This is a genomic window from Providencia sp. PROV174 (assembly GCF_028480685.1).
Taxonomy (GTDB): domain Bacteria; phylum Pseudomonadota; class Gammaproteobacteria; order Enterobacterales; family Enterobacteriaceae; genus Providencia; species Providencia rettgeri.
Map to the genome: position 1 here is coordinate 401611 of NZ_JAMPOT010000007.1, position 44560 is coordinate 446170.

The 44560-nt window shown below is 37.4% G+C and carries 42 protein-coding genes, 1 pseudogene and 1 riboswitch (1 of these 44 cut by a window edge); of the genes and pseudogenes, 25 read left to right on the plus strand and 18 right to left on the minus strand.

The genetic code is table 11. From position 1 onward, the window contains the following. Positions 1–479, plus strand: the 3' portion of a protein-coding gene (locus PSE60_RS05555) for a tyrosine-type recombinase/integrase (protein WP_272664769.1). It extends 733 nt beyond the left edge of the window; the window shows 479 of its 1212 coding nt (coding positions 734–1212); the start codon falls outside the window, past its left edge; its stop codon occupies positions 477–479. 24 nt (positions 480–503) lie between these two features. Beyond that, positions 504–1490, plus strand: coding sequence for a hypothetical protein (locus tag PSE60_RS05560; RefSeq protein WP_272664770.1), 987 nt, complete (start codon positions 504–506; stop codon positions 1488–1490). Positions 1491–1596: 106 nt separating this feature from the next. Here the strand turns inward: PSE60_RS05560 and PSE60_RS05565 are convergent, their stop codons facing one another. Both PSE60_RS05565 and PSE60_RS05570 read right to left on the minus strand, forming a co-directional pair. Continuing rightward, positions 1597–2424 (minus strand): TIGR02391 family protein, encoded by an 828-nt coding sequence (locus tag PSE60_RS05565; protein ID WP_272664771.1) that lies wholly within the window; start codon positions 2422–2424, stop codon positions 1597–1599. A gap of 47 nt (positions 2425–2471) precedes the next feature. Then, positions 2472–3632: a transcriptional regulator gene (locus PSE60_RS05570; protein ID WP_272664772.1), complete on the minus strand. Its 1161-nt coding sequence runs from the start codon at positions 3630–3632 to the stop codon at positions 2472–2474. Positions 3633–3725: 93 nt separating this feature from the next. Here PSE60_RS05570 and PSE60_RS05575 point away from each other — a divergent pair, with 93 nt between their 5' ends. The 9 genes from PSE60_RS05575 (at position 3726) to PSE60_RS05615 (ending at position 9576) form a co-directional block, all read left to right on the plus strand. Continuing rightward, positions 3726–3977 carry a helix-turn-helix transcriptional regulator gene (locus PSE60_RS05575; protein ID WP_195569291.1) on the plus strand — a complete coding sequence of 84 codons (252 nt, stop codon included), beginning with the start codon at positions 3726–3728 and terminating at the stop codon, positions 3975–3977. After that, positions 3962–4813 (plus strand): helicase RepA family protein, encoded by an 852-nt coding sequence (locus tag PSE60_RS05580; RefSeq protein ID WP_195569292.1) that lies wholly within the window; start codon positions 3962–3964, stop codon positions 4811–4813. The genes PSE60_RS05575 and PSE60_RS05580 overlap by 16 nt, the downstream gene beginning before the upstream one ends. Then, on the plus strand, positions 4797–5582 hold the full coding sequence (locus tag PSE60_RS05585; RefSeq protein ID WP_195569293.1) for an ABC transporter ATPase: 786 nt from the start codon (positions 4797–4799) through the stop codon (positions 5580–5582). Before PSE60_RS05580 ends, PSE60_RS05585 begins: the two co-directional genes overlap by 17 nt. A 575-nt stretch (positions 5583–6157) precedes the next feature. Next, the gene (gene traJ / locus PSE60_RS05590) at positions 6158–6520 is read left to right on the plus strand and encodes a conjugal transfer transcriptional regulator TraJ (protein WP_442959749.1); all 363 of its coding nucleotides are present in this window, start codon (positions 6158–6160) and stop codon (positions 6518–6520) included. A gap of 105 nt (positions 6521–6625) precedes the next feature. Then, entirely contained in the window at positions 6626–7405 is a 780-nt protein-coding gene (gene trbJ, locus PSE60_RS05595) for a P-type conjugative transfer protein TrbJ (RefSeq protein WP_272664774.1), read from the plus strand. Between the two features lie 10 nt (positions 7406–7415). Then, the gene (gene trbK, locus PSE60_RS05600; RefSeq protein ID WP_213912639.1) at positions 7416–7652 is read left to right on the plus strand and encodes an entry exclusion lipoprotein TrbK; all 237 of its coding nucleotides are present in this window, start codon (positions 7416–7418) and stop codon (positions 7650–7652) included. Positions 7653–7663: 11 nt separating this feature from the next. Beyond that, entirely contained in the window at positions 7664–9001 is a 1338-nt protein-coding gene (gene trbL, locus PSE60_RS05605) for a P-type conjugative transfer protein TrbL (protein ID WP_272664775.1), read from the plus strand. Positions 9002–9126: 125 nt separating this feature from the next. Beyond that, positions 9127–9270, plus strand: coding sequence for a hypothetical protein (locus PSE60_RS05610; protein WP_272664776.1), 144 nt, complete (start codon positions 9127–9129; stop codon positions 9268–9270). A gap of 75 nt (positions 9271–9345) precedes the next feature. Next, entirely contained in the window at positions 9346–9576 is a 231-nt protein-coding gene (locus PSE60_RS05615; protein WP_272664777.1) for a type I toxin-antitoxin system ptaRNA1 family toxin, read from the plus strand. A 664-nt stretch (positions 9577–10240) separates the two neighbouring features. Here the strand turns inward: PSE60_RS05615 and PSE60_RS05620 are convergent. Next, complete coding sequence (locus PSE60_RS05620) at positions 10241–15568, minus strand: TOTE conflict system archaeo-eukaryotic primase domain-containing protein (protein ID WP_272664778.1); 5328 nt, start codon at positions 15566–15568, stop codon at positions 10241–10243. An 859-nt stretch (positions 15569–16427) separates the two neighbouring features. Continuing rightward, positions 16428–17348 carry a LysR family transcriptional regulator gene (locus PSE60_RS05625; RefSeq protein WP_272664779.1) on the minus strand — a complete coding sequence of 307 codons (921 nt, stop codon included), beginning with the start codon at positions 17346–17348 and terminating at the stop codon, positions 16428–16430. A 105-nt stretch (positions 17349–17453) separates the two neighbouring features. Here PSE60_RS05625 and PSE60_RS05630 point away from each other — a divergent pair, with 105 nt between their 5' ends. Then, entirely contained in the window at positions 17454–18479 is a 1026-nt protein-coding gene (locus PSE60_RS05630; RefSeq protein WP_272664780.1) for a zinc-dependent alcohol dehydrogenase family protein, read from the plus strand. 73 nt (positions 18480–18552) lie between these two features. Here the strand turns inward: PSE60_RS05630 and PSE60_RS05635 are convergent, their stop codons facing one another. Continuing rightward, on the minus strand, positions 18553–19647 hold the full coding sequence (locus PSE60_RS05635; protein WP_272664781.1) for a porin: 1095 nt from the start codon (positions 19645–19647) through the stop codon (positions 18553–18555). A 367-nt stretch (positions 19648–20014) separates the two neighbouring features. Here PSE60_RS05635 and alr point away from each other — a divergent pair, with 367 nt between their 5' ends. Next, complete coding sequence (alr, locus tag PSE60_RS05640) at positions 20015–21244, plus strand: alanine racemase (RefSeq protein ID WP_272664782.1); 1230 nt, start codon at positions 20015–20017, stop codon at positions 21242–21244. A 218-nt stretch (positions 21245–21462) separates the two neighbouring features. Beyond that, entirely contained in the window at positions 21463–22200 is a 738-nt protein-coding gene (locus PSE60_RS05645; protein WP_272664783.1) for a phosphatase, read from the plus strand. A 69-nt stretch (positions 22201–22269) separates the two neighbouring features. On the opposite strand, the gene PSE60_RS05650 is transcribed toward PSE60_RS05645, so the two are convergent. Next, on the minus strand, positions 22270–22740 hold the full coding sequence (locus PSE60_RS05650) for a GNAT family N-acetyltransferase (protein ID WP_272664784.1): 471 nt from the start codon (positions 22738–22740) through the stop codon (positions 22270–22272). A 133-nt stretch (positions 22741–22873) separates the two neighbouring features. On the opposite strand from PSE60_RS05650, the gene rlmA reads away from it, so the two are divergent. Next, a complete protein-coding gene (rlmA, locus tag PSE60_RS05655; protein WP_272664785.1) occupies positions 22874–23698 on the plus strand; it encodes a 23S rRNA (guanine(745)-N(1))-methyltransferase in 825 nt (274 codons plus the stop codon). Positions 23699–23729: 31 nt separating this feature from the next. Here the strand turns inward: rlmA and mntP are convergent, their stop codons facing one another. The 8 genes from mntP to pabB all read right to left on the minus strand — a co-directional run bounded on the left by mntP (position 23730) and on the right by pabB (position 32161). Next, positions 23730–24311, minus strand: coding sequence for a manganese efflux pump MntP (mntP, locus tag PSE60_RS05660; RefSeq protein WP_004911288.1), 582 nt, complete (start codon positions 24309–24311; stop codon positions 23730–23732). A gap of 46 nt (positions 24312–24357) precedes the next feature. After that, a riboswitch (yybP-ykoY riboswitch) is annotated at positions 24358–24502 on the minus strand. 151 nt (positions 24503–24653) lie between these two features. After that, positions 24654–25112 carry a DUF986 family protein gene (locus PSE60_RS05665; protein ID WP_004911283.1) on the minus strand — a complete coding sequence of 153 codons (459 nt, stop codon included), beginning with the start codon at positions 25110–25112 and terminating at the stop codon, positions 24654–24656. A gap of 89 nt (positions 25113–25201) precedes the next feature. Continuing rightward, positions 25202–26053: a PTS mannose transporter subunit IID gene (locus PSE60_RS05670; RefSeq protein ID WP_102138691.1), complete on the minus strand. Its 852-nt coding sequence runs from the start codon at positions 26051–26053 to the stop codon at positions 25202–25204. A 12-nt stretch (positions 26054–26065) separates the two neighbouring features. Further along, positions 26066–26869 (minus strand): PTS mannose/fructose/sorbose transporter subunit IIC, encoded by an 804-nt coding sequence (locus PSE60_RS05675; protein ID WP_004253851.1) that lies wholly within the window; start codon positions 26867–26869, stop codon positions 26066–26068. A gap of 80 nt (positions 26870–26949) precedes the next feature. Further along, a complete protein-coding gene (gene manX / locus PSE60_RS05680; protein ID WP_272664786.1) occupies positions 26950–27918 on the minus strand; it encodes a PTS mannose transporter subunit IIAB in 969 nt (322 codons plus the stop codon). A 674-nt stretch (positions 27919–28592) separates the two neighbouring features. Beyond that, positions 28593–29957 carry an L-serine ammonia-lyase gene (locus tag PSE60_RS05685; RefSeq protein WP_210840165.1) on the minus strand — a complete coding sequence of 455 codons (1365 nt, stop codon included), beginning with the start codon at positions 29955–29957 and terminating at the stop codon, positions 28593–28595. A 280-nt stretch (positions 29958–30237) separates the two neighbouring features. Then, the gene (locus tag PSE60_RS05690) at positions 30238–30798 is read right to left on the minus strand and encodes a CoA pyrophosphatase (RefSeq protein WP_272664787.1); all 561 of its coding nucleotides are present in this window, start codon (positions 30796–30798) and stop codon (positions 30238–30240) included. Then, a complete protein-coding gene (gene pabB, locus PSE60_RS05695; RefSeq protein ID WP_272664788.1) occupies positions 30791–32161 on the minus strand; it encodes an aminodeoxychorismate synthase component 1 in 1371 nt (456 codons plus the stop codon). The genes PSE60_RS05690 and pabB overlap by 8 nt, the downstream gene beginning before the upstream one ends. A gap of 124 nt (positions 32162–32285) precedes the next feature. On the opposite strand from pabB, the gene PSE60_RS05700 reads away from it, so the two are divergent. Both PSE60_RS05700 and yebF read left to right on the plus strand, forming a co-directional pair. Continuing rightward, positions 32286–32465, plus strand: coding sequence for a YoaH family protein (locus PSE60_RS05700; RefSeq protein WP_004911263.1), 180 nt, complete (start codon positions 32286–32288; stop codon positions 32463–32465). A 180-nt stretch (positions 32466–32645) separates the two neighbouring features. Then, positions 32646–33011 (plus strand): protein YebF, encoded by a 366-nt coding sequence (yebF, locus tag PSE60_RS05705; RefSeq protein WP_210840169.1) that lies wholly within the window; start codon positions 32646–32648, stop codon positions 33009–33011. 76 nt (positions 33012–33087) lie between these two features. Here the strand turns inward: yebF and PSE60_RS05710 are convergent, their stop codons facing one another. After that, the gene (locus PSE60_RS05710) at positions 33088–33318 is read right to left on the minus strand and encodes a DNA polymerase III subunit theta (protein WP_004253885.1); all 231 of its coding nucleotides are present in this window, start codon (positions 33316–33318) and stop codon (positions 33088–33090) included. A 290-nt stretch (positions 33319–33608) separates the two neighbouring features. Here PSE60_RS05710 and ftnA point away from each other — a divergent pair, with 290 nt between their 5' ends. From ftnA to PSE60_RS05730, 4 genes are all read left to right on the plus strand, one after another. Next, positions 33609–34112 (plus strand): non-heme ferritin, encoded by a 504-nt coding sequence (gene ftnA / locus PSE60_RS05715; protein WP_210838350.1) that lies wholly within the window; start codon positions 33609–33611, stop codon positions 34110–34112. A 238-nt stretch (positions 34113–34350) separates the two neighbouring features. Further along, complete coding sequence (gene copC, locus PSE60_RS05720) at positions 34351–34737, plus strand: copper homeostasis periplasmic binding protein CopC (RefSeq protein WP_272664789.1); 387 nt, start codon at positions 34351–34353, stop codon at positions 34735–34737. A gap of 1 nt (position 34738) precedes the next feature. Then, positions 34739–35635: a copper homeostasis membrane protein CopD gene (gene copD / locus PSE60_RS05725; protein ID WP_272664790.1), complete on the plus strand. Its 897-nt coding sequence runs from the start codon at positions 34739–34741 to the stop codon at positions 35633–35635. A gap of 64 nt (positions 35636–35699) precedes the next feature. After that, the gene (locus PSE60_RS05730) at positions 35700–36047 is read left to right on the plus strand and encodes a YebY family protein (protein WP_210838344.1); all 348 of its coding nucleotides are present in this window, start codon (positions 35700–35702) and stop codon (positions 36045–36047) included. Positions 36048–36469: 422 nt separating this feature from the next. On the opposite strand, the gene PSE60_RS05735 is transcribed toward PSE60_RS05730, so the two are convergent. The 3 genes from PSE60_RS05735 to yebS form a co-directional block, all read right to left on the minus strand. Beyond that, entirely contained in the window at positions 36470–36703 is a 234-nt protein-coding gene (locus PSE60_RS05735) for a DUF1480 family protein (RefSeq protein WP_004253902.1), read from the minus strand. Positions 36704–36850: 147 nt separating this feature from the next. Next, positions 36851–39190, minus strand: a complete 2340-nt coding sequence (locus tag PSE60_RS05740; RefSeq protein ID WP_210838342.1) for a PqiB family protein — start codon at positions 39188–39190, stop codon at positions 36851–36853. Beyond that, positions 39165–40391, minus strand: a complete 1227-nt coding sequence (gene yebS / locus PSE60_RS05745) for a membrane integrity lipid transport subunit YebS (RefSeq protein ID WP_272664791.1) — start codon at positions 40389–40391, stop codon at positions 39165–39167. The genes PSE60_RS05740 and yebS overlap by 26 nt, the downstream gene beginning before the upstream one ends. Before the next feature lie 132 nt (positions 40392–40523). Here yebS and PSE60_RS05750 point away from each other — a divergent pair, with 132 nt between their 5' ends. The 4 genes and pseudogenes from PSE60_RS05750 to PSE60_RS05765 form a co-directional block, all read left to right on the plus strand. Next, positions 40524–41006: a GAF domain-containing protein gene (locus PSE60_RS05750; protein ID WP_004911236.1), complete on the plus strand. Its 483-nt coding sequence runs from the start codon at positions 40524–40526 to the stop codon at positions 41004–41006. A gap of 110 nt (positions 41007–41116) precedes the next feature. Continuing rightward, on the plus strand, positions 41117–41806 hold the full coding sequence (gene proQ / locus PSE60_RS05755; protein WP_004911233.1) for an RNA chaperone ProQ: 690 nt from the start codon (positions 41117–41119) through the stop codon (positions 41804–41806). A 19-nt stretch (positions 41807–41825) separates the two neighbouring features. After that, positions 41826–43868, plus strand: coding sequence for a carboxy terminal-processing peptidase (prc, locus tag PSE60_RS05760; protein WP_272664792.1), 2043 nt, complete (start codon positions 41826–41828; stop codon positions 43866–43868). Positions 43869–44151: 283 nt separating this feature from the next. Further along, a pseudogene (locus PSE60_RS05765) lies at positions 44152–44560 on the plus strand (cell envelope biogenesis protein TolA); the annotation flags it as partial.

A 44560-nucleotide genomic window follows, 5' to 3' on the forward strand; every position in this document is an offset into this window, starting at 1 on the left:
CCACCTGGAGTGAAATTAATTTCAGTGAAGCAATTTGGACAATCCCAAAAGAGCGAATGAAACGTCGTAATCCACATTTGGTTTTTTTATCGCGTCAGGTAATGGATATTTTAGTTGCCTTAAAAACTTTTGCAGGCGGTTCTGATTTTATTCTACCATCGCGCTATGATTCAGATGCGCCAATGAGTAGTGCAACAATGAATCGGGTACTGGATCTTACCTATAAAGCTGCACAAAAAGACGGGCACGACCTTGCTAAATTTGGGCCTCACGATTTACGCAGAACAGCGAGTACATTGTTGCATGAAGCAGGCTATAACACAGATTGGATAGAGAAATGCTTGGCGCATGAACAGAAAGGGGTTAGGGCAGTGTACAATAAAGCAGAGTACCGCGAGCAGCGCACCGCTATGTTGCAGGATTGGGCTGATATGATAGATGAGTGGAGCTCAGATAGTTCAAATCGGTATATTAATTAATCAATTTTTCAGTAAGGGATTTATATGAGTAGCCGTGGTATTTTTTCTTTATTATCTTCAAATCAAGCATATCAAAATGCAGAAAAAGAATGGCATATAGAATTGGATTTTTACTATAAATATTGGTATGACTTAGTGGCAAGACCAACAGATATGCTTGAACATGTAGATACTAAACGCTCTATAGTTAGTTTTCTTAAAAATTTAAAAAATGAAATTGAAGAGAAACTAGAAAAGAGATTTGTTTACTTTATATGTTCTAGAGAAAGGGTGAGGTTTAATATAAAAAAGAAACCATCATATAATCCATTTACGGGAAATAAAAAAATTCATATTTTAATTGGCGAGAAAGAATATAAAAAAACCATAAGGTGTAAGTTTTTTGATGAAGAAACAAAAAAGCATTATAATCCTGAGATTTATTTAAGAGATAAGTATATAACAATTAAGTTTTTAAATGGTAATTCATGTACCATGACAATCCATGACTTTTTAGAAGCGACAAATATTAATCTTGGTATTGATAGTAAAGTCGAATACGTAGGTTTTACTAAAAATCCAGATACAAGGCCTACTAATGGAGCTCATACTGGATTGAACGATGTTATCTATAATGTTATAGATGAAAAAAAAGATTCATTTATATATTTTAATGTTTTTAAAGTTTACTCAAAGGCAGATAATTCAACACATAATTTAAACTTTGTTTTTGCTAACTCCATGATAGATGAAGTAAATGTTGATATGGAAGGAAGTATACTAGAAAAATGTTTCATTCTTTATTTTAATTCGGATAATCAATTTAGGAATAAGAATAAAGAATATGATGAGCTTAGAAGTAGTTTAGTTAAATTAGCCAAGGAGAATAAAATAAATTCTATTAACATACACTATGCTCTTTCTGACAATAATGAATACGAAGTTTTTTCTTCATCTAAAGTAAAAACTAATCATGAACATTTTTTCACAATAAAAAATGAAATTGATGGATTGAGCATTGAAAAAAGATAAGGATACAGTGGTAATATATGACTTCACATTACCACTTAACTTTATAATTATTAAAAATAATTCTCATATGGTTATAGCTGAGAAATACTATTACCATTGGTAATGGTTAAATTCTATTTTCATACATTTTTTTTGCTTCTATAGCTACATCTAATCTTCGATGTATTAACGAGACCATTGATAGTATATCTAATGCATCAATTTCATTAATTTTCCAAGTTATTTTTGGGGCGTGAGCTGTTGTATTTCGAAAAGTACCAAATAAGCCTACAAGTAAATTAATAAAACCTTTTTGCTCACTTTTTTCACTATCAGTTTGAAGTGAATTTAAAGCTAAATAAGGTATCCCCTTGAATGAAAAAGCTTCTTGTACTAAAGTTGCTCCATCAGAAGTTAATCCTGTTTTTAAACGGATTTTATCAGCAACACTTTTAGTAGCCTCAAATACAGTGTGAAAATAGTTATCTACTAGCAATTCTTCTCGGCAGTATATAAATATATCGGGATGAGCATTTCTAGATTTTAGATGCTCGTGTAATTTGCTTGCTCGTATAGCAGCTTCAGATATAGTGTTGGCTTTAGATACTTTGGCAATTTTTCCATTTTCGTTTAGTGTATAACCAGAGAAGCTAAGTGCTTGATTTAGTTTGTAACGTGTATCATTGAACCACTCAATATTATTGAGGTGCTTTGCAGGAGCCATAGCTAATTGTATGAAATTAAGCACATTGTTAGCACAACCATCTTCTTCTTGTTTATTCGCAATAGCTGAATTTAAGCGTTTCCACTTGGTATTTATAGGGTCTATATCTTTAATTTTTGATTCGTATAAAGCTTTACCAATTTCAGTACCAGTAAAACCAGTTGAAGTATCACCTAATATTTTACTAATGGCTTCAATAACACCAAAATCTAATTTTTCAATCTTAGCCATGATGCCTCTATTTATAAATGAATTAAACTTTATCTGATAATGTATTGTTAATTTTTAGGAGTATTTAATTGAAATACAGTACAAACTGATTTTATGGCCTTAGAAACAGCTTGGTGTGATAATTTTTTACCTGTCAGTGAACTGATTATTTCAGTTATCTCTCGTTGATTAAAACCTTTTTTGCTTAAAACTAACATGCGCTTTTTATTATCTGATAAACGTGAATTGACCATTTTCCTGGCAATATTGCGTATCTTATCTATATCATCAGGCCCTAAAGAAACTCCTACATTTGTCATATTATTAACTATATTAACTAGTTTTTCATATGTTTTTTCATCTACAACTATTGGGTTAGAAAACGTATTTTTAATATAATCAAAGCAAGCGTGTGCTTGGGTATCACTAATTGTTTTATCTTGAAGATAATAATAAAAGTACTCATCAATGAGGTCATCACCAGACATAGCATTTAAACGCTCAGGGTTAGCTATTTGGCGACATAATCTTAAAACTTCCAATTCAAATTGTTTAGAGGAGCGAATTGCTTGTTTATAGGCTGGGTTCCAAGAGCCATCTTTCAATTGTGGTTTATGGTGAGCACAATATTTATGGCTAAGATCAGGCCCTTTCTTTAGCCCATATTTCTCTTCAGCATCTTCAATAAAACCATCATTATCCCAATTTGTAATAAATGAAGAAAACTCAGTTGGGTTGCCACAAAGACGGCATAATCCTTTGCCTCTTTCCGTATTAAAATAGATATCAGGTGCGAGCCTTGATCTTTTTGGGCGTTTTGCTTTGCAGTGGGAAAATAAGCTTTTTAATGTTTCTTGAGTAGCTATAAATAATTTATCTGGCTCTGTATACGTAGAATGTTCAACAAAAGGCCTAAGATAATCACCAATACAATCAGAGCAGTAACGAAAACCTCTCATTTTGATTAAATCGCTGTAAGTTAGCTTAGCTGGCGCTATTGGACTATATCGTAGATAGTTGGCAGGAAGCCTACTCAAATATTCAGATACAGCTGGGTCAACTAATTCCTTGATTAATCTGGTTATATTATGGCTTTTGGAAACTTGAGAATATGAATGCCATTGTTCCCTAAACATCGTAATGGCAGCCGCTACGGATTTATCACAGCCAGCCCATATTGGAATGTAGAACTTACCTAATCGTTTTTGGATATCAAATTTCAGTTCCATTTAATAAATTCAACTTTTTTGTCCAATAGATATGATTAATGTACTAGCAAAGCCTGACATTATCTAGCAAATAATGTTTAGGAGGAGTAAGTAATGAGCATATCAGTGAAAAATAAAACGCTGATCAACCGTAAGACATTGTTGAAAATGATCCCATTATCAGACCGAACCATCTACAACCTGGAACAACGAGGGGAGTTTCCTCGTCGTATTGTGCTGACAAGCCGGAGCGTTGCCTGGGATTTGGCTGAAGTTGAAAACTGGATAGAAGAAAGACGCAGATCATTGTTAAAAGCGGCTAGGCCAGGAGATTTATGCAGGGAGTTATCATGGCGATTGAAATAATGTCTGCATTTACAAACGAACCACCTTCATTTGACTATGTTTTACCTAATATGGTCGCTGGGACTGTAGGGGCAATAGTTGCTCCAGGAGGTGTAGGAAAGTCTATGCTGGCTTTGCAATTAGCTGTTCAGATCGCGGGTGGGCCTGATTTATTAGGAATGGGGGAGCTAATGACAGGTCATGTTGCGTATTTACCTGCTGAAGATCCAAGGATAGCGATATATCACAGACTATATGCTTTAGGTGCAAGTCTTACTTATAAGCAACAGCAATCCGTGGCAAATGCACTCATGATTGAACCTTTAATTGGCAAATCCCCAAATGTTATGTCTTCTGAATGGTTTGATGATTTACGTAATATTGCAAAAAATAGGCGTTTATTAATTTTGGATACTTTAAGGCGCTTTCATATTGAGGAAGAAAATGCCAGTGGTCCAATGGCGCAAGTAATTGCAAAAATGGAAGCGATATCAACCGAGACAAATTGCTCAATCATCTTCCTGCACCATTCAAGCAAAGGAGCTGCCATGATGCGTACAGGAGACCAGCAACAAGCCAGCCGAGGTTCCTCTGTATTAGTCGATAATATCCGTTGGCAATCATATCTATCAGCTATGACGCCTGAAGAGGCGACTGAGTGGGGCATAGAGCTTAGCCAAAGAAACTATTTTGTTCGCTTTGGTATCAGTAAAGCAAATTATGGTGAACCTTTTACTGAACGCTGGTTTCAACGTCATGAGGGCGGTGTGCTATTGCCAGTTACTCTGACAAAAAAGAAACGCCAGAACGTAACCAGAAACAAAGCCGTGGTGATGAGTGATGACGATAACTGGTAATGTGGTTGTTCCAACAAGCACGGTTTTACAGGCGAGAGTGGTTATTTATCAGCCGAGTAAAAAGCCTTTAGAGCGTAAAGGTCAGTGGATTGAGACTTCGTTTGGCAAGTGCAGAGTGACAGGAAGACTCGGTCAACGTCACGCTGACATTGTTGAAAGTATGCTTTTTGTGGCAGAACGTAGGCGAGACATAAACGATGGCGGTATAGAGTTATTGGTCGATCCAGCAAAACTTAGAAAAATGCTATCAGACCATCAATATAGCGGGGGAAGATTAAATAAATTACTTCTTGAGCTTAAGGCTGCAACAATCGAAATTGTGACGCCTGAGTTGGAGCAAATAGGAGAAAGTATTATTGGTGGTTTAATTGACCATGTTATTTCATCACCAATGACTAGATACAACCCGCTTACAAGAGGAACTCGTAGATTATGGAAAGTTAGATTAGGCATCGCACTGGTTATGTTACTGGAGCGTGATTTGTCTTTATATTATCGACCTGAATTAATTGCACGACTGAAACATGGCATTAGCCAAGCGGTGGCTCGTCATGTGCTGACACATAAAAATAATCCCCCTGGAGGTTGGTATCTTGACACGCTGCTAGTTGCAGTTAGTGGTAATGATGTGAATGCGAAAACAATGAGTAATTATCGAAGCAGAATTAAAGATGATATTGAGAGATTACGTGAGATAGGTGTTGATATTAGCTCGGTAAATCGAGTTAAACGCCTCACAGGGGCCCAGTTGAAACTCACGGAGGCCTGAGTATAACTTGTAAAGGCCCGAGTTGAACTCACAAAGGCCCGATAATTTTGGGTTTTGGCAGGATCTTTAGAATTATTCAGGATATACAAAAGGTGTATTGCCCGCTTTATGCGGACATAACACCTAAGTTCAATCGGCATACGCCGATGGTTTGAACGCCAAGAAAGGAACAAAGTTTTGTCTGTGAAATAAAGCTTCTTTCCTGGCGTTTGGTTCGCCCAAAGGGCGAATCAATAAAATGATGTTTTAACACTACCAGAACACAACTCAAACGCTATTGAAACGCTATTTGAGCACTATAACGACACTATTTAATCGCTGTTTTATCACTAAATTATTAAATGATAGTAAGAATGTGGCGATATAAAGCAGTTAATTTAGGTATAGCGAAAAAATAGCGATTTATTGTATGAGTATGAAGTGAAGTAATGAACTCTAAAGTTAGGGCAGGATAGGTGAAGTAGGACTACCAACAAGTTGTTAGTCGCTCTTCACTCGATTTTATTCGCACTTCGGTGCTCAACAATAAATCCTGCTCTACGAGGTTATAAGCTACCGCTATTAATGAGGTGATGATGAATAAAGAATTAAACGAAACACGGAAGAATAGCACGCCTATAAAAGTTTATTGTTTGCGAAGTGAAAAAGAGAATATTGAATCTCAAGCTAGAAAAGCAGGTATGAGTGTTACTAAATATTTACGGGAAGTAGGTCAAGGCTATCGAATAACAGGAATAGTTGATTATGAATGTGTTAGAGAGCTAGCAAAAATAAATGGTGATTTAGGTCGGTTAGGAGGGCTATTAAAATTATGGCTAACAAATAATATCAAAACAAAAAACATTAGTAGTGTAACCATAAGAGCAGTATTAAACAAAATAGAATCTAATCAAAATGAAATAGGAAGAATAATGACAGATATTATAATGCGAAAATAATAGTAAATTTTAGCGGCTAAAATTTACTTCAGACTTGAAAAATAAATATCCAGTAATTAAAAGCAGCATCTTAATGTTAATTATCTTTTATAAAGAGGTATACCTATGCAAAAAATAAAAATTTTAGCGGCTAAAATTATGTTTGTCGCTTCAATTACAACTGTGACTTACATACAGTCTCCAATTGCTATGTCAGCAGGCATTCCCGTACTTGATGGTACGAATTTAAGCCAGAACATTATGTCTGCTATGGAAGCTGTAGCCCAAACAGCGAAGCAAATTGAACAGTATCAAACTCAACTACAACAATATGAAAATCAATTACAAAATACATTAGCACCTGCGGCTTATATCTGGGATCAAACTCAAACTACGATTGATAATTTATTACAAGCAACAGATACACTTCAGCACTATCAGAATCAATTAGGAAGCTTAGATGCATACCTGAGTAAATTCCAGGATGTTTCATATTATCGGGGATCTCCTTGCTTTAATGGTACAGGCGGATGTACGCCATCAGAAAAAAAAGCAATGGAAGAAAATCGCATATTGGCTTTTGAATCGCAGAAATCTGCGAATGATGCGCTATTTCGTGGATTAGATCAGCAGCAAAAAAATATACAAGCAGATGCAAGGCAATTACAACGTTTACAACAAGCAGCCCAAGGAGCGAATGGACAATTAGCGGCAATTGGTTATGCAAACCAATTGGCGAGTAATCAGGCAAACCAGCTACTACAAATTCGTAGTTTATTAATTACTCAGCAGAATGCCGCTGCGGCTAGGCTATCTTCTGAACTGGATGATGAGGCTCGCGGCGCGGCAAGAGAAAAACAATTACGGACATGGAATTATCAACCAAGCCCAACCGATAATTATTAAGGTAATAAATATGAATAATTTATTTTTTATCGTGTTGACTTTATTTTGCGTTTTTTTAACTGGGTGTGAAAGGACAATAATAGAGGCTAATAAAATAACATGCCATGATGATAATTATGAAAAGTCATTATCGGAAATTAAAAATAAGCATTTGCAGGAAATATTTATTGATGAATGTAGCGCCATAAGAAAATCGAAGGAAATGAGAGAGTGGAAATTTAAATCAAGTCCAGAAGATAACTTTTAAGGGAATAAATTATGAAAGTCATTATCTCATGTTGTTTCTTAATTATATTAGGGTTATTTCCTGATATCGCGTTGGCACAAGAACTAAGTAGTAGCGGTGTGATGAATGATGTTCTCAATCGTTTTCATAGTGCAGCTTCAACCTGGGCTCCAACAATAGAAGGCGCTGCCAGTCGGTTATTTTGGACATTAGTAACCATTTCTATGGTGTGGACGTTTGGCATGATGGCGCTACGTAAAGCGGATATTGGTGAGTTCTTTGCTGAACTGGTTCGTTTTACTATTTTCACTGGTTTCTATTGGTGGCTACTCTCGAATGCAACACACGGAATGAACATAGCAGGTTCAATAGTGGATTCATTGCAACAGTTGGGAGCTGAGGCGGGAGGGCTTGGCAGTAGTAAATTAGGCCCTTCCAGCATTCTTGACATGGGCTTTGAATTATATGACAGAACTGTTGAGGCAACGTCAGAATTAAGCTGGAAGGAGTTTGCCACAGCTTTAATGATGGAACTAATGGCATTGGCAGTACTGGTTGTATTAGCCATTATCTCAGTGAATTTATTATTACTGTTAGCTGCCAGTTGGATTTTGCTATACGCAGGCGTGTTTTTCCTTGGTTTTGGCGGCTCCAGATGGACTTCTGACATGGCAATTAACTATTACAAATCCATCCTTGGTATTGCTTCACAGCTATTGTCTATGGTGCTTATCGTCGCTATTGGTAAGCAATTTTTGCTGGATTATCACAATAAAATCAGTGAGAACATGGCAAGCCAGGAATTAGCCGTAATGTTAGTTATTTCTCTTTGCTTACTGTTTTTAGTGAACAAGGTTCCACCGATGATTTCAAGTTTAGTTTCTGGCGGTAATATTGGAACGATGGGGATTGGTTCATTCGGTGCTGGAGCCGCGATGGGGACAGTAATGACAGCAGCAAGTATGGGTGCTGCGGGGATGAAAATAGCAGGTGGTGCGATAGCAAGTGGGGCTGCTAATGCGACTAGTGGTATCAGTGCGATAAAGGCGGCTTTTGAGCAAGCACAAAGTAGCATGGCAGATGGAACAATGCCAAGTGGAGGAAGTGAGACAACACAAAATAGAAGTGGTGGGTCTAATACTGATTCAGGAGATTCACCTTTCAGTAAGGCTGCTGGTTTCGATGGCACGGATAGATCTTCTGTAAGCACCCAAAACCGTACTAAGGATGCAGATTCATCAATTCGTGATGATATGGCCGAGTTTTCCGATAATGCTTTGTCAGGAGATGATAAACACAGCATGAATCAATCAACTACTGATAATGATGAGGTTAGTGACTTTGTTAATCGTAACAAACCAGATAAATAGAGGTATTGAACATGAAACAAAGTAGCTTCTTGGTCGCATTCGATTTGCTCGACTAGACTGCAGATTTAAATGCAAAAGTTGCTTATGAGCCGATTGATATTGTCCCCGCTGAAGAAAAAGCAGATGTGACAGAAGAAATAGCTAATTTCATTAAAAAGCGTGAAATTGAAGTTAAAAATGAGGAATTTTGTAGTGAACTAGCCGGTAATGTGTTTGAGGAGAAATCGGAAGATAGTCCATTTTCAATAGCTGCGGGGCTTACTAGCTAGTGTTTTTAAAGCACGCAGGCCAGTGATGGTGCACTGACCTGCATTTTCACAGACCACCTGAATATGAGGTGATATATGACAGCTCCACATAATACAGAAGTTCAAAAAACAATTCATCACGTAGCGAGCGAACTGGCAGCTTTAGAGTTTGTAAATCAAGATGCTGCACGCGAGATCTCACAAGTTGCCGAAGCAGTTACCAACATGTTTACGGTGCTTTATTACCAAGCAGAAACTGGAGATGCAACAAAACAGGATTTTCAGGAAGCAAGGATTAAGCTTCAGGAAGTGTTATTAACATTATGATTTGTCGATTCAAAGGCGGTAATTAGCCGCCTTTTTATCTGTTGAAGTAGTTAATTCTGTCGAAAATATTGATTTTTTCTTCTGGAGTTATGTTTCCAGCTTTTTCCGAGCTTATAAGTCATTGTTGGATAGTCATCCCAGGGAGTGGCCAGTTGCTTTCCCCTAGCAGAGCGCAGTCTTAACGGGTAATCTTTATATTCAAATTTGTGTAAAAAATAGTAACTTTTCTCTTGTTTGGTACTGAAATTTTTGTGTATCCAACTGCGAAGGAAAGGGTAGTATTTCCATTTCCGTGTAATGCCAGAATAAGTTTCAGGATTCTGATACTGCAATTTTAGTTTTTTCATAGTGCTCCTAGGTTTCTTTAAGCTACCTAGAAGTGATCTTTTGCGTAGTAGTTCATATATCTTTTATCTTATTCACATTCTCATGAATGTAAACATTGTATTGTTTGAAGGAGGTGCGTATATAAATTCTTTTAGAAAGAATATTTTTCATAAATAGCTTTATTGATTTCCTTAGGGGAGTTTGTATGGCTTAATGTGTTTAATCTTATTTTTGTTCTTTTCATTTCTTATGCAGGATACTTACACTTCCATTTATGCTTATGTATTCGTGTCTAATTTTTAAATCAGACACGAATGGTCATTACGTTTCGTAAAACTTATTTATCTGCCAACTCTAATATTCTGTTAAACGGCTTACAATGTTCCTCGGACTTAGTACTGCACGTTAAAAACCCAAATGACTTCTTTGGAAGAGATTGATATCTGGCAACAAGATTAATTTTATTTATTTCGTTTTCATCTTTAAATTTTACATATGTGCCTGAATAGGATAAATGGTCATATAGATTAGATAAAGCAAGCTCATCGAGCAATAAATCTGTTATAATCGATTTATCTCGTTGATTTATCTTTGTTGTGCTACCAAAAAAAGCATTGTCACCAATATCTCTCCCATTAACAACATTAACTACTATCTGATTCCCTAATGTTACTTGTAGTTCCTCTTCTATTTTTTGAATAGCATCTTTGGTATAGAGAACAGTGCAAATATTAAGTGTTTCAAGCTCTAAAAATATATTAAATAGATTTGTATGATCTTCTTTAGTCAAATTAAAGTAGTTATCGCTTGGTCGGCTGCCTTCACCTTTTAAATAGAACTTTAAAGCTCTAATCACTTGAGACCCAGTAAGGACAAGATCTGTAATTAGGGTTACTTGCTTTGAGCTCTTGGTGAGAGAACGTGGTGTGAATGTGGCAACTTCTCTACCAATATCATTGTCTCGATAGAGGATTCTATGTGTGCCGTTGAAATCAGAAACTTCTTTGATCAAAAAGAGATTGCTGTTTGGCAAATCTAGTTCTTTTACTTTATCTCTAAACGACATTATCTCACTTTCTAACATGTATTCATGTGACCTAATCAGATTAATTAATGGCTGATGAAATTTTTGTGGCAGGTGGTGTAGCCAGTTTTTTAGTCTATTTTCCGCTTCTTGTATTGAAATGTCATTATGATGCCTAATTACAACTGAAGCATCATCGAAACCGCTTAATGAGGTTATATTTCCCTCCAACAACGTAATAGAAGGGTAGCTATGTTCAAACTTTTCCTCATTTATTATAACGTTGTAACGCTCTCGGAGAGTTGTATACATAACACTTAAACAATTTGCCAGTGAAATAATGTATACCGTTTCATCATTTTGGTAAGCGTAAATATGCTCAGATCCATTTATCAGAGCGAGATGTTTTATTTCGCATGATACGATCTCTTTCATTTTGGGGTTTATTATCAGTACATTCGTGAACGCATAACTTTGATTATCTATCTTTACGGTTCTTGATGAAGAGAAAGCGTTGGCTTGAGATAGTTTGAAATCTTTGAGTGTGATACTTTGTTTTTCAAGTTGGCTGTTGGAAATTAGTTCTTCAATTATCTTTGAGTAATTTAAGATATCTTCATGTAGATGAAAAGGTATAGTAATTAAAAGTTTTTTATTAATCTGAGAAATCGACTGCTGAATAGAAAATAACACAGATTGAAGATCTGAGTCGTCTATAGGCATGCTTTTTTCAACTATAAATATATGTTGACTCTTCACTTCATTATGAAAAGATGAATACTGTTTTGAAAATTTTTCAAGTCGAGATATTGAATCTAGATCTGAAAAATATATATAAAGAGACGTTGCTATTGCGACATCAAAGAAAAAATCAGAACTATCATATGCTTCATTTGTCATTTGAGAATAAAACTTAAGAAGGAATTGTACCTTATCAATATCAAGATCTAAGTTGTTAATATATTTTTCCTTTAAGTTCTTTATGGCAGTGTCACTTTTAGAGGTGTAAGACAAAAAGGAGGTAATGAAATTATCTATTGAATTTTCATATGAAGCGACAATTCCATGTTCATCATATGTTATAATTTTTGAATGATAACAGAACTCCTTGGAAAAAACTGAGACTGCATCTGATGTCATTACCCTATCAGGGCAGAACACACTAGGAATAGGCTCTCCGTCTTTTATAGTCTTAAGAAATTTGGTTAAGAGCTCAAGCCTAATATTTATTTCAACACTATTTATATAGTGACCAAATGTTGTTAACTTTTCTCTATCATAATCGACTATGATTTCAGAAAATCCGTTACTGTGCTCTAAGTCATCTTTATTAGAAGTAAACAATGAGCTAGGCTTTCTTATGAGAATTTTGTTATCTTTACGAAGAGTCGTTGTGTTATTTTCGATTATATTCCGTTCAAACCATTTTTTGTTTCCTTCAGGAAAAATGGAAACTCCATCATTGTCTATCAACCAATTATAGAATGTTGATTTTGTCTTGAGTTTTTTTAATTGGCTTGCAATCGTATCATTGTTCCATTCCCTATTTTCTATTGATAAATAGACTAATAGTGCATTATGATACTTTTCGAACACCTTTTTATCATCAGTAAGCCCTCTAAAAATATTGCCATCTACTATTGAGGAAATTACCCAGTTTGCTGTGGCGTTATTTATGTCAATTTTATCCAATTTATCCAACCAGTTTGAAAAAGGGAAATTATCGTTAGAACCAGCTAGTTCATTAAATGAAAATGCACAATATTTCCACATGGACTCAATTAGATTTGTGGAATGGCTCTCTGTAGAGACTGAGAATAAACAAAGTAGATAATAAAATTTCTTAGTTGTCATTGGATCTAAGATAGGTTTGTCAGTAATTGAGGTGGAGAAAGTGCTGTTTTTTTCTTCTACTGACATTTTCGCAAAGAATAAAGAAGCTATTTTTTTTAGGTCAACTTCGTTTTCATTGAAACAGAAAGCATAAATAACTTTGATAAAATCTTTTAACGATTTGATATTGTTTAAATATAGGTTCAAATGCAATATTAAATCATTTGTTGCGTTGACTTTACTATGGTCAGATATAGATTTTATTGCTGAAATGTAATGCTGTGGTAAAATATTAGTTACTTTCACATTTATGTTAAAGTTTGTAATCAAATAGGCTATATGCTCATGGACAATTCTTGAGTATGTAAGTTTAGGCTCAATTGTTTCAATGAGTTGCTTCAGCTTATTTCTATTGCTCTTATTTGTTTCAATTGCGTTTATAATACACGATGTCAATACTTCAGACTGTAATGTATCAAAGTTTTTTATTTCATGAATAATTTCCCATCCCTCATTCAACTCAAACAAAAAGTTAAATAAATTTTTGAATAAGCTTCCTCTTCCAATACGTTTTTCAAGGGCTGGAATAATCTGCTCTGTCTTGATACTATTTAATTCATCTACGCCATCAAGGTGTGAAAAAATGAACGATAGGTCTTCCTGACAAGAATCAGACTGAATAAGTGTTACAAACTCACTAATAGCATTATTTTTTTGTTTTTCACTGGATGTAATAAATGATTTTGATACTTGATCAACGGCATATTTAGATTGAGATCTATAATTATCAAATTTGTCTTGAAATGAAGATATCTTCGAAACTACCGTTTTTTCACTATTGAGAGTCAGATTTAAGAGTTCTAATTCACTACAAAGCTCATTTCGGAGTTTCTCTGCTTCATCTTTTGATTTTGTAATAAAAAATATGTCATCAACATATCTTTCATACAATATTATTTCATTTTTTGCTAATTTATTTTTAAAGCTTATGTCTATTTCAGATAAGTAAAGTTCTGCAAAAAAACGGGCATAGGCTGGCCCTTGAGGTAATCCTTTATTATCACCAACAATTTCCTGTGTCATATTGAAAATGGCAGTTAAGCATTCTATGTACCTTTTGTTTGTTTCAGGCCTCATTGACTCTATTTTATCTTTTATCACAGAGTTACCATCACCTAGTAATAGCCTTTTAAGTCTGTCATGTGAAATGTTGTCATAAAAGCCTTTTATATCTGTTTTAACAATATAAAAATCCTTATACACTTCATTTTCAATGGCATCTGTGATGTTAGAAATGAATTTCAACCATAGGTATAGCCATGGTTTAAATATATATCCTCCGTTAAACCCTTTGTTAATCTGATATCCATGAGAATTATTATCTGTTTTAATATCAAAGTAGTATGCAATTTGCTTAAGAATACAAGAAGTAATTACTCTCGCACTTGAGTTTAATGTAATAAGTTCACGAGTTTTTCCTTCCTCATTCCTTACATGTTTATAGTAGTCCCAGTTTTTTGAGCCTTTTATAAACTCATCCATCTCTGTTAGGAATTCGCTATTATCTTTTGAAGAGAGCTCTTCAACTACTATCTTGGCTTGAACTTCATCATTCAGGAATAGATAGTTAAGCTCAGCAATTCTTGTAATTTCTATGTCATTATTTGAAAATTCAAAATTAGCTTCTGTATATTCAAGAAATTTAGGAATACAATTTTTAAGTAGTTCCTCAATTGAAAGCGTACCATTGAATTTACAAGATAGTGTGCTTTCTATTTTATCTTGGGTAGGGAAGTTAAAATTCTTTAGAACTTGTATTGCTGATTTAGTTATATTTTCATTATAATTATTTTGCTTGCTAAATATTTCGTGCAAAATAATATTGCTTAAATCTGGTTCGCCTTTACATTCTAGGTTGCACAACAAACCTACTATTAATACCCGCTCTTTGTGTGTCAGATTTTCTCCGTGTTCAATTTTTTGAGATAGCTTTTTAAGTGGTTCTACCTCATTCCATAAATCCAATAGATCTTGTAGATTGAATGCATTTTTTTGAACTTTAATGCTTTTTATTCTGTTTGTCTGGATATTTTCTGGTTCATAGTTGTCAAAAAAAGTCCCAAGTGATTTCTCTAATGCAGTTCTGCTGGTTGAGGTATGTTCTTCTAAAATACTTATGTTATCAGCTAGCATTGCGTCAGATAATATACTGACTTTCTGGACGTTATTAATTTCAGCTAAGTTACGCAAAAGGTAAGAGTAGCAACCAGATTTTTTGTGCTTAGATAACGGTATTTTTACACCAAGTCCAACACCTCCTGTTGGTGTTGCCGAATGGGGGAATAGATCAACACCAATTAAACTGCTATCAAAATTTAAACCAGCATCTTGTAAGATCGCCTGTTGTATATCATATCCAGTTTTGTATTTTACTGCTTCATCAAAAGTAATCCAGATATGGAAACCTCGGTTCCCTGAATATTCAAGAAGGAATGGAATTCCACGCTGTTCGAGTGTTTGGTAAAAGATATTAACTGCTCTCTTTAGTTCTTTATCTCCTTGAGAAGCTAAGCCTGAATCGATACATGACTTCAAAATATCAAAATCGAAGCATATCCATTTTATTGTTAAATCATTGTTTTTTTGGTATATTGCTATTGATTTTTGATCGAGTAGGACTTGCTTAATAAGTTCAGGGGTGACAACTCCTGCTTTTTTTCTGTATGTACCATCATCTTGCTGGTCTACATGATGACTTTGGTCAGTAGCCAATAGATCTGTAATTAATTCTCCATATCTTTCGTACATTTTTATTGGCTCCGCTGGTTCAATATTTTATTAGCTTTGATTGGTGATACTCTGATATACATGTGACATCTCATGTGCAAACAACATCATACACATTCATTACTATTACTGAAATATAAGTGAGTTGGTTGTTCATACAAGTGTATCCGATCTTAAAATAAGTTCGAGTAAAAATACTAACTGATTACTAATTGAATTCATTTAAATGTGGACCCCATAAAAATAATACTTTGTTTTAAAATGATTTTTTCTATAAACGACTTTATTGGTAAAGGCAGGATCGTGATAGTCTGCCTCTTTTACGATTGATGCCTTTAACCTTTCAGCTGTCGAATAGGTAGGTGAAGTCTAATGACTTTGTTCATAATGAAGCAGGATCGTTTCTGGTATTGTTGCATCACTTAGAACAACAATATGATTTTTGGGTGAGATTTGTGTTGTAAGAACGCTGAATTGACTCAGTTCAGGTTGAGTCAAGAGTAACTGAGACAGTTTCAGTTAATAAGAAACCAATAAAATCCCATACGTGGTATTTTTCTTGGTATTAAGATGTGGTGACTTTTAAAGTGTTTGATATCTAATGATAAAATTATTCTATTAATATTAGAGTGGGAATAAACTAGTTATTGTTGATAACAGTTTTTAGTTGTCGATAAATTCAAAGGCATCAGTAATTTACTGGTGCCTTTTTGTTTTTAGGTGACGAATAGGTCATTTTATTCTGGTTAAATGATGATCACTTCATTGATTAATATACTTATAGATGGAACTGAAATGAAAAAGTAACAATGGTTTTATAGAGATACTCTTAGATTTATAGGGCAACCTAAAAAGCACTTCAATAGAGTACTCGCAAATACTATATCTGTGCTTCAATGACGTCTATCATACTCGGTAATTCACTGATTAGTTTATCGATAGCAAGCCTAATTTTTAATGAACGGTGGGGCGTGCGCAACCATACAGCATATATAGGCCAGCTTGCTGAAGAGTGTTCTTTTAATATTTCTTTCAAACTGCCACTGGCGAGCTGCTCACGGACTAGCCAGTAAGGTAACCAAGCAATTCCACCACCTGTTATCGCAATATCTTTTATCGCCTGCATATCGTCCATCATAAGCCGGCTAGGCGGATTAACTTCTATATTTTCCCCCCTTTCATTTTTAACTTGCCACTTCAGAATACGTCCTGAACGGACATAAGCAATGGCTTCATGTTGTGCCAAATCATCTAATGAAATTGGCTCCCCTGCTTGTTGAAAATAACCGGGAGAAGCACAAAAAATCATCGAGTGAGAAGCCAGATGTCGTGCTATCAGGGTACTGCTGTCAGGTAGTTCACCGATCCTGACAGCTAGGTCAAAACCTTCTTCAGACAAATCTACCTGCCGATCGCTGAATGAAATTTCGAGTTCTAACTTTGGATGTTCTTTTGCCAACGAGGACAATAATGGTGCTATACAGAGATGCCCGAGTAAAACTGGAACAGAAACCCTCAACTTTCCGCTTACCTGAAGCTTGCCACCTTCCAAAATATCTTCTGCCATTTTTATTTCATTCAACGCTCGGCGACAGAATTCATAATAAAGCAAGCCTTCATCAGTCAAGCTCTGGCTACGAGTAGTACGGTTAAATAAAGTTATACCAAGCCTTTCTTCAAGGCGGGATATAGTTTTTGCCACCGCCGATCGTGTGACATACAGTTTTTCCGCAGCCTGAGAAAAATTAGAAGACTCAGCGACGGTTACAAAAATAGGAATACTGTTCATCTCACCTTTCATATTGTCACCTAAATGGAATCAATAAGGAGAAATAGTATCTCCATTATCAACTAATAGGCAATGATAGAATTCTGTTCATCAGTTAATTACTACTTAGGAATTTCTATGAAACAAACAATGAAACGCTGGGAGCTAAACGAAATCGGACGCCAAAATTTGAAACTCTCGGAAGCCGAAATCCCACAGCCCGGTTCAAATGAAGTTCTGGTTCGAGTTAATGCGGTCTCACTAAACTTTCGCGATAAAGTCATTATTGAAGGTCATATGGGAAATAATATGCCAATGCCTTTCACGCCAGGTTCTGATATGGCCGGTGTTGTTGTCAGTGTCGGACCAAGAACGACTCGTTTCAGTCCAGGGGAGCGAGTTATCTCATCTTTTAACGCAGATTGGATTGATGGGAAGTTGAAAAATACGGCTAAAAACCCGAACTACAACACAGTAGGTTATGCATTTCAGGGCGTTTTGGCTGAGTATGTTGTGCTGAATGAAGAGTGGTTGGTTAAAGCTCCGAAGATGTTGAGCGATGTCGAAGCGAGTACGTTGGTTTGTTCAGGGTTGACTGCTTGGTTTGCACTGATTGAACGAGGTGGGTTACGTGCTGGCGAAACCGTATTAATTCAAGGAACAGGAGGTGTGGCTCTCTTTGCTCTTCAAATAGCGAAGTCTGTAGGAGCCGAAGTATTTATCACCTCATCGAGTGATGAGAAGCTGTCTGCTGCGTTAGCCCTTGGTGCTGATCACGCTATTAACCGTAACAAAGAAAACTGGGTTGAAGCCATTTACCACCTGACGAACGAGAGAGGAATTGATCATGTCGTTGATACTGTAGGTGGTAGGAATTTTGCAGACTCTGTCCGTGCGGTGGCTTCCCATGGTCGAATCTCCTTGATAGGCATGATGGACACAGACGATACGTCAGCATCAGGAATGTTATTGCTATTAAAATCGCCAACTATTCAAGGAATTGGCGTAGGTCATCGACGAGCTCTTGAAGATTTAGTTCGGGCTGTTGATGCTATAAAACTAAAACCCGTCATTGATAAATTATTCCGTTTCGACCAACTGCCGGAGGCACTTGAATTGCTCGATCAGGGGGCATTTGGAAAAATTGTTATCAAGGTAAGCTGATACCTAGAACTATTATATAGTAAAGGCATCCGTTTATAGCGGAAGCCTTTACTTTAAATTAGGGGGGATAATATTAGAATTGATATACTAACCCTAAGCCAAGCACGTTATCGGTATTCACTTTGTAATGGTCAGTAAAATCGTTATCGTTTAACAAGTTGATTTTATAATCGATAACAGCGCTCAGATTTTTATTAAAGTCATAAGCTGAGCCGATGGCGATATAATTCACTAATTCTTTATCCCCAAAGCTACCTAAGTTTTTACCTTTGGAATAGTTATAGCCAATTGATGGAGTTAGACCGAAGTCAAAAGAATACAGGGTAACCACTTCAAGGTTCTGAGTTTTATTTGCTATTGACTCCATATCATCATTACCAAAACGACTCATATTAAGCGTTTGGCCATACATGACGGCGAGATAGAGGTCTTCGTATTCAAATTTCCCCCCTACGTTCCATGCTTCGGCGCGTTTACCTGTCGCACTACTGGTTGCGGCATCTTTTTGTTTTGGTGTGCGGGAAGATGAGGAGTAACCACCGCCAAGGGAAATGCCATAACCTAGCTCATAAGCGGTCGATAACCCAAAACCATCACCGTTATCGGTTAATTCATCTCCGGATGATAGATTTTTTTCACCATTTTTACCCTGATATTGTAGTGCGAAGGTTAAACCGTCAATGTAACCAAAAGCATTATTATTGCGATAAGTGAGTAAATTGCGGTTACGGCTTAACATGTAATTATCTTCTTGATCCATCGTATCCGCTCCCCAGAGTGGTAATACGTCTGTCCAAGCATTGGTATCATAAATAACACCATAATTACGGCCATAATCAAGAGAGCCGTAATCTGCAAATTTTAAGCCTGCATAAGCTAAACGATTGCTATTTTCTTCAGTTGATTCCGATTGGTTAGTTTTCGTTTCCCATTCAAAACGCCCAAAGCCAATCAGCTGGTCGGTGATTTGCGAATCACCTTTTAGCCCAAGTCTGACACGTGAGTCGTCACCATCTTCGCCACTACGGCTTTTGGCAATATGATGGCGGACATCAATTTGTCCGTATACATCAAGTTTATTACCATCTTTATTGTACATTTCAGCGGAGTTAGCAACGTTGGCAGTAAGTAGTGTTGGAATAATGAGTGCGAGTAATTTGTACTTCATAACATAGCCTTATGGATTGAGTGATATTTAGTAAAAATTCCTAATTGATAGTTATTATCATTTAAGCATATTAATTCGCCAAATAAAAAGTGTAACAAAAGTAAATATTAGTGAAATTATTGCTATAACCTATTAAATAATAAAAATAATTTGATTTACGATGATTTCAACCAAATGTTTTATTTCTAAAGAAGAAAAATCAACTTGAAAAAGGTTTTTTTGTTTTTTTATGCAAAATAAGTGAATTATTACTTGTTTGAGGTATGAAGGTTGGTATTATTTAAAACCGATACATATTTTGTCTATTTCAACCCAGAATTATAAAAATAATGTCTTGGTAAAAATCACTAGAGATAAGGAACAACACGTGGCTTTTCGTTTGAAGTATCTGGCATTACTCCCTTTACTGGTTGCTGCAACAGCTTGTCAGCAGCCTAATAATATCACAACACCAGTAGAAACATATGCGACACAAAACCAACCGGTGGTGGTTAATAATGCATGGATTGAAATATCTCGCAGTGCATTAGATTTTAATATTAAGAAAGTACAAAACCTACTAGGAGATAAATCTTCGTTGTGTGCCGTTTTGAAAGGAGATGCGTATGGGCATGATCTTTCTTTAGTTACGCCAATAATGATTGAAAATAATGTGCAATGTATTGGGGTAACAAATAATCAAGAGCTTAAGACCGTGAGAGATTTAGGTTTTAAAGGCCGCTTAATGCGAGTGAGAAGTGCGACAGAGCAAGAAATGGCTCAAGCCACACAATATGAAACGGAAGAGTTGATCGGTAATTTAGAAATGGCGCAGCGCTTGAATGCGATTGCGAAAAAGCAAAATAAAGTGATTCCTATTCATCTGGCGCTGAACTCAGCCGGGATGTCGCGCAACGGCTTAGAGGTGAGTACACTTGCTGGTCTTAATGATGCTAAGCTGATTTCGCAATTACCTCAGTTAAAAATCGTCGGCATTATGTCTCATTACCCAGAAGAGGATGAAGCACAGATCCGTAATGACCTCAAAAAATTCAAGAAAGAATCTCAACAAGTATTGAATATGACAGGGTTAAAGCGTGAAGACATTACATTACATGTCGCGAATACTTATGCAACCATTACGGTACCAGAATCATGGTTGGATATGGTACGTGTGGGTGGCATTTTCTACGGCGATACTGTCGCGACAAATGACTATAAACGCGTGATGATGCTGAAATCGAACATTGCCTCTGTCAATCATTATCCGAAAGGTAATACAGTGGGTTATGACAGAACCTATACCTTGAAGCGTGATTCTGTATTAGCCAATATCCCTGTAGGTTATGCAGATGGCTATCGCCGTGTATTTAGCAATGCGGGACACGCATTAATTAATGGCCAAACAGTACCTGTTTTAGGAAAAACATCAATGAATACAGTCATGGTTGATGTTACTGATTTAAAAAATGTTAGCCCAGGAGATGAGGTTGTATTTTTTGGCAAACAAGGTAATGCTGAAATTACAGCCGAAGAGGTTGAAGACATCAGCGGTGCGTTATTTACTGAAATGTCAATTTTGTGGGGAGCGACCAATAAACGAATCTTAGTTGATTAAGTTAATTTTTAATTCTGTTTATTTTAACCCGCAATAATTGCGGGTTTTTTTATCCTGAAAGTCTCTTAGGATATTATCTAATATATTGCAATATGTTGATAAAATGCTGTTTAGGTGAATGACTATCGAAACTTTTAAATTGATATGTTAGCTTGGTTGAATCTTTCCTGAGCAGGTAGGCTCGGAAGGTAAGTAGAAAAATTAGAAGGATATCATTTATGTATCAAGTTGATTTACATGCGCATACTATTGCCAGCACCCATGCTTACAGTACAGTTAGTGAGTATTTCGCTGAGGCCGCAAGCCGTGGTGTCAAACTATTTGCGATTACCGACCACGGGCCTGAAATGCAAGATGCTCCACATGAGTGGCATTTTGGTAATATGCCTATCTTGCCGAGAATTGTTGATGGGGTTGGTTTATTGTACGGTATTGAAGCGAATATAAAGAACAAGTTGGGTGAGACAGACTGCAATGAAAAGATCGCTCGTCATTTAGATATTATATTAGCGGGTTTCCATGAGCCAGTTCTTGAACCTCAAAGCTTAGCGGATAACACGGAAGCAATGATTGCCACCATTCGTAGTAGTAAGGTGCAAATCATCACTCATCCAGGGAATCCCAAATACCCAATTGATATCAAGGCTGTGGCACAAGCTGCGAAAGAGTGTAATGTTGCTTTGGAAATGAATAACTCTTCATTCCTACATTCAAGAGCGGGTAGTCAACAGAATTGCTTAGAAATCGCTAAGGCAGTTAAAGAAACTGGCGGGTGGGTTGCATTAGGTTCAGACTCACATTTTTCCGGATATCTCGGCCGTTTTGATCGCGTAGTTGACATGTTGGAATCAATTGATTTTCCACAATCACAAATTTTAAATGTTTCTCCACGTCGTGTATTGGACTTTTTAGAGTCACATGGACGTAAAGCTATCCCTGAATTTGCTGATTTTTAAATCGTAATATACATAGTTTATAAAGCCACAAACAATTTAGTGGCTTTCAACTTATAGGTAAATTGTAATTTATAATTCAATTTCCATTTGAATGCAATTTAAGTGGGTTTGTGCGAGTGAAGAATAGTAACTGCTATGTTTAATCGAGGTAAACCCATGTTTTTGGTAAAATCGTTCCGCATTAGGCGATGAATCTAACATTAGTTTTTTGATATTTCTTTTTTTTGCTTCCATTTTAATGGCATCTAATATTAACCCTGCGGCTCCACAACCTGTGTATTGTGGTAAAGTAAATATTGCATCAACACTGTTCGTATCTAAATTAAGGAAGCCAGTTGCAACGGGTTTATTATTTTCATTTGTCACAACAAAGAATGGATTATATTTTACCATGTATGTATAGCTTGGTGGCATTTCATCCGGCGTCCATGCTGCGATGGTTTTTGCATCAAAACTGGTCGTACAGCCATGGCGAATGGCTTGGTTACGTATAGACCAAAGAAGTTCGGCTTCATCGGGGGTTGCTAACCTAATTTTCATCGTGAGACACCCGCTAATGTTTTTTGATTACTTTCATAGAACAAAAAATACAGTTAAAAAGCAAGATATATAACAGAAAGAAAACTAATTTGAATATGGTATACTCACCTTTATTTTTAAATCAGTGACTGCTATGAATTATCAATGTCCTCTCTGTTTTACACCACTAAATCTTGCCAATAACAGTTATCGTTGCACAGAAAACCATCAGTTCGATTGTGCAAAAGAAGGTTATGTTAACTTGTTACCTGTACAACATAAACGTTCTAAAGACCCCGGTGATAATGCTGAAATGATGCAAGCGCGTAGGCAATTTCTTGATGCAGGGCATTACCACCCTATGCGTGAAAAGGTAGTAGAAAAACTCATTCAGTTTATTCCATCATCTTGTACTAACCTGTTGGATATTGGGTGCGGAGAAGGGTATTACACAGACTATTTTTCACGAGAACTTGCAAAACATTTTGAAAAATATACAGTTTTAGGTCTAGATGTTTCGAAGGCAGCGATTCGTTATGCGGCGAAACGCTATAAATCCGTTCGTTTTTGCGTTGGTACAAGTCACCGCTTACCATTTTCAGATAACAGCTTGGGTGGAATTATACGAATTTACGCACCCTGCAAGGCACAAGAGTTAAGTCGTGTATTGGTTTCTAAAGGTATGTTAATAACCGTTACGCCTGCGGCGGAACATCTGCAAGAATTAAAAGCGTTAATCTACGATGAGGTTAAGTTGCACCCAGCGAAAGATGAAGATCTGCCAAATTTTTCGTTAATAGATAGTTGCCAACTAAATTATAGGATGGTGCTGACTGGGCAAGAAGCTTATGAATTATTGATGATGACACCATTTGCTTGGCGTGCATCAGAACAGGTTAAAGGTGATTTACACAAAGCTGAGGTGAAAGAGTATACAGCTGATTTTTTAATTCGTGTTTATCAATCTAATGCAGAGTAGAGCTATTGCCCCCATATAGGGGGCATAAAAACTAATGGGCATACATAAATAATTCAAGGTGCTCAAATAAGATATTAAAACCAATACCTATTAGTACCAATCCACCGATAATTTCTGCTTTTTTTCCGAGTAATGGGCCGACATAACGGCCAATCATCATACCGATAGTGGCCATGATCATTGTCATTAAGCCGATAGTCATTGCAGTATGAACGATATCCACTTGTAAGAATGCTAAGCCTAAGCCAATGGCCATCGCATCAAGGCTGGTGGCTATTGCAGAAAAAATCAGGCTTGTTGAGCTATGACTAGAAGGTTTAGAACAGCATTCTTCATCTTTTGTTTTAATGCTCTGCCAGATCATTCTAGCACCTAAAACAAATAATAAACCAAATGCAATCCAATGATCCCAGCGGATAACATATTGACTGGCTAAAATACCGATGCCCCAACCAATAATGGGTGTAATGGCTTCAATAAAACCAAAAATAAAACCAGTACGGAGAATTTCTCTAAAGCGGGGTTTATGAAGCACTGCACCTTTACAAATAGCAACAGCGAAGGCGTCCATTGATAGGGCAAGGGCTAAGATAAGGGTAGCATAGAAACTCATAACAGAACCTCGGTTGGGTGATTCCATATACACATAAATTACCCCCAACCAAAAGGCTTATTTATGTGTCTATGGTCTTGCCAACCGAATTTTGGTGTCCGCACCACGTTTGAAACCAAACGAGTATGTTGATACGGACTTTCTGGTATTATATATGAAACCAGAACAGGCTACTCCCCAATGACGTGGAAAGAAAGATACCATAAATTATATTAAAGGCAACACTTAATTAATTGTGGATATTAAACGGTAGTGAGAATTATTATCAATAAGGTTATTGATAAAAACAAGGCTAATTAAATTAATAATTAACCTTGTTTTTAGTGATAATATAAAATCTATTTACTTATGATTAATAAGGAATTCATAAATTCTTTGTAAATCATCAAGATGTGAAACTTGTATGTTAATTTTCTTTTTTTCTAAGCCTATTATTAATACACCATCTTCAGATAAATTCATTGTTTTTATTCTGTCATATAAAATAAAGGCATTGGCAAAATAAAAACCAGTTTGTTTAAAGAATAGCTTTGGTGTTCTTATAAATGCCAAATAAATTGACATGAAAATAGTAATCAATAATAAGTAAGTGGTTAATAAATTACCATGGCGTACAATATTTGTATAAATAACGATACAAATTAGAACAATAAAAATAATAGCATCTGCTCGATGTTTTCTTTTTAGATTAATTTTTAATAAGGTTTTACCCTTTAACAAATGCTGAATGAATTCATCATAAATCGCATAAACAAGCATGATCAAAATGATTATAGCAAGAATGGCATCATTGAAGGTCATTTGTGAGCCCTTGGATAAGTAAACATAATGCAGAGCTTAAAATTAAAAAAGGGAGGCTGCAACCTCCCAATTCAAATAATGGTGGAAAATTATGGCGCTAGGAAGTTCAGCCAAGCACCAAGGATACCCAAGCCAAAGAAGCCGATAATAATCCACAATGCGTTAACTTTACGACGCAACAACCACATGCAGGCGAAGGTTAGCAATAGGGGGACTAAGCCTGGCATGAGTTGATCAAGGATCATTTGGACAGTGGTAATGTCTTCAGTGCCCGTTGTTGGGTTTTTGATCCGTGAAACTTCAAGTGGAATATTGACATGTGTCCATTTGTTTACCAATGCCCCCATGACAAACAAACCGAGAATGGATGCTCCTTCGGTGAGCTTTTGTAGGAAACCGCCACCAATGTCTTGAACAATATCAATCCCTTTTTTGTAGCCATATGAAACACCATAGTAAAGGGTTAATAAACGTACAAGGTTAAACAAAACAAAGAACAGTAGAGGGCCAAGTAAGCTACCCGTCATTGCGATACCTGCACCGAGAGCCGCAAATACAGGGCGAACTGTTCCCCAGAAAATTGGGTCTCCAACACCGGCTAATGGCCCCATTAGACCGACTTTGATACCATTTATTGCACCGTCATCAATGTCTGCACCATTGGCACGTTGCTCTTCCATTGCCATTGTGACACCCAGAACAGGCGCTGCAACATATGGATGGGTATTGAAGAATTCAAGATGGCGTTTAATTGCTTGTTTTCTGTCATCATTATTTTCTGGATAAAGACGACGAATAACCGGAACCATTGAATAGCAGAAGCCTAGGGCTTGCATACGTTCAAAGTTCCAAGAACCTTGCAATAGGTTAGACCGTAAGAATACGCCGCGAATATCGCTTTGTGTAAGCTTTTTAGCTGTCGGTTTTGTGATATCTACCATTATACGTTCCTCCTAGTCTAGCTCATTATCAAGGTTGTTATTGCTACTATTTCCTTGGGTAACAACAGTTTGCGATTTATTGTATTTTGGACTGAGTTGGATATATAAGATAGCCATCACAGTACCGATTACCCCAAGTGCAACTAGGTTGAAATCAGTAAATGCCGCGGTAACAAAACCTAAGTAGAAGAATGGCATTAAGTAGCCTGCGCGCATCATATTGATAACCATCGCATAACCGACAACGACAATCATACCACCCGCAATATTAAGGCCGTCAGTGACAACTTGTGGGATAGAGTCCAACATTTGTTGTACTTCGGATGTACCAACCGAAATGGCAACAATCAACGCGGGTATTGCGATACGCATCGCTTGCAGTAGTAATGCAGATATATGAATAAAGCCAATAGCCGTTAAATTGCCATTGAGGGCGGCTTTATCGGCAGCATGTTGGAATGCAACTGTCACTGTACGAACGATAATGGTTAATACTTGACCTGCAGCTGCGAGTGGGATAGCAATGGCAATACCTGCACCAATACTTTGACCACCAGCAATGACGAGGATAGTTGAAATAATAGAGGCTAAAGCGGCATCAGGTGCAACAGCAGCACCGATATTCATCCATCCAAGTGCGATCATTTCTAATGTACCACCAATGATGATACCCGTTTTCATGTCTCCCAGAACGATACCTATAAGTGTACAAGCAATGAGGGGACGGTGAAATTGGAATTCATCAAGGATTGATCCCATCCCCGCGATACACGCGACGATAAAGACCATTACTATTTGAACAACGGTAAGTTCCATTGTTTAATCTCCTGTAACCAAAAGTTTTAAAATCTGTTTTGAGTAATGGATTAAAATCAATATAAAAATTGCGATAGAAATTATTTTTTGAGCTTATTAATCAAGTCCATCATGTAAACTTTGCTATCTGATGAAACTTTCCTGACTTCAAGTTCAATATTTTTGTCGTTCAAATAGTTAAATGCATCAATGTCTTCTTGATTGATAGAGACGGCATTTGTGACCATGGTTTTTCCGTCATGGTATGCCATGCCTCCAATATTCACAGATTTCACATCAACGCCTTCTTCGACGATACGTTTAACATCAGTTGGGTTAGTGAAAAGCAACATAACACGCTCACCGGCATATTTCGGGTTGTTATAAACGCGAATACATTTAGCAACATCGACAACATGCGCGGTGACACCTGGTGGTGCGACTTGTTTTAGCAATGTTGACCGAACGTGGTCTTTAGCCACGTCATCACTGACCACAATAATGCGCTTAACTTGGGTTTCTTTCGTCCAGCGTGTTGCGACTTGTCCGTGAATTAATCTGTCATCAATACGAGCAAGTGCGATCACCATATGTTCACCGGGGCCAGCTTTCACTGGTGCTGGGGCAGGAGTACTGGGTACTACAGGAGCGGGTTCTACTTCTGCTTCAGCTTCTTTGAATTTAAATGAACGAACACCCCCGCGTCCGGTTTCAAGTGCGACAGTGATTAGCTCATTCATAGATGGATCATCATCACGGCACATAAAGGTTTCAACTAACATTGGAACATTCACGCCTGTAATAATGTCATAATTACTATTTTCATTAACAATGCGACTAGCGGCGTTAAATGGACTACCTCCCCATGTATCAACAAGGAATAAGACACCCTTTGATGTATCTAAATCAGTTAGCTTTTGGGTGTACTTATCAAATAGGGTGTCTGCGTTTTCCCCAGGGATAAAGTCAATAAACGAAACGTTCTCTTGCTCGCCTATTAACATCTCGGTGGTTCGAAGAAGCTGCTCTGCGGCGACTCCGTGTGTACCAATCATAATAGCTATACTCACTATTTTTCCCTCATAGATAGATAAAACAAAATATCATCTGTTGATAAAATGGACACTTAAGTTAGACTCCTTTTTATCAGTTTCCCCTGTAAGATAATTTTAGCTGAATAATTACAAACGTCTCATAATATTCATGAGCTAACTCATGGTGTTGTTAGTATCAATTACATTATTAGCATATCATCTCGTATTATCCTAAAAACTTGTTTCGCGTCAGAAAAATAAGAATACACCTAAAAAATGATATTAAATCGCAGTTAGTTGCTGTTTATTTTTATTTAAAAAAATCAATAAACTAAATATTTATCTTTTATTGGCTTATTATTTTGTTATCGGTAACAAAAGCAGCCCGAAAAATAGTGTGATATTGATTTTTAGAGTATAAAATAACCAAATTTCAATGGGGAACAGTTATCTTTCAGTCATGTCAAAACAGTCTTTAGCACAAAATAGTATAAATTTTGTTTTGATATAGTTTGCTGAGCATAAGAAAATTGAGTTAATTCAATGAAAAAACTGTGGATGATTGATTAGTTGAATTGGACTATATGGGAAGAGAAGCATAGCAAAAATAGAAAAAACTTTTTAATGCATGCTAAAAAAGCACCCTCAAAATCCTGTTTAAAGTGATAACAGAATAGAAAAGGGTGCTTAAGGATTAAATGCTAATAAAATTAGTCACATTGTACTTTGATGGCTAACCCGCCTCGGGATGTCTCACGATATTTTGCATTCATGTCTTTCCCTGTTTCGTACATAGTTTCAATGACTTTATCAAGTGAAACTCGTGGTTCGCTTGTTCTGCGTAGAGCCATACGTGTGGCATTCACCGCTTTAACAGATGCGATGGCATTTCGTTCAATGCAAGGAACTTGAACTTGGCCAGCAACAGGGTCACAAGTTAAACCTAAATTGTGCTCCATGCCGATTTCAGCAGCAATACACACTTGCTCAGGGCTACCACCGAATAATTCGGCCAGGCCAGCCGCGGCCATCGAACATGCCACACCGACTTCACCTTGGCAGCCAACTTCAGCACCTGAAATGGACGCATTCATTTTGTATAAAATACCAATAGCGCCCGAAGCTAAGAAATAGCGCATATATAACTCAGGCGTTACAGGTTCTATACAATGGTTATAGTAAGCTAATACGGCAGGTACGATACCACATGCACCATTAGTCGGGGCTGTCACAACACGGCCGCCCGCAGCATTTTCCTCATTTACGGCTAAGGCATACATATTGATCAGGTCAACGACATTCATTGGGTCATTAGATAGCTTACTTGATGAGGTCACCATTCGGTTAAGTGCAGGTGCACGACGAGGTACACGTAATGGGCCCGGCAAAACGCCTTCGGTGCTTAAACCACGCTCGATACAGGCTTGCATGGTATGCCATACATCAGCAAAATAGGCTTCAATTTCTTCTTTGGTATGAAGATCTAACTCGTTTTTCATCATTAAGCTAGAAATAGAAAGACCGGATTTTTTGCAATTTAATAGTAGCTCTTCCGCGGAATTAAATGGATAAGAGACTGGTTTGCTATCAAGAGTTGATTCGCCAAAATGCTCTGCATCGACAATGAAACCACCACCAATGGAATAATAGGTTTTGGTGTAAATTTCATCATTATCGGCAAAAGCATGAATAGTCATGCCATTTTCATGTAATGGCAGATTATCTTGACGAAAATTCATGCCACCCTCATTAGGGAAGTCAACGACCTGAAGGCCATTTGCTAATGATAACTTTTCTGTTTCTTCTACATTCTTGATAAAAGTTGGGATGGATTCAATGTCAACAGTGGCAGGCAAATTACCTGCTAGCCCCATAATAATGGCGATATCAGTATGGTGCCCTTTTCCAGTAAGCGATAATGACCCATAAACATCCACTGAAATACGAGTGACGTTAGGTAATAAATTTTTGCTTACTAAATCATCGACAAATTCTTTCCCAGCTTTCATTGGACCAACGGTATGAGAGCTTGAAGGGCCTATGCCCACTTTAAACATGTCGAAAACGCTTATCACGCAGGACTCCTTAAAAAAAAGATGAAAATGTAGTGCATTATTTTAAAAGGCGCTACTTTACTGTTATTTAGTAGTGTTAACCAGTAAGTTTAAAGTATTTTTTGAAATAAGGTAGTTGCTGAAGGGTAATTGATTGTAAATAGCACAAAATGTCTGTGATATGGCTAAAAAAGCAACATGTGGTAGAGGTATATTTTGTCATATATGACGCGATATCTTGTCATCTTAAATAGATTTTACTGCAATAGTGGTATTATATGGTGAAAAGTTGTGTTAGCCCCTAATCTAACTGCAAGGCAAGTTGGTGAATAATCGAAGCGGTTAATCCCCAAACTAAATGGCCTTTATACCAATAAAAAAAGATGCGGTTATGCCGCCCTGAACGCTTAATATCGACATACTTATGATGTTGGAGTGAAAGCGCATCAAACAAGGGAACTTCAAAGATAGCAGCGACTTCACTAGGATTAGCCTGATATTGAATATTATTTGGTACTAACCCAACAATTGGCGTAACTTCATAACCACCATAACTTTGTAAGGGGCTTAATTGGCCCAGAACAGTGACTTTTTCCGGTGGGATGGCGACTTCTTCATAAGCTTCACGCAAAGCGGTATTCACAAGCGTTCCATCCTCTGGGTCACTAGCCCCTCCTGGAAAGGCTACTTGGCCAGCATGGGAGCGTAAAAAAGGGGACCTTTGTGTGAGCAGTAATGTTGGGTTTGGTTTATTGATAATCGGTAAAAGAACAGCCGCCGATTTACCCGCCTTAGCCTCAAATTGGCGGGTAGCCGGTAAAGTAAACTGAAAACGATTGATAAAGTTATTCAGTTCAGTCATCGTTATTGAGCGCTCCTAATAAAGGTAAGATCAGGCTTAATTTATCAAAGGTTTCTTGATACTCTTTGTCTGCTTGGCTATCTGCAACAATACCACCACCAGCCCAACAATAAACCTGTTTTTTATATGTCAATAAAGTACGAATAGTAATATTGCTATCCATATTGCCATTGAAACTAATATAGCCTATTGCTCCACAATAGCCATGTCGGCGATGGGGTTCTAATTCTTCAATTATCTCCATTGCACGCACTTTCGGTGCACCGGTTATTGACCCGCCAGGAAAACACGCTCGTAATAAATCAGTTGCACGGTATTGGCTATCTAACTTTGCCGTGACGGTACTAACCAGATGATGTACTGCCGGGAAAGCTTCAACAGCAAATAATTCAGGAACACTGACCGTACCCGGTTTGGCGACGCGGCCAATATCATTACGTAGCAAGTCGACAATCATTAAGTTCTCTGCGCGATCTTTTACTGAATTAGACAATTTTGCTGCTTGAGCAAGGTCATCTTGTTCATTGTCTAAGCGCGGAAGCGTTCCTTTTATTGGACGGGTTTGAATATCTCCATCTTGCAAAAAGATAAAACGTTCAGGTGAAATACTGATAACCGTATTTTCGGGAAGACGTATAAAAGAAGAGAAGGGAGCACCATTGCGATCAAGTAGTGCTAAAAATGCATTCCATTCATCTCCTTTATACTTGGCTTTAAATCTTTGCGCTAAATTGATTTGGTAGCAATCACCATTACGTAAATATTCATGGATGCGCGCAATATTATGATGATATACCTCTTCTGACATATTGGATTGCCATGCAGAGGTTAATTGGAATTTGTTTTTACGTGGCCTTTTTTGGTTGTTTAGCCAAGCTAACCGAGCATCAACATCATCATAACTAATTAATGTAGTGGTTTTATCATGATGATCAACAATGAGAGCCCACAAGTAGATGCCAACTGCCATGTCTGGGAATTGTAGCTCTGTGGTCGAAATTTCAGGTAATTTTTCAATGCGTCGCCCTAAATCGTAACTCCAAAGGCCAAGGGCCCCCCCGTTGAAAGGGCACTCACTATCTTCCTGGCGTTTCGGTTGGTATTTATCAAGCAATCCTTGAAGGAGTTCAAAAGGGTCTGACTCAGAAACGAGAGCAGCATGATTTTGCTCTGTAATCGTTGTTTTAAGCTGATAAGTCGTCAGTGTGGCAATCGGGTCAGCAACGATAATATCAAAGCGATTATGTGAGTGTTTTGCATTACCTGAATGCAGTAACATCGCCCATGGCTGGTGTGCTAGTGGGGTAAAATAATCAATGGCTGCGTTAGGGCTATAAGGTAATTGGATTTTTTTGATAACCATAATGATGAGTCTAAATTTCCGCAAGTGAATCAATACAGATTAACATATATTCTTATCTTAATAGGCGAAGAGATGTTAAAATCTTAATCATTGATTTTAGTCTTTTATTCATGAGGTTTAAACCATGTTTTCTGGTATGCCAGCACTTAATCACGAAGAACAGCAAGAAGCTGTTGAAAAAATTCATCAATTGATGGCGGAAGGTATGAGTAGTGGTGAGGCGATTGCAATAGTCGCTCATGAAATTAGAGAAAAGCACCAAGGTAAAGAGCAGATCCACGTCCGTTTCGATGATGAAAATTAATAATTTATAAACATACTATTAACATTCATACATAAATCTGATAGATTAATATTAGTTAAGTCATTCTATTTATCAATGAAGACTAGATAATAACCAGAAGATAACTGGTATCTGATAGGCTGAAATAAGCCGCTAAACTAATCAAAAATCTTTACCTAGTAATGGGTATCGGAGGATGGTATGGAAGCGAATCGAAAAATTGCTGTAATTTTAGGTGCTTGTGCTCTGGTTTTTAGCTCTTTTGCATTAAGCGCAAATAATGAAGAAGGTAAAGCTGCGCCTTTCGTCAGCTGTGGTACGTTAACTGAGCCACAAATTGCAGCACAGGTGAAAAGTGACTTTATGCATAATCGTTTGCCTCGCTGGGCAGATGAAAAAGCGGCTTTAGGCAAAAAAGCGGTTGCTTGGGTCAATGATAGTGAAGTCACTAAAACTGAAACAGGTTACACCGTGCCGCTGGTTGTTCGAGGTGCAAAATCTGATTTGCATTATTCAGTCGCGGTAGACTGCCAAAATAATACCGTGACATATAATACAACAAAATAAAATTTTTATTGAATATCAAGGGGTAACCATAAAGGCTATCCCTTTTTTGTATCAGTTTTTCTGTGTATCCGTGAGCCTAGCGATTACGTGGTTCATAAGGCATACGAGCAAAATTTTGTGACAGCTGACGGTAGTATACTAATCGCTCTCTGAAGTATTCCCTTAAGTGTTCAGGTTGTTCTCGCTCAACAGCTTCAGCAATGATGGCAATGTTATAGCGCTCTTTAAATGCAACACCGGAAGCCAAAAGGTCGACATTGACCTTATCCATTTCATCTTTAGGCAATAAAGCAAGGTTGTGACTCATATTTGATCTCTACGGTTAAATTAATACCTTATTATTGTAACTGGATAATGAGAAAAAATCTCATTACATTAATTGTAATAATAAAAATAAGAGTTAAATTTATCTATTTATATATTTAGCTATTAATAGAAAAACAGGGAAAGATAATGAGATTGATTATTATTGTTTTTAACAAAAGTTATTAATTATCAGTAAATTGGATTTTTTTGTTTTAAGATTGTTTTAGGGTTTTAATTATTTTAATACTGTGCATAATATACGCATGAATGATTAACCGATAAGGCTTAAATATGTTAACTACAGATATGGTCAAAAAATTAAACGAGCAATTAAATCTTGAGTTTTATTCTGCAAATCTCTATTTGCAAATGAGTGCTTGGTGTAGTGATAAAGGCTATGAAGGCGCTGCAGCGTTCTTAAAAGCACACTCACAAGAAGAAATGGAACATATGCAGCGTTTATTTGATTATCTTAGTGACACAGGGGCGTTGCCACTGTTAGGGCAAATTGCTGCGCCGCCCGTTGATTTCAAATCAATTAGTGATGTATTCACCCAAACTTATGAACATGAGCAATTAATTACTCGTGAAATTAATAAATTGGCTCATTTAGCAATGACAACACAAGATTATTCTACATTTAATTTCTTACAATGGTATGTTGCAGAGCAACATGAAGAAGAGAAATTATTTAAATCAGTACTGGATAAACTGGATATGGTGGGTGAGTCTGGTAAAGCACTATTCTTGTTAGATAAAGATTTGAAAAACTTGTCAGCAGCAACACATATCTGATTTATCCACCAATAGGTAGATAGAAATCGAGTTTTTATCTCTACTTGATGCATAAAGATCTCTCTAGACTTATGGGCATGAATTCTGTAATTCAATGTTCATAAGTCTTTTTCTTTTCATTTTGTGTGAAAACTCACAGGACAGGCCAATAAAACCCATTTTTAAGCGGTAAAATGGTTTGTTTTCCGTATAATGATTGGCAATTATTCTAAATTCACCTGCAAATTAAGAGGTTACTATGCCAATTAACCCTATTAAATCTTCATGGCGCAAACTTAGTGCTGTCGCTGTTCTATTTTTAGGAATGTCTTTCCAACAAGCATTTGCCCATGCTCATTTAAAAGACCAGCTTCCTGCTGAAGGTACGGCAGTGGAGCAAGCGCCAGAGTCTATCTCATTAAGCTTTTCTGAAGGTATTGAAGTTAATTTCACTAAGGTCAGTATTATCGGGCCTGAAAATAAAATAGTGAAAACTGGTAAAGCAACATTAGACCCAAATAACGACACAAAAGTGATCGTTCCTGTGGAAGACAAGCTCATTGCTGGGAAGTATGATGTTAATTGGAGCGTCGTTTCTGTCGACGGGCACAAAACAAAAGGAACGTATAGCTTTACAGTGAAATAATATGTCACTAGAAGCTTTTTATACCCTTATTCGCTTTATTCATTTTATCGCTGCAATATTGATGTGTGGAATGTCAATATTTGCAGTGGTACTTAGTCGTGGCTCATTTAATTATTTACTAAGCCGCTATTTGAATAAAGGCATTTTCTTTTGTGCCATCGTTACTGTGCTAACAACTTTTAGCTGGATGATTGCGCAAGCAGGTCTGATGGGTGATGGCTGGGAAGATAGTATTGATTGGCAGATATGGCAAGGGGTTTTAGGGACGTCATTCGGCCAAATATGGCGTTGGGAACTTTTGTCATCTGTATTATTGCTATTGGTTTTATTTATAAAATCAATTCAATTACGATTGAAACTAATATTAGTTTTTTCAGTAATCCTACTTGGTTTGCATGCTTTTATTGGGCACGCAGCTATGCATGATGGCCTACTCGGAACGTTCCATCGTATTAATCAATTTATTCATCTCATTAGCTCCGCCTATTGGTTTGGCGGTTTGTGGCCATTTTTAATTTGCATCCAATTTTTACGCAATAAAAAAGAATTGGCAGAAGGGATGGACAAACAAATTGTGAATACCATGATGCGTTTTTCGCGTTTCGGCCATATCGCTGTTGCACTGGTGATCATTACTGGGGTCATTAGTGCCATAACACTCTTACCTGGCTGGCCATTAAACTATTCAGGGTCAGAATACCAATCACTACTTTGGTTTAAGATCATTTTAGTGGGAGGAATGCTTTTATTAGCTATTATCAATCGTTATTACATCGTACCTATTATTAAGCAAAAAGGGCGAGTCAATTACCTAATCATTAACAGTTGGGTTGAGTTACTGTTAGGTACGATGGCGATTCTTTCTGTGGCAATTTTTGCAAGCTACCAGCCAATCTAGCTAAACTTTTATATTTAATTGATAATATGCAAAGATATCTTCAATGTCTAATAAGGTCACTACCATGAAATTTAAACTCATTATTTGCTCACTATTATTGGGTGGAACCGTGAGTACCGCTTTTTCTGCGCCGTTAACATCTGTGAGTAAAAAACAATTTGGTGATGATTGGCCATTTACTCGAGAGGAAGTCATGCTAGAGTGCCGCCATAATGGGGCTTTGGTCGTCATTAACCCTGCCACGCTAATGCAATATCCATTAAATGACATAGCGACTGAATTGATGATTAAAAAAGAAATTAAAGCACAGCCTATTGATGTGCTGCTTAAGCCTACCGACAGCACCAAAGCAGTTGAGGAAAGAATATTGCCTATAAAAGAAGCTGCTGCAAAATTGTGTGCGAGCAATTAAGTTCATCGCTCAGTTAAAATTATCAACCAAGAAGGGAAGTGGAAAACAAAAAATTATTGTTATTATTCAATGTATTGATTAATTGAAAGGTTTGAATGATTGCATGAATAGGTATAACCTATTAAACAAATAGTTCAATATTAGAAAATTAAGAAATAAATTGTGTTAATAATATGTAAAATATTTGATAATAAACATGGTAAGAACGTGCATTGAAAGCTAGTATTAGAGTGTACTTTGTTACGTCTCAATGGCAATTTTAGCGCACGGCTCTGCCAGAGCCATTTCCCAAGGCCCGGTAATCGGAATCTACCAGGCCTCTTTTTTTGCCTATTATTTTGTCAGTTCTCATTTCATATCAGCTTATCGGTTCCTACCTATTTATATGCTTAGCTAATAACCTAAGCATACTACTAAAACTATTAAGCAAGTTTCATCACCCAATGGTGATTTTCTTTGTCATAACGATCACGGTAGAGTAGCACCGGTTTTTCATCTAAAGTTGCGGGGATACTTGTATGCTCGTCCCAGCCATCAAGTTGCATGCAAAAGTCTGTATCAGAATCACATGGAATACTTACTGTATCGCTTTTATGGGAAGCCATAACCGCATCATTAATTTCATAGGAAGATATTTTCAATTTTACAATACACATAACAGCACCTCATTCATCGATTTTAACCATATATAATCAGCTCAACGAATTTAAGCATAGTATAAATGGAATTAATTTCCAAAATATTTTTTAAGGCACTTGTGAGGGAAGGGTGCTATATATGGTTAATATGCACCCTAATAGTGATTATTTTTTCGGGATAGATGTTCCCCAGTCCACGTAATCTTTAGGGGACTCCAATTTTAGGATGAAATGCTGTTCAGGCTTAGCTTGTGGGGCTAGAGGTACTGACGGTGGCGTTGCGAGGGAAATACCGCCGCGCACAAATTGTTTGAAAGTCCCACTTTTGGCAACGCCTCCTGTTAAGCCAAATGAAAAATTAAAACCAGAAGATTGCCAAAACTCAGTATTATTACGAATGAGATATTGGTATTCCTTACCAATACGTGTCGCAACATATACGCGATCGGAAAGCTCTCCCAAATAGAGACCTGTAACAACACCGACTTCTAGACCTCTAAACAAAATAGGTGTACCAATTTGAATGGCACCTACATCACTCGCATCAAGGTAAATAGTTAAACCGTCTAGATAACGTGAGTCTGTAATATTGGCAGTTTGTAATTCAAATTGATAACGGTTTTTACTGTTGCGCCCCGGTTCAGCACTGATGTAAGGCTGTAATATACTATCTAAATTATTTAAACCCGCAGGGGATAGTTCAGGTGTTACCACAGCGAAACGACTTCCTAACCGGGTAAAGGTACTGACATACTCAGGATATAGAATTGCTTTAGCTTGTACTTCACGTTTGTCAGATGACAATTTTAATGATTCAATTTGGCCAATATTAATACCTAAATAACGGATTGGCATACCTTCGGAAAGCTTTGATGCATCAAATGTGGTTAGCGTAATAATGCTTCCTATTGCCTTCGCCGAGGTTTCATTTGGGTAAAGTGTGTGTTGTCGAGCAGTATTGGCAACGCCACCATCTAAGTTATCAAAGCTAATTGCACCGCTAATCGCTCGGCTCAGCGGTGCAGCTTGAACGGTTAAACCATTACTATTGAGCTGAACTTTTGCGCCGCCTTCAGCCCAAAATACACTATTTTCTGTGAGCAAATGAAGATATTCATTTGAGATATTTACATTGATAGCAAACCCAGCTTTAGTTGGTTTAATGTCAATGATTTTGCCGACTGCAAATTGGCGATAAAGAACAATAGAACCCGCCTGAATGTCTGGTAGTGTCGTGGTATTTAGGGTGATAGTTGTAGGGGGTAAAGCGCCTAAAATACCGGCTTTTGCATTATCATCACTACGATATAAAGGAAAGGTTTCGGGAAGTTTATCTTGGCTTTGTCCAGCTATCAGATGAATCCCGCCATCTAACCATTCTTGGGGGGTAGCGCCTTGGAATTGTAATCCATTAAGGCCTAATTGGATATCTACTCGGCTATTCGCAACAAATTTACTGTCTTCACGAACAAGGTGCTGGAACTCATCATAGATTAGGATACTAAAATTCACTTTTTCAGTTGCTAGGTGACGCTGTAACACTTCGCCAACTTGAATGCCTTTATAAACAATGGGTTGTCCTTTGTCGACACCATAGGTTTCATGTGCCCAAAGTGTTAGCATGAAGGGCTCTTTGCCGTCTTGTTCTGCAGTTTTGGCTATTTTTTTACTATCTTGCAGAACAAATTGTTGTCCTTCTTCCGCTTGAGGACTACTTTGTGGTGAGTCAAAAGCAATGGCGCCATTTATCACAGCAGAAAGGCTTTCCATTTTTACACTCGCTCCAGATTTAAGGTCGAAGCTACCTTGTAACCCAGATACATTCCAAAACTGACTCTCTTTGCGTACTAAGTTAGCATACGGTTTTTTGACAACAGCAGAGATAGAAACACCTTGGTTATCTGGCAAAACGGTATAGTCTGAAATATAACCAACAGGTACTTTCCGGTAATAAATCGGAGAGTTTTCGTTTAACGAACCTAAATCTGGCGCAGTAAGGTGAATAAGTAATTCACCTTTATCTATGTTTAGCTGCGGTGGTGTATCCTGTGCAACAAAAGAGAATTGCTCTGTTCCCGTGCTTGGTAACATTCCAATGTAGTTCCCACCAACTAACGCATCAAGACCAGAAACGCCTGCTAATGATGCTTTAGGGGTCACTAACCAAAATTTAGTCCCTGAATTCAAGGCTGGCCGCATGTCTTTATTCACACTAGCGGTAACAATAATGGTTTTCATGTTTTTACTGATAGCAACAGATTGCACTAAACCGACTTCAACACCCTGATAGCGGATAGGTGTTCGGTTGGCAACTACTCCGGGTGCAGATGTAAACTCAATAGTAATATCCGTTCCTCGTTCAACCCAATGCTGAAACAAAAGCCAACCGGCAATGAAAATAGCAACTAAAGGCAATAACCAGAAAGGCGAAATTTGTTTGCGCTTACGTAATATAGCTTCTGATATTTCTTCAGAGGGTTCATTTTGCGGGTTTTGATTTTCCATAAGAATCCCAAATTAAACGGCTATCTAACCACTCAACAGCCAAAATTGTTAAAATAACGGCTGTACCAAAATACAGTGCGGCAGGCCCCATAGTAAAAGACATCAGTTGGTCGCGATTAACGAGTGTCATCATCAAAGCAATGACAAATAAATCTAGCATGGACCAACGACCAATCCATGAAACAAACCTAAGTAATTTCATACGTAAAATAGGGTCAGTATTGCTTTTGAAATGGATAGAAAACAGTAGCAATATCATAATAATAATCTTAATAAAGGGCACCAATATACTGGCAATGAAGACAATGACTGCAATTGGCCAGTTACCTGAATCAATTAAAGAAACGACTCCAGAGTAAATGGTGTCCTCTAAACGCTGCCCATTGAGATAAAAAATAGAGATTGGCATTAAATTAGCAGGAAATAATAGCACCATGGCAGCAATTAGTGCGGCCCATGTTTTTTGTAAACTGTGCGGTTCGCGATAGTGAAGGGGACGATAACAGCGTTGGCATTTTCCATTGCTAGTTGCAGGGCCGCAATAATGACAAGCTGTACAGACCAGTAAGTTATCTTGTCCTTTTTTATTATTAATGGGATAAAATTTGTTCCATAACTCATCTACGTTTATGTGAATGAGGATTAATATACTGAGAATAGACATGGTGATAAAAGCGATTAAACCATGACCAATGAAAACACTCGCATAATCTTGCATTTTAATCGCAGCAATACCTAGCGCGATGAGGTAAACATCTAACATAACCCATTCTTTGATGTGACTTAATACTAAAAGAACAGGTCGGAGATTCAAATTGATATGCTGACCAATAGATAATAATAAAATCAAAATGGGTAATAATAATGGGGCTGCAATAGCACAAAAAGCCACTATACTGGCCGTAAATGGGTCCCCTTGTTGATTAATTAAGTGAATACCTTCAATGACGTTTGCATTGATTTGGCTTCCTAATAAGTGAATAGAAATGAGTGGTTGCCAAAATGCAATAGGGGCAAGCATCAATAAGGTGATAGCCAGTATTGATAAACGGTTGAGTGACCAAGAACGCCCATCATTAAGTTGACTAAAACAACGAGGGCAAACAACAACTTGCCGTATGTTGAATCGAGGCGTTAGTAACTTCTGATCGCAATGATTACAACGTTGAAAAAGCAAATCAGTGTGATTAATGTGGTTCATATTGACTCATTTTAGGTGGTTACCTCGATGTAATCTAGTGTAAAAAAATTTACCTCAAAGTGACAAATTGGTAACCTTAGGGCTACTCTTACAAATATTTGATTAATTGCTTGATTATTACAAGAAATAATTATGGATAAAAAGAAGTATTATCACGAACTTTCAGACAATCTCTCTGCGCTACTTGCAGGGGAATATGATTTAATTGCAACCTTAGCAAATACCAGTGCATTATTATATGACTGTTTAGAAGGGGTTAATTGGGCTGGTTTTTATCTCAGTAATGGGCAAGAATTAGTACTGGGTCCTTTCCAAGGTAAAGTTGCGTGTGTTCGGATCCCTTTTGGTAAAGGCGTGTGTGGAACAGCGTTTAGTAATAACCAAGTTCAGCGTATCGAAGATGTTCATGCATTCCCAGGTCATATTGCCTGTGATGCAGCAAGTAACGCTGAAATTGTCTTTCCTTTGGTAGTTAATGGGCAAATTATCGGGGTTTTAGATATAGATAGCCCAAATATTAGCCAATTCGACCATGAAGACGAAAAAGGGCTACAACACCTTGTAAACCAGTTGTGTCAACACCTGGCAATGTGTTCTATGCCTAAATATCACTAAATAATGGTCAGTTAAATTAATAGTAACGTGGCAATTGTCAGCAACACGATTATAATGTCGGCTTGTTCATGCCCGTGAGGTTGGCAAAATCGTTGTTATCAGGAAATTTCATGGAAAATCAACCTAAGTTGAATAGTAGTAAAGAAGTTATCGCATTTCTAGCAGAGCGTTTTCCTCGCTGTTTTATCGCTGAAGGCGAAGCACGTCCGTTAAAAGTCGGAATTTTTCAAGATATCGTAGGGTGCTTAAAAGAAGAAGATGGTATTAGCAAAACGCAATTGCGTTCTGCATTGCGCATGTACACTTCTAGCTGGCGTTATCTCTACGGTGTTAAAGAGGGCGCTAAACGCGTTGACCTAAACGGTGAAGATTGTGGTGAATTAGATGCAGAACATATTGCTCATGCGCGCCAACAATTAGCCGAAGCGAAAGCTCGCGTTCAAGCACAACGTGCTGAACAAAAAGCGCAAAAACGTCCAGTTGCACAAAAAACGGGTGATAAAACACCACGTACACAAGACGCAACTAAGCAAAAAGCGCCTCGCCGCCGTCCAACAGACAATAAAGAACGCTCGCAAAATACATCAGCTAAAGCCCCTCGCCGTAATACACCTGCACCAGAGCAAAATCTGAAATCAGTGACTGACATCAACACACTCCAAATTGGTCAAACTTTGAAAGTCAAAGTTGGTACTAGTGTGATGGACGCCTCTGTTTTAGAAATTGCGAAAGATGGTGTTAGGGTTCAATTGCCAACAGGGCTGGCAATGATTGTACGCGCGGAACACTTAAAGTTCTGATACGGAGGTCAATCAGGTCATGAACAAACTTCTTAAAATTGCATTGGTGGTCAGTCTAGCGACCTTTGGCAGTGCAATAGCTAATACTCAAGCAGTGACTCCGGTCACTGCGGCTCAGTTACCGGTCTTAAAGCAGAGTGCACAGCACGGTACGGTGAGTGAGAGAGTGACATCTCGGTTCACTCGTTCACATTACCGCCAATTTGATTTAGACAATGCGTTTTCTGAGAAAATATTTGATCGTTATCTTAATATGTTAGATTTCGGCCATAATGTTTTACTTCAATCCGATATTGACCAATATGCCAAAGATAAAGGCAAAGCAGGTCAGTGGCTTGAGGATGGCAAATTAGATACGTTCTATGACCTGTATAACCTGTCTCAGGAAAGACGTTTCGAACGTTTTAAATATGCATTGGCTCGTTTAGAGCAACCTATCGATTTAAATGCGACGGATTCTATTGAAGTTGATCGTTCTAAATCACCGTGGCCTAAAGATAAGCAAGAACTTGATCGTCTATGGGACCAAAAAGTCCGTTATGACTGGTTGAATTTAAAACTATCAGGCAAAGATGATAAAGAAATCAAAGAAAAATTGACGAAACGTTATAATTTTGCATTGCGACGTTTAACGCAAGCGCAAAGTGAAGATGTTTTTCAATTGATAGTTAACTCTTTTGCTCGTGAAATCGATCCACACACAAGTTATCTATCGCCTCGTAATACTGAACAATTCAATTCAGAAATGAGCTTATCATTAGAAGGAATTGGTGCGGTCTTACAGCAAGATGATGAAAATACGGTTATCAATTCGTTGGTTGCTGGGGGCCCAGCAGCTAAAAGCAAAGAGCTAAAAGTCGGCGATAAAATTATCGGTGTAGGCCAAACGGGTAAACCTATTGTTGATGTAGTTGGTTGGCGACTTGATGATGTGGTTGCTTTAATTAAAGGCCCGAAAGGAAGTAAAGTTCGGTTGGAAGTCGTTTCTGATACTAAAGGGGCGAAACCTCATATAGTCACCATAGTTCGGGAGCAGATCCGGCTAGAAGACCGAGCTGTCAAGTTGACAATCAAACAGCAAGGTAAAGATAAAGTTGCTGTTTTAGATATTCCTGGTTTTTACGTTGGTTTAACGAATGATGTTAAAACTCAATTGCAAAACATGGCAAAAGATAATGTTTCCGCATTGATTATTGATTTACGTGGTAATGGTGGTGGGGCATTAACTGAGGCGGTCTCCTTATCTGGCTTGTTCATTCCACAAGGGCCAATAGTTCAAGTTCGTGATAACAATGGCCAAGTTCGTCAAGATATCGATGATGACGACGTTATTTATTATAAAGGCCCTCTCGTTGTTTTAGTCGACCGTTTTAGTGCATCTGCATCTGAAATTTTTGCTGCGGCAATGCAAGATTATGGCAGGGCGATGATTGTTGGTGAGCCGACCTTTGGTAAGGGAACTGTTCAGCAACACCGTAGTTTGAGTCGTGTTTACGACCAAATGCTGAAGCCTGAATGGCCTTCCTTAGGTTCTGTTCAGTATACTATTCAGAAGTTTTATCGGGTTAATGGTGGTAGTACACAACGTGAAGGGGTAACCCCTGATGTAGTCATGCCAACAGGTCAAGATCCCGCTGAAACGGGTGAAAGCTTCGAGGATAACGCATTGCCATGGGATAGCATTCCACCGGCAAAATATACGCCTGCTGGTGATGTTTCTTCTGATTTATCGTCAATAAAAACGCAGCATTTGGCGCGTATTAGCAAAGACCCTGAATTCAATTATATTGATGAAGATATTGCTCGCTATAAAGTAAACAAAGAGAGTAAGAATCTTATTTCGCTCAACTATGCTGAGCGTCAAAAAGAAGATTCTGAAATTGAAGCGACAAAACTGAAACGTATAAACGAACGTAATACTCGGGAAGGCAAACCGCTATTGAAATCAATTGATGATTTGCCAAAAGATTATGAGGGGCCAGACCCATATCTTGATGAAACGGTGAAAATGGCGATCGACTTAGCGAATCAGCACACTAAGCTATTATCAAATAATAAATAATATTTCTCTTATTATTTGTCAGGTTAAGCCAGCGCAAGCTGGCTTAATTTTTGTGTCTTTTCAATACAACCTAAATACATACAGCAAAACAGAAACTGAATAGTAACTTATTGTTAATTTTGTTTTTTTTAGCAAGTATCCCCTAGGTAGATGCAGTTTTATGCTGTGTTTACTTTATTTTTAAAATGACTGACTGAAATTAATAATTAACTATAGGTTTCTTTACCTTTACTTAATTTATCCTAAACTTTTGGTATAGATTCCTTAGCAACGAGGCAATACCATGCGTAAATTATTTGTAGGATTAATAGCAGTGAGTGTAATGATGGTTGCATCTATTAACACAGCGAATGCAAGAAACTACCCTTGTTCTGGAAGTAAAGGGGGAATTGATCGCTGTGAAGGTGGTAAATTTATTTGTAATGATGGTTCTACGAGTCGCTCAGAGCAAGTGTGTACTATTGAACTAAAAAATGATATCAACAGCAAAGCGAAAGCCGCTGGTGCTGTGATTGGTGCTGGTGTTGCCAAGCAACCAAGTAAACCGTCTGTATCTGATTCAATAAAAAGTACGAGTGATAAAGCCGACAAGGCCAGTGACAAAGCATCTGGCACTGCTAAAACAGTAAAAGAAAAGGCCTCTAAAACTGCGGATAAAGACGTTAAAGAGGTGAAAGATAAAGCGACTAAAG

Excerpts from the sequence above, each read along its gene's own strand:
- prc (WP_272664792.1), top strand. The coding sequence starts at position 41,826 with ATGAACAAACTTCTTAAAATTGCATTGGTGGTCAGTCTAGCGACCTTT.
- PSE60_RS05645 (WP_272664783.1), top strand. The coding sequence starts at position 21,463 with ATGTATCAAGTTGATTTACATGCGCATACTATTGCCAGCACCCATGCT.
- PSE60_RS05625 (WP_272664779.1), bottom strand. The coding sequence starts at position 17,348 with ATGAAAGGTGAGATGAACAGTATTCCTATTTTTGTAACCGTCGCTGAG.
- trbK (WP_213912639.1), top strand. The coding sequence starts at position 7,416 with ATGAATAATTTATTTTTTATCGTGTTGACTTTATTTTGCGTTTTTTTA.
- PSE60_RS05620 (WP_272664778.1), bottom strand. The coding sequence starts at position 15,568 with ATGTACGAAAGATATGGAGAATTAATTACAGATCTATTGGCTACTGAC.
- mntP (WP_004911288.1), bottom strand. The coding sequence starts at position 24,311 with ATGAGTTTCTATGCTACCCTTATCTTAGCCCTTGCCCTATCAATGGAC.
- PSE60_RS05575 (WP_195569291.1), top strand. The coding sequence starts at position 3,726 with ATGAGCATATCAGTGAAAAATAAAACGCTGATCAACCGTAAGACATTG.
- PSE60_RS05750 (WP_004911236.1), top strand. The coding sequence starts at position 40,524 with ATGGATAAAAAGAAGTATTATCACGAACTTTCAGACAATCTCTCTGCG.
- proQ (WP_004911233.1), top strand. The coding sequence starts at position 41,117 with ATGGAAAATCAACCTAAGTTGAATAGTAGTAAAGAAGTTATCGCATTT.
- PSE60_RS05560 (WP_272664770.1), top strand. The coding sequence starts at position 504 with ATGAGTAGCCGTGGTATTTTTTCTTTATTATCTTCAAATCAAGCATAT.
- PSE60_RS05690 (WP_272664787.1), bottom strand. The coding sequence starts at position 30,798 with ATGACTGAACTGAATAACTTTATCAATCGTTTTCAGTTTACTTTACCG.
- trbL (WP_272664775.1), top strand. The coding sequence starts at position 7,664 with ATGAAAGTCATTATCTCATGTTGTTTCTTAATTATATTAGGGTTATTT.
- trbJ (WP_272664774.1), top strand. The coding sequence starts at position 6,626 with ATGCAAAAAATAAAAATTTTAGCGGCTAAAATTATGTTTGTCGCTTCA.
- copC (WP_272664789.1), top strand. The coding sequence starts at position 34,351 with ATGCCAATTAACCCTATTAAATCTTCATGGCGCAAACTTAGTGCTGTC.
- rlmA (WP_272664785.1), top strand. The coding sequence starts at position 22,874 with ATGAATTATCAATGTCCTCTCTGTTTTACACCACTAAATCTTGCCAAT.
- PSE60_RS05735 (WP_004253902.1), bottom strand. The coding sequence starts at position 36,703 with ATGTGTATTGTAAAATTGAAAATATCTTCCTATGAAATTAATGATGCG.
- PSE60_RS05675 (WP_004253851.1), bottom strand. The coding sequence starts at position 26,869 with ATGGAACTTACCGTTGTTCAAATAGTAATGGTCTTTATCGTCGCGTGT.
- PSE60_RS05665 (WP_004911283.1), bottom strand. The coding sequence starts at position 25,112 with ATGACCTTCAATGATGCCATTCTTGCTATAATCATTTTGATCATGCTT.
- PSE60_RS05585 (WP_195569293.1), top strand. The coding sequence starts at position 4,797 with ATGACGATAACTGGTAATGTGGTTGTTCCAACAAGCACGGTTTTACAG.
- PSE60_RS05700 (WP_004911263.1), top strand. The coding sequence starts at position 32,286 with ATGTTTTCTGGTATGCCAGCACTTAATCACGAAGAACAGCAAGAAGCT.
- PSE60_RS05635 (WP_272664781.1), bottom strand. The coding sequence starts at position 19,647 with ATGAAGTACAAATTACTCGCACTCATTATTCCAACACTACTTACTGCC.
- pabB (WP_272664788.1), bottom strand. The coding sequence starts at position 32,161 with ATGGTTATCAAAAAAATCCAATTACCTTATAGCCCTAACGCAGCCATT.
- PSE60_RS05565 (WP_272664771.1), bottom strand. The coding sequence starts at position 2,424 with ATGGCTAAGATTGAAAAATTAGATTTTGGTGTTATTGAAGCCATTAGT.
- PSE60_RS05650 (WP_272664784.1), bottom strand. The coding sequence starts at position 22,740 with ATGAAAATTAGGTTAGCAACCCCCGATGAAGCCGAACTTCTTTGGTCT.
- copD (WP_272664790.1), top strand. The coding sequence starts at position 34,739 with ATGTCACTAGAAGCTTTTTATACCCTTATTCGCTTTATTCATTTTATC.
- PSE60_RS05570 (WP_272664772.1), bottom strand. The coding sequence starts at position 3,632 with ATGGAACTGAAATTTGATATCCAAAAACGATTAGGTAAGTTCTACATT.
- PSE60_RS05580 (WP_195569292.1), top strand. The coding sequence starts at position 3,962 with ATGGCGATTGAAATAATGTCTGCATTTACAAACGAACCACCTTCATTT.
- traJ (WP_442959749.1), top strand. The coding sequence starts at position 6,158 with ATGAATAAAGAATTAAACGAAACACGGAAGAATAGCACGCCTATAAAA.
- ftnA (WP_210838350.1), top strand. The coding sequence starts at position 33,609 with ATGTTAACTACAGATATGGTCAAAAAATTAAACGAGCAATTAAATCTT.
- PSE60_RS05730 (WP_210838344.1), top strand. The coding sequence starts at position 35,700 with ATGAAATTTAAACTCATTATTTGCTCACTATTATTGGGTGGAACCGTG.
- PSE60_RS05740 (WP_210838342.1), bottom strand. The coding sequence starts at position 39,190 with ATGGAAAATCAAAACCCGCAAAATGAACCCTCTGAAGAAATATCAGAA.
- PSE60_RS05630 (WP_272664780.1), top strand. The coding sequence starts at position 17,454 with ATGAAACAAACAATGAAACGCTGGGAGCTAAACGAAATCGGACGCCAA.
- yebS (WP_272664791.1), bottom strand. The coding sequence starts at position 40,391 with ATGAACCACATTAATCACACTGATTTGCTTTTTCAACGTTGTAATCAT.
- PSE60_RS05710 (WP_004253885.1), bottom strand. The coding sequence starts at position 33,318 with ATGAGTCACAACCTTGCTTTATTGCCTAAAGATGAAATGGATAAGGTC.
- PSE60_RS05615 (WP_272664777.1), top strand. The coding sequence starts at position 9,346 with ATGACAGCTCCACATAATACAGAAGTTCAAAAAACAATTCATCACGTA.
- PSE60_RS05670 (WP_102138691.1), bottom strand. The coding sequence starts at position 26,053 with ATGGTAGATATCACAAAACCGACAGCTAAAAAGCTTACACAAAGCGAT.
- yebF (WP_210840169.1), top strand. The coding sequence starts at position 32,646 with ATGGAAGCGAATCGAAAAATTGCTGTAATTTTAGGTGCTTGTGCTCTG.